At 70.7% G+C, this 57,671-nt stretch carries 46 protein-coding genes, 1 tRNA gene and 1 pseudogene (2 of these 48 only partly in view); 23 read left to right on the top strand and 25 right to left on the bottom strand.

Going from position 1 to position 57,671, the window contains the following annotated elements; all coding sequences use genetic code 11:
• Positions 1-395, top strand: the 3' end of a protein-coding gene (helR, locus tag NYZ95_RS14335; RefSeq protein WP_262851986.1) for an RNA polymerase recycling motor ATPase HelR. 1,792 nt of this gene lie to the left of the window's left edge; 395 of the gene's 2,187 nt are visible here — the last part of the coding sequence; its start codon lies off the left edge, out of view; it ends in the stop codon at positions 393-395.
• 14 nt (positions 396-409) lie between these two features.
• Here the strand turns inward: helR and NYZ95_RS14330 are convergent, their stop codons facing one another.
• The gene (locus tag NYZ95_RS14330; protein ID WP_372500486.1) at positions 410-2,647 is read right to left on the bottom strand and encodes a DNA gyrase/topoisomerase IV subunit B; all 2,238 of its coding nucleotides are present in this window, start codon (positions 2,645-2,647) and stop codon (positions 410-412) included.
• Between the two features lie 40 nt (positions 2,648-2,687).
• Between NYZ95_RS14330 and NYZ95_RS14325 the strand changes: the two genes are divergently transcribed.
• Complete coding sequence (locus tag NYZ95_RS14325) at positions 2,688-2,972, top strand: DUF7455 domain-containing protein (protein WP_279307700.1); 285 nt, start codon at positions 2,688-2,690, stop codon at positions 2,970-2,972.
• Between the two features lie 76 nt (positions 2,973-3,048).
• Here the strand turns inward: NYZ95_RS14325 and NYZ95_RS14320 are convergent, their stop codons facing one another.
• On the bottom strand, positions 3,049-5,097 hold the full coding sequence (locus NYZ95_RS14320; RefSeq protein ID WP_262851984.1) for a DUF6242 domain-containing protein: 2,049 nt from the start codon (positions 5,095-5,097) through the stop codon (positions 3,049-3,051).
• A 162-nt stretch (positions 5,098-5,259) separates the two neighbouring features.
• On the opposite strand from NYZ95_RS14320, the gene NYZ95_RS14315 reads away from it, so the two are divergent.
• Complete coding sequence (locus NYZ95_RS14315) at positions 5,260-5,742, top strand: DUF456 domain-containing protein (RefSeq protein ID WP_262851983.1); 483 nt, start codon at positions 5,260-5,262, stop codon at positions 5,740-5,742.
• 1 nt (position 5,743) lies between these two features.
• Here NYZ95_RS14315 and NYZ95_RS14310 read toward each other — a convergent pair whose 3' ends face one another.
• The gene (locus tag NYZ95_RS14310) at positions 5,744-6,355 is read right to left on the bottom strand and encodes a rhomboid family intramembrane serine protease (RefSeq protein ID WP_262851982.1); all 612 of its coding nucleotides are present in this window, start codon (positions 6,353-6,355) and stop codon (positions 5,744-5,746) included.
• A gap of 134 nt (positions 6,356-6,489) precedes the next feature.
• Between NYZ95_RS14310 and NYZ95_RS20580 the strand changes: the two are divergent.
• The 3 genes and pseudogenes from NYZ95_RS20580 to NYZ95_RS14300 all read left to right on the top strand — a co-directional run.
• Positions 6,490-6,930 (top strand): annotated as a pseudogene (locus NYZ95_RS20580) (phytase); the annotation flags it as partial.
• Positions 6,931-7,217: 287 nt separating this feature from the next.
• Positions 7,218-7,802 carry a phytase gene (locus tag NYZ95_RS20575; protein WP_372500485.1) on the top strand — a complete coding sequence of 195 codons (585 nt, stop codon included), beginning with the start codon at positions 7,218-7,220 and terminating at the stop codon, positions 7,800-7,802.
• 295 nt (positions 7,803-8,097) lie between these two features.
• Positions 8,098-8,598 (top strand): hypothetical protein, encoded by a 501-nt coding sequence (locus tag NYZ95_RS14300; RefSeq protein WP_262851980.1) that lies wholly within the window; start codon positions 8,098-8,100, stop codon positions 8,596-8,598.
• Positions 8,599-8,814: 216 nt separating this feature from the next.
• Here NYZ95_RS14300 and NYZ95_RS14295 read toward each other — a convergent pair whose 3' ends face one another.
• Positions 8,815-10,110, bottom strand: coding sequence for an RNA polymerase sigma factor (locus tag NYZ95_RS14295; protein WP_262851979.1), 1,296 nt, complete (start codon positions 10,108-10,110; stop codon positions 8,815-8,817).
• A gap of 222 nt (positions 10,111-10,332) precedes the next feature.
• Positions 10,333-10,737, bottom strand: coding sequence for a universal stress protein (locus NYZ95_RS14290; protein WP_262851978.1), 405 nt, complete (start codon positions 10,735-10,737; stop codon positions 10,333-10,335).
• Between the two features lie 120 nt (positions 10,738-10,857).
• Here NYZ95_RS14290 and NYZ95_RS14285 point away from each other — a divergent pair, with 120 nt between their 5' ends.
• Complete coding sequence (locus NYZ95_RS14285) at positions 10,858-11,310, top strand: hypothetical protein (protein ID WP_262851977.1); 453 nt, start codon at positions 10,858-10,860, stop codon at positions 11,308-11,310.
• Position 11,311: 1 nt separating this feature from the next.
• On the opposite strand, the gene NYZ95_RS14280 is transcribed toward NYZ95_RS14285, so the two are convergent.
• Both NYZ95_RS14280 and NYZ95_RS14275 read right to left on the bottom strand, forming a co-directional pair.
• A complete protein-coding gene (locus NYZ95_RS14280; protein ID WP_262851976.1) occupies positions 11,312-12,784 on the bottom strand; it encodes a glutamate-cysteine ligase family protein in 1,473 nt (490 codons plus the stop codon).
• Positions 12,785-12,835: 51 nt separating this feature from the next.
• Positions 12,836-13,873 carry a DUF4192 domain-containing protein gene (locus NYZ95_RS14275; RefSeq protein WP_262851975.1) on the bottom strand — a complete coding sequence of 346 codons (1,038 nt, stop codon included), beginning with the start codon at positions 13,871-13,873 and terminating at the stop codon, positions 12,836-12,838.
• Positions 13,874-13,989: 116 nt separating this feature from the next.
• Here NYZ95_RS14275 and NYZ95_RS14270 point away from each other — a divergent pair, with 116 nt between their 5' ends.
• The 4 genes from NYZ95_RS14270 to NYZ95_RS14255 all read left to right on the top strand — a co-directional run bounded on the left by NYZ95_RS14270 (position 13,990) and on the right by NYZ95_RS14255 (position 19,205).
• Positions 13,990-15,312, top strand: coding sequence for a DNA polymerase IV (locus NYZ95_RS14270; protein WP_262851974.1), 1,323 nt, complete (start codon positions 13,990-13,992; stop codon positions 15,310-15,312).
• On the top strand, positions 15,309-17,438 hold the full coding sequence (locus NYZ95_RS14265; RefSeq protein WP_262851973.1) for a S9 family peptidase: 2,130 nt from the start codon (positions 15,309-15,311) through the stop codon (positions 17,436-17,438). Before NYZ95_RS14270 ends, NYZ95_RS14265 begins: the two co-directional genes overlap by 4 nt.
• A 34-nt stretch (positions 17,439-17,472) precedes the next feature.
• A complete protein-coding gene (locus NYZ95_RS14260; protein ID WP_262851972.1) occupies positions 17,473-18,015 on the top strand; it encodes a dihydrofolate reductase family protein in 543 nt (180 codons plus the stop codon).
• 293 nt (positions 18,016-18,308) lie between these two features.
• Positions 18,309-19,205 carry a sigma-70 family RNA polymerase sigma factor gene (locus NYZ95_RS14255; RefSeq protein WP_262852049.1) on the top strand — a complete coding sequence of 299 codons (897 nt, stop codon included), beginning with the start codon at positions 18,309-18,311 and terminating at the stop codon, positions 19,203-19,205.
• A gap of 84 nt (positions 19,206-19,289) precedes the next feature.
• Here NYZ95_RS14255 and NYZ95_RS14250 read toward each other — a convergent pair whose 3' ends face one another.
• The 6 genes from NYZ95_RS14250 to pgfA all read right to left on the bottom strand — a co-directional run bounded on the left by NYZ95_RS14250 (position 19,290) and on the right by pgfA (position 25,261).
• A complete protein-coding gene (locus tag NYZ95_RS14250) occupies positions 19,290-19,649 on the bottom strand; it encodes a hypothetical protein (RefSeq protein ID WP_262851971.1) in 360 nt (119 codons plus the stop codon).
• Between the two features lie 51 nt (positions 19,650-19,700).
• Complete coding sequence (gene coaE / locus NYZ95_RS14245) at positions 19,701-20,291, bottom strand: dephospho-CoA kinase (protein WP_262851970.1); 591 nt, start codon at positions 20,289-20,291, stop codon at positions 19,701-19,703.
• Entirely contained in the window at positions 20,288-21,067 is a 780-nt protein-coding gene (locus tag NYZ95_RS14240) for a lipoate--protein ligase family protein (protein ID WP_262851969.1), read from the bottom strand. The genes coaE and NYZ95_RS14240 overlap by 4 nt, the downstream gene beginning before the upstream one ends.
• A 93-nt stretch (positions 21,068-21,160) precedes the next feature.
• Positions 21,161-22,657, bottom strand: coding sequence for a 30S ribosomal protein S1 (gene rpsA, locus NYZ95_RS14235; protein WP_262851968.1), 1,497 nt, complete (start codon positions 22,655-22,657; stop codon positions 21,161-21,163).
• 222 nt (positions 22,658-22,879) lie between these two features.
• Positions 22,880-24,184 (bottom strand): M18 family aminopeptidase, encoded by a 1,305-nt coding sequence (locus NYZ95_RS14230; RefSeq protein ID WP_262851967.1) that lies wholly within the window; start codon positions 24,182-24,184, stop codon positions 22,880-22,882.
• 42 nt (positions 24,185-24,226) lie between these two features.
• The gene (pgfA, locus tag NYZ95_RS14225) at positions 24,227-25,261 is read right to left on the bottom strand and encodes a cell envelope lipid trafficking protein PgfA (RefSeq protein ID WP_262851966.1); all 1,035 of its coding nucleotides are present in this window, start codon (positions 25,259-25,261) and stop codon (positions 24,227-24,229) included.
• Between the two features lie 171 nt (positions 25,262-25,432).
• Between pgfA and NYZ95_RS14220 the strand changes: the two genes are divergently transcribed.
• Together NYZ95_RS14220 and NYZ95_RS14215 are read left to right on the top strand one after the other, a co-directional pair.
• Positions 25,433-27,271, top strand: a complete 1,839-nt coding sequence (locus NYZ95_RS14220) for a glycosyltransferase family protein (RefSeq protein WP_262851965.1) — start codon at positions 25,433-25,435, stop codon at positions 27,269-27,271.
• On the top strand, positions 27,268-28,461 hold the full coding sequence (locus NYZ95_RS14215; RefSeq protein WP_262851964.1) for an acyltransferase family protein: 1,194 nt from the start codon (positions 27,268-27,270) through the stop codon (positions 28,459-28,461). The genes NYZ95_RS14220 and NYZ95_RS14215 overlap by 4 nt, the downstream gene beginning before the upstream one ends.
• On the opposite strand, the gene NYZ95_RS14210 is transcribed toward NYZ95_RS14215, so the two are convergent.
• Positions 28,350-32,441 carry an alpha-(1->3)-arabinofuranosyltransferase domain-containing protein gene (locus NYZ95_RS14210; RefSeq protein ID WP_262851963.1) on the bottom strand — a complete coding sequence of 1,364 codons (4,092 nt, stop codon included), beginning with the start codon at positions 32,439-32,441 and terminating at the stop codon, positions 28,350-28,352. The genes NYZ95_RS14215 and NYZ95_RS14210 overlap by 112 nt on opposite strands.
• Positions 32,408-33,151, bottom strand: coding sequence for a class I SAM-dependent methyltransferase (locus NYZ95_RS14205; RefSeq protein ID WP_262851962.1), 744 nt, complete (start codon positions 33,149-33,151; stop codon positions 32,408-32,410). The genes NYZ95_RS14210 and NYZ95_RS14205 overlap by 34 nt, the downstream gene beginning before the upstream one ends.
• Positions 33,152-33,240: 89 nt before the next feature.
• Here NYZ95_RS14205 and NYZ95_RS14200 point away from each other — a divergent pair, with 89 nt between their 5' ends.
• Positions 33,241-34,368, top strand: a complete 1,128-nt coding sequence (locus NYZ95_RS14200) for a glycosyltransferase family 4 protein (protein WP_262851961.1) — start codon at positions 33,241-33,243, stop codon at positions 34,366-34,368.
• Positions 34,369-34,395: 27 nt separating this feature from the next.
• On the opposite strand, the gene NYZ95_RS14195 is transcribed toward NYZ95_RS14200, so the two are convergent.
• Complete coding sequence (locus NYZ95_RS14195; RefSeq protein WP_262851960.1) at positions 34,396-34,524, bottom strand: hypothetical protein; 129 nt, start codon at positions 34,522-34,524, stop codon at positions 34,396-34,398.
• Positions 34,525-34,671: 147 nt separating this feature from the next.
• Between NYZ95_RS14195 and NYZ95_RS14190 the strand changes: the two genes are divergently transcribed.
• Complete coding sequence (locus NYZ95_RS14190) at positions 34,672-35,568, top strand: decaprenyl-phosphate phosphoribosyltransferase (protein WP_262851959.1); 897 nt, start codon at positions 34,672-34,674, stop codon at positions 35,566-35,568.
• Position 35,569: 1 nt separating this feature from the next.
• On the opposite strand, the gene NYZ95_RS14185 is transcribed toward NYZ95_RS14190, so the two are convergent.
• Positions 35,570-37,129: an MmpA family trehalose lipid delivery protein gene (locus tag NYZ95_RS14185; protein WP_262851958.1), complete on the bottom strand. Its 1,560-nt coding sequence runs from the start codon at positions 37,127-37,129 to the stop codon at positions 35,570-35,572.
• 22 nt (positions 37,130-37,151) lie between these two features.
• Here NYZ95_RS14185 and NYZ95_RS14180 point away from each other — a divergent pair, with 22 nt between their 5' ends.
• Complete coding sequence (locus NYZ95_RS14180; protein ID WP_262851957.1) at positions 37,152-38,372, top strand: lipopolysaccharide biosynthesis protein; 1,221 nt, start codon at positions 37,152-37,154, stop codon at positions 38,370-38,372.
• A 13-nt stretch (positions 38,373-38,385) separates the two neighbouring features.
• Here NYZ95_RS14180 and polA read toward each other — a convergent pair whose 3' ends face one another.
• Both polA and NYZ95_RS14170 read right to left on the bottom strand, forming a co-directional pair.
• The gene (gene polA, locus NYZ95_RS14175; protein WP_262851956.1) at positions 38,386-41,085 is read right to left on the bottom strand and encodes a DNA polymerase I; all 2,700 of its coding nucleotides are present in this window, start codon (positions 41,083-41,085) and stop codon (positions 38,386-38,388) included.
• A 57-nt stretch (positions 41,086-41,142) separates the two neighbouring features.
• A complete protein-coding gene (locus tag NYZ95_RS14170; RefSeq protein ID WP_262851955.1) occupies positions 41,143-41,751 on the bottom strand; it encodes a GNAT family N-acetyltransferase in 609 nt (202 codons plus the stop codon).
• Positions 41,752-41,848: 97 nt separating this feature from the next.
• Between NYZ95_RS14170 and NYZ95_RS14165 the strand changes: the two genes are divergently transcribed.
• On the top strand, positions 41,849-42,595 hold the full coding sequence (locus tag NYZ95_RS14165; RefSeq protein WP_262851954.1) for a DUF554 domain-containing protein: 747 nt from the start codon (positions 41,849-41,851) through the stop codon (positions 42,593-42,595).
• A 10-nt stretch (positions 42,596-42,605) separates the two neighbouring features.
• On the opposite strand, the gene NYZ95_RS14160 is transcribed toward NYZ95_RS14165, so the two are convergent.
• Entirely contained in the window at positions 42,606-43,253 is a 648-nt protein-coding gene (locus NYZ95_RS14160) for an ANTAR domain-containing response regulator (protein ID WP_262851953.1), read from the bottom strand.
• 38 nt (positions 43,254-43,291) lie between these two features.
• On the opposite strand from NYZ95_RS14160, the gene NYZ95_RS14155 reads away from it, so the two are divergent.
• The 6 genes from NYZ95_RS14155 (at position 43,292) to NYZ95_RS14130 (ending at position 48,905) form a co-directional block, all read left to right on the top strand.
• A tRNA-Leu gene (locus tag NYZ95_RS14155) sits at positions 43,292-43,374 on the top strand.
• Between the two features lie 251 nt (positions 43,375-43,625).
• On the top strand, positions 43,626-44,843 hold the full coding sequence (locus tag NYZ95_RS14150; protein WP_262851952.1) for a branched-chain amino acid ABC transporter substrate-binding protein: 1,218 nt from the start codon (positions 43,626-43,628) through the stop codon (positions 44,841-44,843).
• Between the two features lie 82 nt (positions 44,844-44,925).
• Entirely contained in the window at positions 44,926-45,900 is a 975-nt protein-coding gene (locus NYZ95_RS14145; protein WP_262851951.1) for a branched-chain amino acid ABC transporter permease, read from the top strand.
• Entirely contained in the window at positions 45,897-47,072 is a 1,176-nt protein-coding gene (locus NYZ95_RS14140; protein WP_262851950.1) for a branched-chain amino acid ABC transporter permease, read from the top strand. Before NYZ95_RS14145 ends, NYZ95_RS14140 begins: the two co-directional genes overlap by 4 nt.
• Positions 47,069-47,944: an ABC transporter ATP-binding protein gene (locus NYZ95_RS14135; protein WP_262851949.1), complete on the top strand. Its 876-nt coding sequence runs from the start codon at positions 47,069-47,071 to the stop codon at positions 47,942-47,944. The genes NYZ95_RS14140 and NYZ95_RS14135 overlap by 4 nt, the downstream gene beginning before the upstream one ends.
• A 1-nt stretch (position 47,945) precedes the next feature.
• A complete protein-coding gene (locus NYZ95_RS14130; RefSeq protein ID WP_262851948.1) occupies positions 47,946-48,905 on the top strand; it encodes an ABC transporter ATP-binding protein in 960 nt (319 codons plus the stop codon).
• On the opposite strand, the gene pyk is transcribed toward NYZ95_RS14130, so the two are convergent.
• The 5 genes from pyk to lgt all read right to left on the bottom strand — a co-directional run.
• Positions 48,859-50,316, bottom strand: coding sequence for a pyruvate kinase (gene pyk, locus NYZ95_RS14125; RefSeq protein WP_262851947.1), 1,458 nt, complete (start codon positions 50,314-50,316; stop codon positions 48,859-48,861). The genes NYZ95_RS14130 and pyk overlap by 47 nt on opposite strands.
• Positions 50,317-50,501: 185 nt before the next feature.
• A complete protein-coding gene (locus NYZ95_RS14120; protein ID WP_262851946.1) occupies positions 50,502-51,968 on the bottom strand; it encodes a glutamate synthase subunit beta in 1,467 nt (488 codons plus the stop codon).
• Positions 51,961-56,484: a glutamate synthase large subunit gene (gene gltB, locus NYZ95_RS14115; RefSeq protein WP_262851945.1), complete on the bottom strand. Its 4,524-nt coding sequence runs from the start codon at positions 56,482-56,484 to the stop codon at positions 51,961-51,963. The genes NYZ95_RS14120 and gltB overlap by 8 nt, the downstream gene beginning before the upstream one ends.
• 201 nt (positions 56,485-56,685) lie before the next feature.
• The gene (locus tag NYZ95_RS14110) at positions 56,686-57,438 is read right to left on the bottom strand and encodes a VIT1/CCC1 transporter family protein (protein ID WP_262851944.1); all 753 of its coding nucleotides are present in this window, start codon (positions 57,436-57,438) and stop codon (positions 56,686-56,688) included.
• A gap of 9 nt (positions 57,439-57,447) precedes the next feature.
• Positions 57,448-57,671, bottom strand: the 3' end of a protein-coding gene (lgt, locus tag NYZ95_RS14105) for a prolipoprotein diacylglyceryl transferase (RefSeq protein WP_262851943.1). 736 nt of this gene lie beyond the right edge of the window; only the last 224 of its 960 coding nucleotides appear in the window; its start codon lies beyond the right edge, outside the window — the gene reads right to left on this strand; its stop codon occupies positions 57,448-57,450.

Genomic DNA, 57,671 nt, shown 5'->3' with positions numbered 1-57,671 from the left:
TGAGCATCAACTACCGGACGCCGGCGGAGGTGATGGCCGAGGCGGAGCCGGTGATCCGGGCCGCGCTCCCGGACGCGAACGTGCCCACGTCGGTGCGCGAGACCGGGGTCCCCGTCGTCCGCGGGTCGCAGGCGGAGCTGGACACGATCGTCCGCACGTGGCTCGACGCCCACGACGAGGGCATCGTCTGCGTGATCTCGGCCGACGGGAACGCCGGCGACGCCCTCGCGTCACCCCGCGTACGATCCCTGACGCCGGAGCTCGCGAAGGGCCTGGAGTTCGACCTCGTCGTGCTCGTCGACCCCGCGTCGTACGGCGCCGGGATCGAGGGCGCTGTCGACCGCTACGTCGCCATGACCCGTGCGACCCAGCAGCTGGTCGTGCTCATGCCCTGACGGGCGTCGCGACGTCAGGCGTCGATGCGGTCCGCGTCGAGCTCGTACGCGCCCTGGACGATGAACTCCTTGCGCGGCGCGACCTCGTTGCCCATGAGCAGCTCGAAGACCTCGCTCGCCTCCTCGGCGTCGTCGACGGTGAGGCGCCGCAGCGTACGGCGGCGCGGGTCCATCGTCGTCTCCGCCAGCTGGTCGGCGTCCATCTCACCGAGCCCCTTGTAGCGCTGGATCGGGTCCTTCCAGCGAAGGCCCTTCTTGCTCAGCTCGGCGAGCTTGCGCTGCAGCTCGGGGTCGGAGTACGTGTAGACGTACTTGTCCATCCCCTTCTTCGGGTTGGTCAGCTCGATGCGGTGCAGCGGCGGCACGGCCGAGAACACGCGCCCCGCCTCGACGAGCGGACGCATGTAGCGGAAGAACAGCGTCGCCAGCAGGCAGCGGATGTGCGCCCCGTCGGAGTCGGCGTCCGCCATGAAGATGATGCGGCCGTACCGCGCCTGCTCGAGGTCGAACGTACGGCCGGAGCCGGCGCCGACGACCTGGATGATCGAGCTGCACTCGGCGTTCTTGAGCATGTCGGCGATCGACGACTTCTGGACGTTGAGGATCTTGCCGCGGATCGGCAGCAGCGCCTGGAACTCCGACGAGCGCGCCGACTTCGCCGTCCCGAGGGCGGAGTCGCCCTCCACGATGAAAAGCTCGGTGCGGTCGTTGTCGTTGCTGCGGCAGTCGGCGAGCTTGGCCGGGAGCGAGCTCGACTCGAGCGCGTTCTTGCGGCGCTGGGTCTCGCGCTGCTGGCGCGCCATCTCCCGCGTACGCGCGGCCGAGACGACCTTCTCCATGACCGCGCGCGCCTTCGCCTTGTGCGCGGTCTTGTTGGAGGTGAGGAACGCCTTGAGCTCGTCCGAGACGACCTTCGCGACGATCCGGCTGACCGGCGGCGTGCCGAGGACCTCCTTGGTCTGGCCCTCGAACTGCGGCTCGGCGAGGCGGACGGTGACGACCACGGTCATCCCCTCGAGGATGTCGTCCTTGATGACGTCCTTGTCGCCCGCCTTCAGCTGGCGGTTCGCGCGAAGGACCTCGTTGAACGTCTTGGTGAGCGCGCGCTCGAAGCCGTTGACGTGGGTGCCGCCCTTGGGCGTGGCGATGATGTTCACGAACGACCGCATGGTCGTCTCGTACCCGGTCCCCCAGCGCAGCGCGATGTCGACACCGAGGTCACGCTCGACGTCCTGCGGCGTCATGTGGCCCTTGTCGTCGAGCAGCGGCACGGTCTCGGTGAAGTGGCCGGTGCCGGACAGGCGCAGCACGTCGGAGACCGCCGGGTCGGGCGCCAGGAACTCGCAGAACTCGGTGATGCCGCCGTCGTGCTTGAACGACTCCTCGTGCTTCTCGGGGCCGCGGAAGTCGCGCAGCACGATCTCGAGGCCGGGCACCAGGAACGACGTCTGGCGTGCGCGGGCGACCAGCTCGTCGTACGAGAACTCGGCGCCCTTGATGAAGATCTGGTGGTCCGCCCAGTAGCGGACGCGGGTGCCGGTGGTCGTCTTCTTGATCCGGCCGAGCTTGCGCAGGCCGCTCTTGGGCGTGAACGTCGCATCGGGCGTGTCGCCGGCGAACTCGCCCGGTGCCCCGCGGCGGAACGACATCTCCCAGCGCGCACCGTCCTTGGCGACCTCGACGTCGAGGCGCTCCGACAGCGCGTTCACCACCGACGCGCCGACGCCGTGCAGACCGCCGGTCGCGACGTACGAGCCGCCGCCGAACTTGCCGCCCGCGTGGAGCTTGGTGAAGACGACCTCGACACCAGACAGCCCGGTCTTGGTCTCGGTGTCCACCGGGATGCCGCGCCCGTTGTCCTGGACCTCGACGGAGCCGTCGGGGTGCAGCACGACCTCGATGCGGTCGCAGAAGCCGCCGAGCGCCTCGTCGACCGCGTTGTCGATGATCTCCCAGAGGCAGTGCATGAGGCCGCGCGTGTCCGTGGAGCCGATGTACATGCCGGGGCGCTTGCGGACCGCCTCCAGCCCCTCCAGCACGAGCAGGTTGCGGGCGTTGTACTCGGTGTCGATGACAGGCTCCTTCTGCGACGTACGACCCGGGGTGGCCGGGTGCGACGAAGCCAATCTACCGAGCGGGTCTGGCGATTCCGTCAGCCTGTAGGGGGTCCGCGCCCCGCGTGTCGCACGCCACACGCTGCGGACCTGCAGGAGTGAGGTTGTCGCTGACGGGTACGGTCGAGGTGTCGGCATCTCCGGGATGACCGGCACGGGAACACCTACCCGTGGTTGGATGTTGAACCAGACGGACCACCTGGTCCGCCGTCGAGTAGAGAAGAGGTCAGACGTGACAACTGCTGTCGCCCCCACCGCTGCCCTCAGCGCCGCTGATCGTTGCGACCGTTGTGGAGCCCAGGCCTACGTACGCGCCGAGCTCTCGAGCGGCTTCGAGCTCCTGTTCTGCGCCCACCACGCCCGCGCCCACGACGCGAAGCTGCGCGAGGTCGCTGCGACCATCCACGACGAGTCCGACAAGCTGACCAACACCTCGGCGACGACGCCGGCCGAGGAGCGCTGAGCTCCCCGCACGCTGACTACGCACGACGTGCTGAGGGCCCCGTACCGGATCGGTACGGGGCCCTCGCAGTCTCAGCTCACCTGGCCCAGCGCGGGAGGACCGCGATCCCGTCCAGGACGCCATCGCCGCTGATGCGGAGGGTGCCCGCACGCCGCTGACGCGGCTCCGCCGCCATCCTCACCACCCGGTACTTGACCCGTCCCGCGGTATCGACGTAGTCCTTGGAGACGCCGGGCCGACGGATCGTGAACCCACGCCGGCCGGGCTCGCGCTTGAACACGACCACGACGTCCGACCCGCGCCGGACCTCCCGCAGCCTGACCTCGCCGCCGGAGCGGATCCGCGTCGCACTCCCGTCCACGAACCGCTTGTGCCGCAGCTTCTTCGTACTGCCCGAGCGCGCGAGCCCGCGGTCGTCGTACGTGCGCGCGACGCACTCGGTGCGCGACCACGCGGAGACGCGTCCCGCACGGTCGCGTGCGCGCACCTGGAGGCAGACGATCTTGCCGCGCGCGACGCCGAACGAGCCCGATGTCGTCTTCACGGCGCTCCTGGTCCGCCAGGACCGTGACATCCGCGAGGCCTTCTGCGACGTCGAGGACCACCGCAGGTCGTACGACGCGACGCCGGACTCAGGGTCGTCGGCGCCCCAGCGGAAGCTCGCGCGGGAGCTGAGCGTCACGTTGCTCTTGGCAGCGGCGAAGACGTTGTACGGCGCGGCCTCGTCGAGAATCCAGCGCGCCGTCGCGACTGCGGAGACGTGCCCGGCGGCGTCCACGGCGCGGACGCGCAAGGACTGGGCCGCGTCGTGCAGGTGCGGATACCACTCCGCCAGGTCGTGCGGGCTCGTGCACGGACGGAACTCGTTGCTCCCGTACGCGCACTCGTACCGGGACCAGGCGCCGGGGCTGTCAGGGTCGGTCGAGGTGAACCGGACGAGGTGCCTCGCGACCGTGGTGATCGCCGGCGGGACGGCCGTGAAACGGACGGCAGGCGCCCGCGTGTCCTGGTAGCCACGGACGAGCACGCCGAGGTTGAGCACCCCGACCCCGTCGTCGGTGGCGACGAAGCCGTCGATGTCGCCCGGTGGCAGCGACGGGAACATCGTGCCCAGCGGAGCAGGCGAGGGCAGCTGCTGCCAGTCCGACCCCGCGGTCGATGCGTAGATGCGGGTGCCGTCGGACGTCGCGTACACCGTGTCGCCATGGGCGGCGACGGATGAGTTGATCTCGCCCGCCGGGACGGGCGCGACGGAGGTGCCTGCGTCCCAGGTCTTCCCGTCCGCCGACGAGAGCACCGCGACGCGCCCACTGCGGACGACGCCGAGGCTGAATCCGTGCGTGCCCACCGCAAGGGAGGGCGACTTCGTCGCGTCGGCCCCCACGAGCGTGCCGCTGCTCCACGTCGCGCCGGTGTCGTCCGACGTCCTGACCTCGACGTCGAAGTCGCCTCCCGGCCGCACGCCGTACGCGAGCACGGTCCGCCCTGCCGCTACCGCGGCATCGATCCCGACCGCCCAGTCGGTCGTGACCTGGACGCGCTCGCCGAAGGTCACCCCCGCATCCCCGCTCGCGAGAGACACCAGAGCACCTCCCGAGAGACCTGCCGCCACGACGACGTCGTCGCCGGAGACCGTGATCGCTGCGTCCTGCGGCACGTTGGGCAGGCTCGTCCGGAACGTGGTGAGCGGGGTGCTCCCTCCGACGCCCCAGGTCTCGACGACGAGCTCCGGGGAAGGGCCGCCGGGCGACGAGACGAGCCACGCGCGCTCGCCCTCGACCGCGACCGCGAGCGGGTAGCCCGACAGGTCCCGAGGAGCACCGAACGTACGCCCCCCGTCGGTCGACATCCGGAGCACGCTCTTGGGGATCGAGGCCGACTCCCACCAACCGCTGGCGACGCCCACGACCGTACGTCCGTCGGCCGCGGCGAGGCCGTGGCCCACCTGTACGAGGTCCGGCACGAGGTTCACGCTCGCCCATCCGAGCGGCGACGGCGCCGGGGCTGCCGGAGTCGTCTCTCCCACGGCGCTGCCTGGCGCGAACGCCAGCGCTCCCGCCACGAGGGCCCCGCCGAGCGAGGTCGCCAGGAATGCCGCGAGACGCGGCCGTCGTCCGATCTGCACCTGATCCTCCGGCCGGTCACGCGTGGTACGTGACGTGGGACGTTTCTATCGTCCCACCGCGCCGAAGCGCCAGATGCGTAGCGTAACAATTCGTGACGGCGTTCTGAGGGCGTACGGCGCACCGCCGGTCCCACCGCCCAACTCCTCTGGCACGCTTCCCCCATGGGAACCCTCGGCACCGTCCTCGTCGGCCTCGCCATCCTCGTCGGGCTCGCCGGGATCGTCGTCCCCGTCCTGCCGGGCTCGCTGCTCATCTGGGCCGCCATCGGCGTGTGGGCGGTGGCCACCGGGACCACGACAGGGTGGGTCGTCTTCGCGGTGTGCACCGTGATCTACGCGCTGACGCTGGTCGTGCAGTACCTCGTCCCCGGCAAGCGCCTCAAGGAGGCCGGCGTCCCCGGCAAGGCGATGCTGGCCGGTGGCGTGCTGGGGGTGGTCGGGTTCTTCGTGATCCCGTTCGTCGGGCTGTTCGTCGGCTTCGTCCTCGGCGTCTACGCCTGGGAGCTGAACCGGCTCCGCATCCACTCCGCCGCCTGGACGGCGACCAAGCACGCGATGAAGGCGGCCGGGCTCTCGATCCTCATCGAGCTCACCGGCGGCTTGCTGTCGACCACCGTGTGGGTGGCCGGGCTCGTCGCGAGCTGAGTCAGTACGCCTGGGTCCGCCGCTGTGCCCGGCGCTCGCGGTTGTCGCGGCGCCCGAGCCACCACGCCATCACGATGCCGGCGAGCGCGCCCATCAGGTGGCCCTCCCACGAGACGCCCGCCTGGCCCGGCAGGATCCCGCCGACGATCCCCCCGTACAGCACCGCCACGACGACCGCGACCAGCACGGACACCACCCGCCGCGTGACGATCCCCCACACGACGAGGAAGGCCGCGTAGCCGTAGATCACGCCGCTCGCGCCGATGTGGACCGTGTACGGCGCGCCGATGAGCCACGTGCCCAGTCCGCCGAGCAGGACGATGCCGAGCGTCGCCGGCCAGAAGCGGGAGCGGGCGGTGTAGGCGAGGAGCGTGCCCAGGACGAGGAACGCCGTCGTGTTGGCGATCAGGTGGTCGAACCCGCCGTGCAGGAACGGCGCCGCCACCACCCCGTACAAGCCGTCGGTGTCCCGCGGCCGGATGCCGTGCTGGTCCAGGAACACACCCGGCACCGCGTCGATGATCTCGAGCAGCCACATCACGCCGAGGAGGACCAGCACCGGGACCACCGGGCCGAGGTACGACCGGCGCGTCGGCGAGCTCGTCGAGGACATGCGTTCAGGCTATCCGCGCGGCGCAACCAGCGGGTCATCAAGACGTCGCCGCGACGACATGCCGTCGCCACCAGCCGGTTGCCGGACAGCACCAGGGTGTTGCCGACCGAACCACCTCACCCCAGGAGCCTCCCGTGGCCCGACCACCCCGCTCTCGCAGCCTCGCCGTCTGTCTCGTCGGGGCGGCGTCCGTGCTCACCGCCGCCGGTGCCGCCGCGGCCGACCACTCGCCCGATGCTGTCCAGCCAATCGCCGCGGTGTCGGAGACACCCGCGGTCTTCGACGACGAGCCGGGCGGCTTCGCCGACGCCGACGACCCGGCCATCTGGGTCGCCCCACGAGACCGCTCGCGCAGTCTCGTCCTCGGCACCCTGAAGAACGGCGGGCTCGCGGCGTACGACCTGCGCGGCCGGCTCGTGCAGCACGTCGCGGCGCCCGCCGCCCCCGCTGAGGGGCTGGAGTCGAGCCGGTTCAACAACGTCGACCTTGCCCTGGACGTCCATCTGGGCGGCACTCGTACGGACCTCGCCGTCGTCAGCGACCGGGGGCGGGACCGCCTGCGCTTCTACGCGCTCACGCCCGACGCGTCGCGAGGCGGAGAGGTCCTGCGCGACGTGACCGACACTTCCGCGCCGCGACTCTTCGCGCCCGACGAGGCTTCCGTCGAGGACCAGAACACCGGGTACGGGCTGACGGTCCGCCCTGATCCCGCCGGCGGACTGCCGTACGTCGTCGTGAGTCAGCGCAACCGGACGACCGTCGGGCTGTTCCGGGTCGTCGTGACGCCACGCGGCGGCGTCTCGTACGCGCCGGTCGACCGCGTCGTCCTCCCTAGCACCTTCACCCTCGCCGAGGGCGGCACGTGGAGCCCGTGCGGGGAACCCGGCGAAGGCCCCCAGGTCGAGGGCATGGTCGTCGACGTCGACGAGGACGTGCTGTACGCGGCGCAGGAGGACGTCGGCGTCTGGCGGATCCCGCTCGGCCGGCACGGGCTCGGCCGCCCGACGCTCGTCGAACGCGTACGCGAGTTCGGCGCGCCCGCCTCGTACGACCCGGAGACCGAGGAGTGCACGGTCACCGGCACCTCGCCCTCCGGCGGGCACCGGCTGCGCGCCGACGCAGAAGGCCTGGCGATCGCCTACGGGCCCGGGGCCGGCGGACGCTCGTCGCCTCCAGCCAGGGCGACAGCACCTTTGCCACCTTCCGGATCGACCGGGGCTGGAAGCCGGAGCGCACCATCGCGATCGGCGACTCGCGGGCGACCGACGGCGTCCAGCACAGCGACGGCGCCGCGGTCGTCACCACACCGCTCGGTCGCGCCTTCCCGCGCGGCCTGCTGGTCGTGCACGACGGCGACGCCACCCCGTACGAGACGGGGGCGGACGGCCAACCGCGGACGAGCACGAACTTCAAGCTCGTCGACTGGGGCGCTGTCAGCCGGCGCTGACCGCGGAACGGCGACGGCGACAGACGCGAGCGCCGCGTACGGCGATCCCGTACGCGGCGCTCGTGGTCGTCCTGGAGGGCTGCGTCTCAGTCGAGGTAGTCGCGCAGTCTCCACGACTCAACTCCGTACAGAATCGCTGGACACCAGCGACTCTGTCAGTGCGCGGCATTGCCATGCCACCACGAATCCTGCCCTGGGCACGGCACCTAGGTCGGAACCTTTTCGCCGCGCGGTCGAACCGACACGCGCGACCACGGGCGGGCCACCGGCACTCTGCGGGGTCTAGGTTCGCGGCATGAGCGACTTCGTGATCTCACTCGTCGGTGCTGTCATCGGAGGTGTCGTTGGTGGTGGCTTCGCTCTCCTCGGCGCTCGTCTCACCTGGGGCGCCGAGCGTAGGCTCGCCATGGACATCGAGACCATCGGTGAAGTCCGAGCCCTCAGCCGCGCCGCGCGTCGCCCCGGCCAGCTCGCCGCGAGCGACCCTCCTCAAGCGATCAACGCAGCCTGGGACGTCGTGATGAGCGCACACACGCTCGCCATCGAGATCGAGGCCGCCTCGCCAGCGTTCGCCGAGGCGCTCAACAAGTTGGCCAATGCGGTGAAGGAACAGATGCCACTGCTGCTTCAGTCGGGGCCCGAGGCCAACCCGCACCCCCTCTTCGCCACCCTTTCAATTCTCACGGCGGCGTGCACGTACTACCTCAAGGACCCCACGCAACTCGCGGCGTTCAATGTGCGCCTCGATGAGCGGATTGCTTCCGCGGCTGAAGCTGAACCTCCTGCCGTTCCCTGACCACCTGGCACCGACGAACAAGCTCAGTTGTCTGATCATCCGTTCGGATTCCGTGCACGGAATCCTGGCGGAGAGCGGAGAGCCGGACGGCCTCGTTGCGCGAACCGGGCGTGCTCTGAATATCTGGACTCACAACGCCATAGAGACCGCGAAGTGGGTCCGCCGCGCACGTAAAGCCACTCTGACCTGCGGAAACAGTCCAGCGGGCTCGCAGGCTCAGTCGAGGTAGTCGCGCAGCACCTGCGAGCGCGACGGGTGACGCAGCTTGCTCATCGTCTTGGACTCGATCTGGCGGATCCGCTCGCGCGTCACGCCGTAGACCTTGCCGATCTCGTCGAGCGTCTTGGGCTGGCCGTCGGTGAGGCCGAAGCGCATCGAGACGACGCCCGCCTCGCGCTCCGACAGCGTGTCGAGCACCGCGTGGAGCTGCTCCTGCAGGAGCGTGAACGACACGGCGTCGGCCGGGACGATCGCCTCGGAGTCCTCGATGAGGTCGCCGAACTCGGAGTCGCCGTCCTCGCCGAGCGGGGTGTGCAGCGAGATCGGCTCGCGGCCGTACTTCTGGACCTCGACGACCTTCTCCGGCGTCATGTCGAGCTCCTTGGCGAGCTCCTCCGGAGTGGGCTCGCGACCGAGGTCCTGCAGCATCTGGCGCTGGACGCGGGCCAGCTTGTTGATGACCTCGACCATGTGGACGGGGATGCGGATGGTGCGGGCCTGGTCGGCCATCGCGCGGGTGATCGCCTGGCGGATCCACCACGTCGCGTAGGTCGAGAACTTGAAGCCCTTGGTGTAGTCGAACTTCTCGACCGCACGGATCAGACCGAGGTTGCCCTCCTGGATGAGGTCCAGGAACAGCATGCCGCGGCCGGTGTAGCGCTTGGCCAGCGAGACGACGAGGCGCAGGTTGGCCTCGAGGAGGTGGTTCTTGGCGCGGCGACCGTCCTCCACGATCCACTCGAGCTCCTCGCGCATCGACTCCGAGAGCCGCTTGGCGGTGGCGAGCTGCTCCTCGGCGAAGAGCCCGGCCTCGATCCGCTTGGCGAGCTCGACCTCCTGGCCGGCGTTGAGCAGCGAGACCTTGCCGATCTGCTTGAGGTAGTCCTTGACCGGGTCAGCGGTGGCACCGGCGACGGTGACCTGCTGCTCGGGCTCGTCGGTGTCGTCGGCCGCCGAGATCGTGAAGCCCGACGCCTCGTCCTCCTTGAGCGTCGGGTCGGTCTTCAGGTCCTTCTCGAAGACCTCGTCCGAGATGTCGGGGAGGACCTTCTTGCCGTTCTCGTCGACGATGATCGCGTTGGCGGTGACGTCGACGTCGGCTGCCTTCTTCGCGGCGGTCTTCTTGGCCGCCGTCTTCTTGGCAGGAGCCTTCTTGGCGGCTGCCTTCTTCGCCGGAGCAGCCTTCTTCGCAGGCGCCTTGGCGCCCGACTCGGTCGTCGCCTTGACGGTGGTGCGGGAACCAGCCTCCGCTACGACTGTCTTACGTGCTCGACTGTCGGGCGCTGAAACCACGAGGAGACTCCCTTGGGGTGTACGGACCAAAAGGTCGCTGCGAGCGTTCGAGGGCGCGATCAACCGGCCTCCCGTCAACCGCGGCACCGTCCAGTGTGCCACGCGCCCCGAGCGAACCACGAACCGCCTTCGGCCGAGTCGCGGACCGTGACCGAAACGCGACCTTTGGTGCACGGTTGCCGCTTACGCCGCGGCCATGCGTGAGCGCGCGGCGTCGTCCGGTCAGCTGCTGGCCTTGACCGCGAGGACCGGGCAGGACGAATCGAGGAGGACGCGCTGGGCGTTGCTGCCGAGGATGAGCTTGCCGACCGGCGACCGGCGGCGCAGGCCGATCACGATGAAGTCGGCGCCCGTCTCGTTGGCGACCTTCACGAGGTCGTCGGCCGGGTCCATGCCGCGGACCAGCTGGCGCACCTCGGAGTCGACGCCGGAGTCCGCGAGCTGGGCGCGCACCTCCGCGAGCTGCTCCTCGGTCTTGACGGCGTCCTCGTCGTCGAAGTCCCGGCCACCGCGGTGGGAGTTGACCACCACGAGGTGCGCTCCCCGAAGCTTCGCCTCCTCGACGGCTCGTGCGAGAGCCGCTCGGCCCTCGGGCTTGGGGACGTATCCCACGACGATCGTGCCCATCCTCTACCTCCCGTTGTGAACGTGCTCCGACACTATCCCCGATCGGCGTGCCGCGGCACCCGGCGGTAGGGGTGTGGACAGCCGCGCCGGACGCCCGCTCGGCGGACACACGCTGACGGCATGACCACACGCCGGCCGACACCCGCTCCCCCGCTGCCGGGGCTCTCCCCCGAGGCGGCCCAGCGTCTCGCGACCACGCTGGCCGACAGGAGGGCCCGCGGGTCCGACAACGGCCCCCGCGACCCCGCGCTCGCCGTGTGGACGTACGACGCCGACAGGGCCACCCCGCTCAGCCGCTGGTCCGCTCCCTCACGCGTCGCCGCGCGGCTCGACGGGTGGCTCCGGAGCGAGGTCGTGCGCCGGCTGCTGTCGCCGTACGACGCCGGCCCGCAGACGGCGCTCGTGGTCTGGGAGCGCACGGGCGCCCTGCGGCTCCGTCCCGACGACCTGGCCTGGTACGCGGCCTGGCTTCGGCACGCCCCTACGGCTGCGCCGCCACCCCTGCTGGTGGTGACACACACCGGCTGGGTGAGCGTGCCCGACGGCACCACGGGGCGCCGGGCACGCCCGTGAGTCAGTCCCAGGTGTGCACCGGCTCGTTGGCGTGCATGCGCTCGCGGTAGTCCTGGGTCATCGCACGCAACGCCTCCGCACGATCGGTGCCGGCCCTCTCGTACAGGGTCCGGAACCGCTCGATCTGCCAGGTCGCCCCGTTGCGGCCGGTCAGGCAGCGCTGCTCGATGATGCCGAGGTAGAAGTCCCGGTCGGCCGGATCGACCCCCAGGGCGTCCAGGCCCTCGGAGGCGAGCGGGAGGAGGCGCCGCAGCACCAGCTCGGTGACCCCGACGGTGCCGATCCCCGGCCAGTAGACGCTGGCGCCGAGACCGTCGCGCGCGCCCACCATGAAGTTCTCCTCGGCGGCGCTGAACGACATCTGCGTCCACAGCGGGCGGTCGGCGTCGACAAGGGCGCGGACGAGCCCGAAGTAGTACGCCGCGTTCGCGACCGTGTCGACGACCGTCGGCCCGGCCGGCAGGACGCGGTTCTCGACACGCAGGTGCGGGCGGTCGCCGACGACGTCGTAGATCGGCCGGTTCCACCGGTAGATGGTGCCGTTGTGCAGCCGCAGCTCGGCCAGCGACGGGATGTCACCGGCGGCGAGGACGGCTTCGGGGTCCTCGTCCTCGAGGACGGGGAGCAGCGCAGGGAAGTAGCGGACGTTCTCCTCGAAGAGGTCGAAGATGGAGGTCACCCAGCGCTCCCCGAACCAGACGCGCGGGCGGACGCCCTGGGCCTTGAGCTCCTCCGAGCGCGTGTCCGTCGCCTGCTCGAAGAGCGGGATGCGCGTCTCGTGCCACAGCTGCTTGCCGAGCAGGAACGGCGAGTTGGCCCCCAGGGCGAGCTGGGTCGAGGCGATCGCCTGGGAGGCGTTCCAGTAGGCGGCGAACTCCGACGGGGCGACCTGGAGGTGCAGCTGGACGCTCGTGCAGGCGGCCTCGGGCATGATCGACTCCGAGGTCGTGGAGAGACGCTCCTCCCCCGCGATCGAGATGGCGATGTCCTCGCCACGGGCCGCCAGCACCTGCTCCGACAGCAGCGCGTAGCGCGGGCTGGCCGAGATCGTCGACGGCGTCATGTGGCCGGCACGCAGGGTCGGCAGGATGCCGATCATCGTCAGGTGGGCGCCGACGGTGCGTGCCTTCTCCTCGGCGTGGTTCAGGGCGTCGCGGATCGTCTTCTCGTACGTCCGCAGGCCCGTGCCGTCCAGCGGCCGCGGAGCGATGTTGATCTCGATGTTGAACTGTCCGAGCTCGGTCTGGAAGTCGTCGTCGGCGATCGCCGACAGGACCTCGGCGTTGCGCAGCGCCGGGGCGCTCTCACCGTCGACGAGGTTGAGCTCGATCTCGACGCCGGTCATCGGACGCGCAGCGTCGAAGCGGGTGTCCTTCAGCATCCGCGAGAAGACGTCGAGACTTCGACGCACCTTCTCCCGGAAAGCGGTCCGGTCCTCGCGGGTGAAGACCTGCTCGTCGACCTCTTGCCCCATCACGTCCTCCTGGACTCGCCGGTCGCTTTCCCCGTCGCGGACGCTCCCAGCCTAGGAGAGCCCGGGCACGCTCCGCAGCACCTGGTCGACGTCCATCTCAGGCCAGGACCGCGGATCGAGACACCCCGACAACGCCGACTGGACGAGCCTCGCCATCGAGTAGTCGGGAGCGACCACGTGCGCGCGGTCGAGCGCGCACTGCGCCTGTGCCCCGTCGCCGCTCAACCATGCGGCGAACGCGGCGAGCGACAGCGCCGGAGCCTGGAACGGCTCGTCCACCGAGACCGCCACCTGGCGCCAGAGCTCGAGAGAGCGCGCCGCGTTCTCGTGGGTGATCCGCGCCCACGCGACGTCGCGGACGACCACCAGCGTCGCCCAGACGCCCAAGGTCGCGAGCTGCTCGGCCGTGACGACCACCGCCTCGTCGTCAGCGCCTTCGAGGGCGTCGTCGAGGACGGCGACGACGCGGTCGAGCCCGGCCCGCAGGGTGCGAAGGTCCTGCTCGGGGTCGACCGCGCCGGCGGCCGCGCCGGCGAGCGCGGTCAGCTGCGGACCCGCCGCCTGCTGCACGTCGTCACGGACCGGACCGGCGACCGGCGCGAAGCGGCGGGCGAGCGCCTCCCGGTCGGGAAGGATCTCCTGGCCGCGGAAGACCGCCTCCGCGAGCACGGCGGACCCCTCGACATCGCACGGGACGCCCTCAGGCGGGCAGCAGCGCGGCTCGTCGCAGGTGTAGGAGAAGTAGCGCGCGCCGTCGAAGCGTGCCGCCTCGGCGACCGGCACGCCTGCCTGCTCCAGCAGCGCCACGAGCGCCTCGACCGCCGGACGGGCGCACCGGTCGTCGGCGGCGCCGTACGCGAGGACGACCACCGCCTCCGGCTGCTGCGCGACGAGGTGCCCGACGAGGGACTCGGCGAGCGCCGCGGCAACGTCTGGCGGCGGGAGGTCCGCGCGGAAGCGGAACCCGATCCGGCGGCGCTCGCCGTCGAGGCAGAACGCCACGAGGGACTCCTCGGGGTGGAAGCCGAACATCGCCGGCACGGCGCTGATGAGGTCGGCAAGGGTGCGGGCGCGGATCACGTCGGTCATGGCTGACAGCGTGGTGCGCCCGGACAGCCGCGCGGGCGCTCGTTCGGCCGGGCTGTGGACAGCCGATCGGGTCGTCCACAGGCAGCCCCGTCAGAGCAGCCGGAGACAATGGACGCATGCGCCGCCAGGCCACCGTCCTCCACCTCGACCTCGACGCGTTCTTCGCCGCGGTCGAGCAGCGCGACAAACCGTCGCTGCGGGGCAAGCCGGTCGTCGTCGGCGGTCTGGGACCACGCGGCGTGGTCTCGACCGCGTCGTACGAGGCGCGGGCGTACGGGGTCCGGTCGGCGATGCGGACGGCGGAGGCGCGGGCGCGGTGCCCGCACGCGGCGTACCTCTCCGGACGCTTCGACGCCTACCGCGAGGCCAGCCGGATCGTCATGGGCCGGCTGCGCGAGATCTCGCCCCTGGTCGAGCCCCTCTCGCTCGACGAGGCGTTCGTCGACCTGGCGGCCGGAGAGGAGTCGCGGTTCCTCGACCTCGAGGGCGCCCGCGCCCTCGCCGAGCAGGTGCGCGCCGACATCGCGGAGCGGACCGGCGGGCTCACGGCCTCGGTCGGCATCGCCTCGTCGAAGTTCCTCGCCAAGATCGCCAGCGAGCTCGCCAAGCCCGACGGCGTCCACGTGGTCGAGCCCGGCATTGAGCTGGACGTCCTCGCCCCGATGTCGGTCCGCGCGATCCCCGGTGTCGGCCCCGCCACCGCCGAGCGGCTCCGCCGTGTCGGCGTGCACACGGTCTCGGAGCTGCGCGGCCTCGACACCACGGAGCTCACCTCGCTCCTCGGCACCGCGTACGGGACGTCCCTGCACGCGCTGGCCCGCGGCATCGACCACCGCCCGGTGGTCGCCGAGCGGGAGACGAAGTCGCTGAGCGTCGAGGACACCTTCGAGACCGACATCACCGACCCGCGCGTCCTGGCCGACATCGCCACGACGATGAGCCGTCGTCTGTCGACGCGGCTGCGCGAGCGCGGGATGTCCGGACGCACGGTCACGCTCAAGATCCGTCACCACGACTTCGAGACCCACACACGGTCGGCCACCCTCGCCGGGCCGACCGACGACGCGCGCACGATCGCCCGGACCGCGACCGGACTCCTCGCCGAGGTCGACACGTCGTCCGGACTGCGCCTGCTCGGCGTCGGCGTCTCCGGCATGGCCGACTGGGTGCAGGACGACCTGTTCGTGTCCGACGAGGAGCCGCCCCTCGAGGACGCCGCGACCGAGGTGGCTGCCGTCCCGGTGGCGTCCGTACGAGCCCGTACGCGGTGGCCTGCGGGCGCCGACGTCGTGCACGCCGACCTCGGGCCGGGGTGGGTCTGGGGATCGGGCATCGGCCGGGTCACGGTGCGCTTCGAGACGCGGACGAGCGGGCCCGGTCCGGTGCGGACGTTCGACGCGGACGACCCGGCGTTGCGACCGGGTACGGTCGAGCCATGAGCACCCCTCCGGTCGCCAAGAGGCACCCGCAGGTCCGCGTCCACCACGGCGACGAGGTCGTCGACGACTACGAGTGGCTGCGCGACAAGGACAACCCCGAGACCCTCGCGTACCTCGAGGCAGAGAACGCCTACACCGCAGAGCGCACGGCGCACCTCGCCCCGCTGCGCGAGAGGATCTTCGACGAGATCAAGTCGCGGGTGCTCGAGACCGACCTGTCGGTGCCGGTCCGTCGAGGCGACTGGTGGTACTACGCACGCACGTACGAGGGCCGCGAGTACGCCGTCCACTGCCGGCGCCCGGTCGCGGGTCCCGACGACTGGACACCGCCCGAGCTCGACTCCAGCGCCCCGGTCGAGGGTGAGGAGGTGCTCCTCGACGGCAACGCGGAGGCCGAGGGCCACGACTACTTCGCCCTGGGGGCGCTCAGCGTGAGCCGGGACGGCAGCCTCCTCGCGTACTCGACCGACACCGAGGGTGACGAGCGCTTCACGCTGCGCGTCAAGGACCTCCGTACGGGCGAGCTGCTCGGCGACGAGATCACCGGCGTCTCGTACGGGGCGACCTGGTCCTTCGCCGCCGACCACCTCTACTACTCGACGGTCGACGACGCCTGGCGGCCCGACAAGGTCTGGCGCCACGCGATCGGCACGTCGTCCGACGCCGACGAGCTGGTCTTCCACGAGACCGACGAGCGCTACTTCACCGGGATCGGCGCGACGCGCAGCGACCGCTACCTCGTGATCGCCTCCGGCTCGAAGATCACCACAGAGCTCCGCGTCCTCGACGCGACCGACCCGACGGGCGAGTTCCGCGTGGTCGCCGAGCGGCGCGAGGGCGTCGAGTACTCCGTCGAGCACGTCGTCATGGGTGGCGAGGACCGCTTCCTGATCCTGCACAACGACGGCGCGCTCAACTTCGCCCTCGCGAGCGCCCCGGTGCAGACCCCCGGTCCCGAGCACTGGCGTACGGAGATCGCCGAGCGCGACGACACCCGCCTCGAGGACGTGGACGCGTTCGCCGGCTTCGTCGTCGTGAGCCTGCGTCGCGACGCGCTGAGCCAGGTCGGGGTGGTCCGGCTCGACCCCGACGCCGAGCCGGGCGCCCCTCTCGGCACGCCGGAGCCCATCACCTTCGACGAGACGCTCTTCACCGCCGGAGTCGGCGCGAACCCGGAGTGGCACCAGCCGGTCGTCCGTCTCGGCTACACCTCCTTCGTCACGCCCGAGACCGTCTACGACTACGTCGTCGCGACCGGCGAGCTGGTCCTGCGCAAGCAGCAGCCCGTGCTCGGCGGCTACGACCCCACCGCGTACGAGCAGCACCGCGAGTGGGCGACCGCCCGCGACGGCACGCTGGTCCCGATCTCGGTGGTCGTCCGCAAGGGCGTGCCCCGCGACGGCACGGCCCCTGCTCTCCTCTACGGCTACGGCGCGTACGAGGCGAGCATGGACCCGAGCTTCCGGGTCACGCGGCTCTCGCTGCTCGACCGCGGCGTCGTGTTCGCGGTCGCGCACGTCCGTGGCGGCGGCGAGCGCGGGCGCGGTTGGTACGACGACGGCAAGCTGCTGCACAAGAAGAACACGTTCACCGACTTCGTCGACGCAGGCCGCCACCTCGTCGCGCAGGGCTGGACCTCGCACGAGCGCCTCGTCGCCGAGGGCGGGTCTGCCGGGGGCCTCCTCATGGGAGCCGTCGCCAACATGGCCCCTGCGGACTTCGCGGGGATCCTCGCCGTGGTGCCGTTCGTCGACGCGCTGACGTCGATCCTCGATCCCTCGCTCCCGCTGACCGTGATCGAGTGGGACGAGTGGGGCGACCCGCTCCACGACCCTGAGGTCTACGCCTACATGAAGTCGTACACGCCCTACGAGAACGTCGTCGCGCAGCCTTACCCCAAGATTCTCGCGGTCACGAGCCTCAACGACACCCGCGTCCTGTACGTCGAGCCGGCGAAGTGGGTCGCGCGCTTGCGCGCGGTCGCCGGCGCGGACGTCCTCCTCAAGACCGAGATGAGCGCCGGGCACGGCGGGGTCAGCGGCAGGTACGAGTCGTGGAAGGAGCGTGCGTACGAGCTCGCCTGGGTGATCGACACCCTCGGCGCGCCGGAAGAGCTGCTCGAGTAGCAGAACTGTCAGTGGCGCGCGTCACCATGTCCGGATGAGCTCGACGATCTACTACACGGCCAGCAGCCTCGACGGATTCATCGCGACCTCCGACCACTCTCTCGACTGGTTGCTCTCACAACCGCTCTCGGACGACATCTCCGAGGAGATGAGCGCGCTCACGACGAGGTTCGGCGCGATGCTCATGGGGTCGAGCACCTACCAGTGGATCCTCGACCACGAGAAGGTCCTGGAGAAGCCCGACGCCTGGCCCTACACCGCGCCCACGTGGGTGATGACCCACCGCGACCTCCCGGCTGTCCCGGGTGCCGATATCCACTTCGCCCAGGGTGACGTCGCCGCGGTCCACGCCGAAGCGGTCGCGGCTGCCGGGGGCAAGGACGTGTGGGTCGTCGGGGGCGGAGACCTCGCCGGCCAGCTCGCCGACGCCGGGCTCCTCGACCGTGTCGAGATCTCGTACGCCCCCGTCACCCTCGGTTCGGGTGCCCCTCTGCTGCCGCGCAGGCTCGACCTCGTGCAGGGTGACGTTCGTCACGACGGCACGTTCGTCTCGGCCACCTACACCGTGAAGCGCTGAGCAGACTGGGGGCCGCGCGTCTTCGACGCCCGGCCCCTCGCCTGCCATTGCAGGCTTCTCGGGCTGATCTGGAAGCGTTCCGGTCTCGTCGCGACCTGTGACGTCGCTTAAGAAACACCTGAGACCGGCACCATTAGCACGCTTCGTTCGTCGTTTCCAGTGCCGGACGGAATCGACTGGCAGCCGATCGTGTTGTCAACGATCGAGTAACAAACGAAGTGAAGGAGCTGGTCTGCGTGACGACAGCAACGACTCAGGTGCGCGAGCGGGTCGAGGGACGAGACAGCGTCGGGATGTACCTCGACGAGATCTCGCGTACCCCGCTGCTCGACGCCGCTCGGGAAGTCGAGCTGAGCAAGACCATCGAAGCCGGACTCTTCGCCCAGCACCTCATCGCCGAGGGCCGCGTCGGGCGCAAGAAGGGCGGTGCCCCGAAGTACGCGACGCTCGAGGAGCTCGAGTGGATGGTCGCCGAGGGCGAGCGTGCCCTCGACGAGTTCATCACCGCCAACCTCCGACTCGTCGTGTCGATCGCCCGCAAGTACGGACGCTCTCAGATGCCGCTGCTCGACCTCGTGCAGGAGGGCAACACCGGTCTGATCCGCGCCGTCGAGAAGTTCGACTACCTCAAGGGCTTCAAGTTCTCGACCTACGCCACCTGGTGGGTCCGCCAGGCCATCACCCGCGGCATCGCCCAGCAGGGCCGCGTCGTGCGCCTCCCCGTCCACGTCGTGGAGGAGCTCAACCAGGTCGGTGCCGCCCGTCGCAACCTCGAGCGCAAGCTCGGGTACGAGCCCGATCCCGCCGAGATCGCCGAGGAGCTCGGCATGGAGGTCGAGCGTGTCCTCGACCTCATCGCCTGGGGTCGCGACCACGTCAGCCTCGACTCGCCCGTCGATGAAGACGGCGACACGTCGCTGGGTGACCTCGTCGCCCGGGAGACTCAGCCCGGGCCCGACAGCGCGGTCCTCGACACCGAGTCGCGCGACCGGCTCTCCGGCCTCGTCGAGCACCTCGGCGAGCGTGAGGCCGACATCATCCGTTGTCGTTACGGCCTGCTCGACGGACGCCAGCACAAGCTGGCCGACATCGGCAAGCGTCACGGCATCTCCGCCGAGCGAGTCCGTCAGCTCGAGCGGGAGGCGATCCAGCGACTCCGCAAGATCGCCGACCCGGACCTCGCCGCCTGACGGGGGCGCAGCGAGCTCCGAGCAGTACGAGAGGCCGGCGCCTCGACCCTCACGGTCGAGGCGCCGGCCTTCGTGCTCCCGATGTCACCAGGGCGGCTGGTCGCCCATCTTCTCGTAGTAGCGCGCCAGATGGCTGCGCGCCCGCTGCGCGTCGTCGGCGGGGATGTCGACACCGCCGCGCGCGCCCTCGAGCACGCCGGCCGCCGCCATGACACCGCGCGGAACCGCCTTCAGGCGTCCGTCGACGACGTCGGCGATGAGCAGCTTGTACGAGGTGAAGTTGTCCGGGGAGTCACCGTCGTACCAGACGTGAGCGTCGCGGTACTTGGCGTTCGGCGCGTCCTCGGCGTCCGCCCAGGAGCGGACCCTCTTCTCTGCCGCCGCCCCGTCCCACGCCCGGTCGCGGTCGGCCAACGGCAGGTCCTGGAATCGTGTGACCGTCATGGCGCCTAGGCCACACCCGATCGGCGGCCTCCGCCACCGCAGAAGCCCGTGTCAGCGGGACGCGAGCCTCTCCCAGAGCGCGTCGACCGCCTTCGCCAGGTCGTCGAGCGACCCCGTGTTGTCGAGAACCACGTCGGCGGCCGCGAGGCGCTGCTCGCGGGTCGCCTGGGCGGCGATACGGCTCTCGGCCTCGTCCGTCGACATCCCGCGGCGCGCCGCCAGCCGCTCGATCTGGGTCTCGACGGGGACGTCCACGACCACCAGGAGGTCGTACAGCCCGGCCTGGTCCGTCTCCACCAGCAAGGGGACGTCGTGGACGACGATCGCGTCGGGCCCGGCCTCGGCCTCGAGCTGCGCGGCACGCGCCCGGACGCGCGGGTGGATGATCGCCTCCAGGTCGCGGCGGGCCTGCTCGTCGGCGAACACCACCGCCCCCAGCGCGGGCCGGTCGAGCCGCCCGTCGGCACCCAGGATCGACTCACCGAAGCGTTCCACCACCGCGTCGAGCCCGGACGTGCCCGGCTCGACCACCTCCCGCGCCAGCGCGTCGGAATCGATCACCACCGCCCCGCGCTGGCGCAGCAGCGCCGTCACCGCGCTCTTGCCCGCCCCGATGCCGCCCGTCAGGCCCACGCGAGTCACGCCGACCTCCTCGACCCGACGCCGGGGCGTACGGGCCGGTGGTCAGGACGCAGACGGTCTGCCCGGTCGAGGATCGCGTCCTCCAGCGGGACGACCTCGACGTCCGTCATGCGGTCGTACGCGCGCAGAAGGGCGCTGGCCACCGCGTCGACGTCGAGACCAGGAGCCTCCTCGAAGACCGATCCGATCGACCTGCGCCGCAACGCCAGCTCGAGCCTGTTGTGGACGATCGGGAGCGTCGCGCGCAGCAACGGCCCGTCTCCGAGCACGACGACGGCGCTGAACAGCCACGCGCCTCGTACGATGCGTTGCGCCGTCCCCACGAGCTTGGCCACACCGCGCGCGTTCACGCTGTACTCACCGGGGCAGTACTCCCCCGGCACGGCGCCGACGCGCGCGTCGACCCCGACCTCCTGGAGCACGCTGGTGAGCAGCGTCCCGTAGTCACGGAAACGGTCGCGCATGCCGGCGCCAGGGTCGGGGTCCGGACTGACGTGATCGATCACCAACGTCTTCTCGGTGTACGCCGCGACGCGTCCGCCGGCGCCGCGCACGATCGGCGCGAACCCGAGCGCGCGGCTCGCCTCTGCCGCCGACACGAAGCCCGGGCGACGGACGTCGGAGCGCCCGAAGGCGGCGGTCGGTCCCCCCGGCACGCTGATCCGGACGGTCGGACCGAGCTCACCCTCGGACGCCAGGCGCAGGAGCGCGTGCGCGATCGCCACGTCGGTGACCGGGTCGGCGTCCACCGGCTTGGGGTCGAGGATGAAGCGCACGGGGCAAGGCTACCCAGCGTGGCCGGGACGCGACGAGGCCCCTACCCGGACGGGTAGGGGCCTCGTCATCAAGGCGTCAGCCGTGGCGAGAGATCACTCGCCGCCGGTGAGCTTGTCACGCAGCGCCTGCAGTGCCTCGTCCGAGGCGAGGGCGCCACCGCCGCCACCACCGGTGGACGGTCGGCTCGACGAGGACGACGACTCCTGCGGAGCCGCGCTCGAGTACGAGCCGCCGTTGCTCTGACCGGCCTCGCGGGCTGCGGTCTCGGCGTCGGCGATCTGCTTCTTGTGGGCCTCCCAGCGGGCGTGGGCCTCGGCGTACTGCCGCTCCCACGTCTCACGCTGCTCGTCGAAGCCCTCGCGCCACTCGCCCGTCTCCGGGTCGAAGCCCTCGGGGTAGATGTAGTTGCCCTGGGCGTCGTACGACGAAGCCATGCCGTAGAGCGTCGGATCGAACTCGTCCGCGTCCTGGGCGACCTCGGTCTCGTTGGCCTGCTTCAGCGACAGCGAGATGCGGCGACGCTCGAGGTCGATGTCGATGATCTTGACCATCACCGAGTCGCCGACCTGGACGACCTGCTCCGGGATCTCGACGTGACGCTCGGCGAGCTCCGAGATGTGCACCAGGCCCTCGATGCCCTCCTCGACGCGCACGAACGCACCGAACGGGACGAGCTTGGTGACCTTGCCCGGGACGATCTGGCCGATCTGGTGGGTCCGGGCGAAGTGCTGCCACGGATCCTCCTGGGTCGCCTTCAGCGACAGCGAGACGCGCTCGCGGTCCATGTCGACGTCGAGGACCTCGACCGTGACCTCGTCGCCCACCTGGACGACCTCGGACGGGTGGTCGATGTGCTTCCACGACAGCTCGGACACGTGGACGAGTCCGTCCACACCGCCGAGGTCGACGAACGCGCCGAAGTTGACGATCGACGAGACGACGCCCTTGCGGATCTGACCCTTCTGCAGCTGCGTGAGGAAGTTCTGGCGAACCTCCGACTGCGTCTGCTCGAGCCAGGCACGACGCGACAGGACCACGTTGTTGCGGTTCTTGTCGAGCTCGATGATCTTGGCCTCGAGCTTCTGGCCGACGTACGGAGCGAGGTCGCGGACGCGACGCATCTCGACGAGCGACGCGGGCAGGAAGCCACGCAGGCCGATGTCGAGGATGAGGCCGCCCTTGACGACCTCGATGACGGTGCCCTCGACGACGCCGTCCTCGTCCTTGATCTTCTCGATGTCGCCCCAGGCGCGCTCGTACTGCGCCCGCTTCTTCGAGAGGATCAGACGCCCCTCCTTGTCCTCCTTCTGGAGGACAAGGGCCTCGACGGCGTCGCCGACCGAGACGACCTCGTGGGGGTCGACGTCGTGCTTGATGGACAGCTCCCGCGAGGGAATGACACCTTCGGTCTTGTAGCCGATGTCGAGGAGAACCTCGTCACGATCGACCTTGACGATGGTGCCGTCGACGATGTCACCGTCGTTGAAGTACTTGATGGTCTTGTCGACCGCTGCGAGGAAGTCCTCCTCGCTGCCGATGTCGTTGATCGCGACCTGCGGCGCGGGTGCTGCCTGGATGCTGCTCGTCATATGGGATTGAGTCCTGGGTGGATAGAAGTCGTGCCGGAGCGAAGCGGACCGTGGAACACTGGCCACGGATGATCACGAGGCGGCGAACCGTCCGCCATGACCCGACGCAGCTGGAGCACGAACCCGCTCGGTCTGGGGTCGTACGAGTCCACAACGCACCACCAAGGGTACGGGGTCGCGCGTCATAGGGTCAACGCGGGCTACCACACCTCAGGAGCCGCGTCACCGCGCGGGTGCGAGAAATGCCGCCAGGGCGTCAGCGTACATGCCCGGATCGGCAGCTCCCATCAGCTCACGGGCGGCGTGCATGGCCAGCTGCGGGGCGCCGACGTCCACGGTCGGGATGCCCGTGCGCGCGGCGGTCATGGGGCCGACCGTCGATCCGCAGGGCAGGTCCGCGCGGTGCTCGTAGCGCTGCAGAGGGACGCCGGCCTGGTCGCACGCGAGCGCGAACGCCGCCGTGCCGGTCGCGTCGGTGGCGTAGCGCAGGTTCGGGTGGACCTTGAGGACAGGCCCGCCGTTGGGCGCGATCTGGTGGTACGGCTCGTGGCGGTCGGCGTAGTTGGGGTGGGTGGCGTGCGCCATGTCGCCGGAGGCGACCACCGACCCCGCGACCGCCCGGTGGTAGTCCTCGCGCGTGCCGCCTGCGGCCAGGACGATCCGCTCGATCGCCGTCACGAGCAGGTCGGACTCCGCCCCGCGGTCGGAGGTCGAGCCCACCTCCTCGTGGTCGAAGAGCACGAGGAGCGGCACGACGCCCTCCGTCGGACGCTCCACGGCGTCGAGCAGCGCGGTGGTCCCGGCCCAGCACGTCGTCTGGTTGTCGAGGCGGGGGGCGGCGAGCATGTCGGCGTGCCGGCCGAACACCCTGCTCGGCACGAGGTCGTGCGTCATGAGCTCCCAGCCGAGGATCGCGTCGGCGTCGACGTCGAGCGACGCCGCGACGTCCGAGAGGAGGGCGGCCCCCTCTCCCACGCCGTACACGGCGTCGAGGTGACGCTGAGGGTTGAGCTCGACGCCCTTGCGGTCCTCAGCGAGGTGGATCGCCAGCTGCGGGACGGTCAGGACGGGCTCGTCGATGCGGACGAGACGCTGCTCGGCTCCCCCGCCGGTGGCGACGGTGACGCGTCCCGACAGGCCGAGCTCGCGGTCCAGCCAGGAGTTGAGCAGCGGACCTCCGTACGGCTGGAGGGCGACGGTCTCCCACCCCGCGCTCGTACGGTCAGGGTGCTGCTTGACGCGCAGGTTCGGCGAGTCGGTGTGCCCGCCCACGATCCGGAACGCCGACTGCGGCCCGCGCGCCGACTCGGTGGACCACGCGAGCAGCGACCCGCCGCGTACGAGGTAGTAGCGGCCCGGCTCGGCGGGCCAGGCGTCCGCCTCCAGGGTGCGGGCGAACCCTGCTGCCTCGAGCCTGCGGCTCACCTCGGCGCACAGGTGGAAAGGCGACGGAGAAGCGTCGACGAGCGCGCACAGGTCCTGTGCGCGCTCGTCGCGTGGGCTGGTAGTCGTGCTCTCAGAAGACATCGACGTCATCGTAGTCAGCCCGGCTACCACGACGTCAGGCGATCACGCCTTCGCGTCCGCGGTGTCGGCCGGTGCGTCGGAGTCCGTCGCCGCGTGCTTCGGAGCGTCGTCGTCGCCACCGCGGCTGCGCAGCAGCAGGACGGCGCCACCGAGGATGAGCACGACGCCGAGGATGCCGCCGATGAGCGGGATCCAGACACGGATCATCTTGAGCAGCGACGCCTTGGTGGCGTAGTCGTCGACGGTCGCCTTGACGGTCTCGTCGTCGTAGCCGAGCTTGGCCTCGGTGATCGTGGCCTTGGTCTCGCCGTCGACCTCGAGGGTCGCGAGCTGCTCCTCCTGGCCCTTGATGATGACGCCGGTCTCGGGCTCGACCCACAGGGTGCGGGTGTTGCCGTAGATGCGGTCCGCCAGCACGCTCGGCTCGGTGCTGCCGACGAGGTTGCCCGGAACCTGCAGCTCGGCGATCTTGACCGGCTCGATCTCCTGGACGAACTTGTAGACCGACAGGCCCTCGAGCTCGTCGGTGCCCTCGTACGTCGCCGGCGTCGCCTTCTTGACGGAGCCGTCCCAGAACTCGTAGTCCTTCTTCTGGGTGTTGAAGGGGAACTTGAAGTACTGGCCGTAGAACACGGTCGGCTCGATCTTGACGCCGCTGGTCTCGGTGCTCGCACCAGGCCAGCGGACCGTCTCGCCCGTGACGCGGTCGAACGGCACCAGGTCACGCGTGCCGCTCAGCGACTCCTCGGCGGGCGTGCCCGGAGGCGCCGTGTAGGAGAACGTGTCCCAGACCGCGATGTCACCGTCGAGCTCGTCGCTCGCGTCCTTGCTCGCCTCGACCTGGCCGACGACCTTGCGGCGGGACTCCAGCGGGCCGGTCTCGATCGCGGGGCCGCCCTCGGCTCCGACGTTGAGATAGGTGGCGTCGTCACCCGGCGCCGTCTTGGAGACTGTCTCGGTCTCCTGGTCGAGCGGCACGGTGGCCAGCTGGTCATACGCGTACGTCTTGGCCAGGACGGCCAGCACCAGGAGGAACGCGCCGATGACAACGGCCGCGAACCCGGTCTTCTTGCCCACGTGAACTCCCTCACAGTCGATGAGACGGACGCGACACTACCAGCCGGTAGGGAGGTCCTGGACCACCGGCGTGCAACGATTTGACATCGGCGACCGCCGACGCCTGCTCAGTCCCTCTGAGGTGCCGAGATCCGGCAGGTCGCCCACCACCCCACCGCTACACTCCGGCGAGTGAGCACACTCGCCGCGGACACGAAGCGGGCGGTCCGCGGATGGATCCCTGCCGACCTGTCGCGTGCCCAGAAGGTGACGGCGGTCGCGCTGTCGCTGATCGCCGCCCAGCTCCTGCTCCGGGCCTGGATCGTGGGCGGCAGCTGGTTCTTCGAGGACGACTTCCAGTTCCTCACCGACATCGCCCGTGGCGAGGACGACGCCGCCTGGTACGTACGTCCGCACAACGTCCACTTCATGCCGCTGAGCTTCGTCCTGGTCAAGATCGTCACCTGGGGCGGCCCGTTCGCGTGGTGGCTCGCGGCCCTGGAGACGGTCGTCCTGCAGGCGCTCGCCGGCCTGACCTGCTGGTGGATGCTCGCCAAGCTCTTCGGCAACCGGCCGCTCATCCTGGTGCCGCTCGCGTTCTACCTCTTCAGCGTCCTGAGCGTCCCCAGCCTCACGTGGTACGCGGCGATGATCAACCAGCTCCCGCTGCACACCTGCATCTTCCTCGGCGTCCTCGCCCACGTGACCTACCTGCGGACCCGCCGCTACCGGTACGCGCTGCTGGCCACCCTCGCCACCGGGGTGGGCATGCTGTTCTACGTCAAGGCGATCGCGCTGCCGATGGTCTTCGGCCTGCTCGCCCTGCTGTACTTCGCCGAGGGCGGGCTGCGCCAGCGCTTCGTCGCCGTCGTCCGCCGCTACCTGTGGGCCTGGTTGACGTACGGCGCGCTGGGGCTGGCCTACCTCGCCATGTACTTCGCCCGGATGCCCCGAGACCAGGCCGCCGGCGAGACCGACTACCTGGCCCTGGCGCGATCCATGCTCTTCGACACCCTCGGCACCGGGCTGAGCGGCCTGTCCTGGTCCTGGGAGCTCCTCAACGACGGGCCGCGCTCGGTGACGGCGCCGTCGACGTTCCTCGTCGCGGTCTCGTGGATGGTCGTCGTCGCGGGGTGGGGCTACCTGTACGCGACCCGGGTCCGGGCGCTGCGCTCCCTCGTGATCGCCGCCCCGTACCTCCTCATCTCGTACGGCATCATCGCCGTCGGCCGCTCGGGTGCGTTCGGTGAGATCAGCGGCAACGAGGCCCGCTACCTGTCTGACGCGACCGCCGTGCTCGCCCTCGTCCTCGCCCTCGCGATGATGCCGCTGCGCGGCGCCGTCGAGTCGTCCGAGCCGCGCGACCAGCCGCTGATCACCGTCCGACCGTCCCGGCTGGTCCTGGTCGCGGCCGTCGCCGCGTACGTCGCGGGCTCCGTCTGGTCGTCGATCACCTACGCCCGCCCGTGGCACGACGGCAACGCCGTGAAGGACTTCGGCCGTACGGCGATCGCCTCGATCGAGGAGGCGGACCGGCCCGCGCTCGCCGACGTCCCCGTCCCCGACGAGGTCATGTGGAACGTGAACACCCCGTACAACCTGCCGTCGCGGTTCTTCGCCCCGCTCGGCGACCGCTTCTCGACCCCGCAGACGGCCAACGACCTGATGATCCTCGACCAGTCCGGTGAGGTCGCGAAAGCCTTCGTCGCCCCCGGCATCACGTCCGTGCCGGGCGAGGCCGACGGGTGCGGGTACGCGCTCGGCGACGCCGATGCGCCGGTCACGATCCCGCTCTCCAGCCCCACGATCGACTACTCCTTCTGGATGTCGATCGGCTACCTCGCGGGCGAGGACGGGTACGCCGCCGTGAGCGCGGGCGACAACGCGTACCGTGTGCACCTCGAGCGTGGCCTGCACACGCTCTTCCTCCCCACGGTCGGCTCGTACGACTCGGTCTCGATCGACGCGGGAGGACGTCCTGTCTGCGTCGACCAGGTGACGGTCGGCAACCTGGAGGCGATGTCACGGTGAAGGACCGTCCTGACGAGCGGGAGCACCGCACGATCTATCCCGCGCTCGACACGATGCGTGCCGTCGCGTCGCTCGCGGTGGTCGCGACCCACGTCGCCTTCTGGGCCGGCTACTACACCCAGGGCACCCTCGGCGCACTCACGGCCCGCCTCGACTTCGGCGTGGCCGTCTTCTTCGTGCTCTCCGGCTTCCTCCTCGGCGAGCCGTACCTCTCCGCACTCGCGCGCCGCTCCCCGACCCCGCCCACGGGACGCTACTTCTGGCACCGCGCGCTTCGCATCCTCCCGGTCTACTGGGTGTCGGTCGTGGCGGCGCTGACCCTCCTCCCCGAGAACGACGGCGCCGGCCCTGCCACCTGGATCGAGAACCTCACCCTGACCAGCCTCTACACCGAGGACGGGCTCACCACGGGCCTGACCCAGATGTGGAGCCTGTCGACCGAGGTCGCGTTCTACCTCCTGCTGCCGCTCGGCATGGCGGTCCTCGCCCGTACGGTGTGCCGCCGGCGCTGGCGTCCCGGTCTGCTGCTCCTCGTCCTCGCCGCCGCGGCGGTGCTGAGCTGGGTCTGGAACGGCCTCGCAGCGACCTCACCGCTCGGCAACCTCCCGTCACCGGGTCAGTGGCTCCCGGCCTACCTCAGCTGGTTCGGCGTGGGCCTCGCCTTCGCGATCGCCGAGATCGAGCAGTCGACGCTCGTACGCCGGCTGGCCACCGCGCCGTGGTCGGCGTGGCTGGCCGCGGCCGCCGTGCTGCTGGTGGCGAGCACACCGATCGCCGGACCCGTCCTCCTCGAGCCGCCGTCCGCGGCGGAGGCCGTGGTCAAGAACGTCCTGTACGCCCTTGCGGCAGCCCTGCTGATCCTGCCGGCGATCTTCGCGCCGCCGTCGACGACCTTCCAGCGCGTGCTCTCGGTGTCGGCGCTGCGCCACCTGGGCTTCATCTCGTACAGCCTGTTCTGCTGCCACCTCGTCGTGCTCCACCTGGTCTTCGCCTGGCGGGACTACGAGGTCTTCGCGGCGCCCGGGTGGGAGGTCTTCGTCCTCACGGTCGGGATCAGCCTCCTGGTGTCGGAGGTGCTCTACCGGGTGATCGAGCTCCCGACGATGCGCCTGCGCAACCTCGGGCGTCGTACGCCTCCGCCCACGACGGCCGAGGCGACCAGCCCGAGCGAGGCGACGACCAGCAGCTGAGGCCAGCTGCTCTCGCCCGCCCACCCCGACTCCGAGCCCCACGGCTGGACGACGTAGCCGACCGCGGCCACCACGATCGGCATCCCCGCCAGCCAGGCAAGCGCCTCGTCGGCGCGGCCCCGCAGGAGCAGTCCCACCAGGCACGCCACGACCGCCACCGCCGCACCGGCAAAGCCGGCGAGCAGACCGGCAGCCACCCCTCCGGCGACCAGCAGCGCCCAGCTCCCGCCACGGCGCTCCCCGACCGCGGGGAGCTGGACGCGACGCCGGACCAACGTCAGCCCGAGCAGGGCGACGAACGCGAGAGCACCACCGATCAGCGCGGCGCGGTACCACGGCGCCGGGGCATAGCTGAGGCTGAGCGTGTCCTGCTGGCTGTCGACGAGCCAGCCCTGCTGCCAGCCGTTGACCTGGACCGACCTCGCTCCGGTGGCCGCCTGCCAGCCGGCGTTGGCATTCTCCGCCACCGTGACCAGTCGCTCGCCGTCCGCCTCGTCGTCGAGCGGGACGGTCCGTGCGGTCCTGCCCCAGGCCGTCGGCGTGGCGCCGGCGGCCTGAGCGCCACCGGCCAGGTCGCCGAGAGTCAGCGACAGCGGACGGTAGAGGTCGTTGCCGACGACCCGGATGCGGTGCGTCCCCTCGGACAGCTCGACCTCTGCGAGCCCGCAGAGGGTCGCGGGGAGCGACGCCGACGTGAGCATCTCGACGCTGGAGGCGCGCACGCGCGTCTCGTACGTACGGCCGTCGATCTCCACCAGCGGCCCGTTGCCACAGCGGCCGAGGGCGCTGTCGGCGCGCGGAGGCTGCGGGAAGACCGGTCGTCGCGGCGACAGCCGGACCTCGCTGACCCCGACCGGGAGCGACGACTTCACGCCGAAGTCGTCGATCGCCTGACGGTTGTCGGTAGCGGTGAAGTGGATCGCCACAGACTCGGCGCGCACAGGGTCGAAGCGGGCGACACCGTCCTCGAAGGTGACCTCGCGCTCCGAGCCGTCCGAGAAGACCAGCCTGGCCTCGCGCGGCTCGGAAGCCGACAGCGCGCGGCTCGTCGTCACGGCGACCCGGCCGACCCGCCGTTCACCGACCCACGCCAGGGTCAGGGTCGGGTCGTGGTCGTCGGCGGCCGCCACCCACCCTGTCGCCAGGTCCCCGTCGATCGCCCGCACGACGCTGTTGCGCGGGTCCTCGACCGCGTAGGAGCTCGCGGAGGCGGCGGCGAGCTTCTCCGACTGGACGGCAGCGTCGAAGGCGGCGCCGCCCACCGGCGCGACCTGCAGCTGCGGAGCGTACGAGGCGTCGGCGCCGATCGTCAGCTCACGGTCCAGGACGCGTCCGTCCTCGCCCCACTGCTCGCGGTCCTCGATGCAACGGGTGTCGCCCTCGACGTCGAGGCAACCCGACCGGTAGGCCTGGTCGACGGTCATCACGATCTGGTCCGGGGCGCCCCAGGACGACGGGAGGGTCGGCATGACCAGCGGGCGCGTGATCTCCACTCCCGGGATGTCGATCTCTGTGAGCGCGAGCGGCTCGAACGCCGACGCTGCACCGGACACCCGCAAGGTGCGGGTCGCCCCGGGGCGGAGCACGACGTTCGTGGACACGCCGGGCTGGGCGGTGGTGGCCACCTCGCCGACGTCGGTACGCACGGTCAGGCGCCGCGCGCGCTCGGCATCCCTGTCCATGGTCACGGTGATGCGGTCGACGTCGACAGGTCCGCCGAACTCGACCTCGATCCAGGACGTCTCCTCGTCCCCGCCCCCGGCCCGCCAGGTGGTCCGCGGGTCCCCGTCGAGCGCCGACCACGGCTGCTCGCCGGGCACGAGCGGTCCGGGCGAGCCCGCGTCGGACTGCGACGACGAGGCGCTGACACGCCTTGCGCCCACGATCCGCGGCACGGAGAGGTACCGCTCGTCGGGGCTGACGCGGTAGTCGTGCACGGGACGGTCGAGCGAGTAGGGCTCGTCGGCGGCCAGAGATGCCGAGCGGTTCTGCTCCGCCCGGCCGAAGGCCGCCTCCTGGCGACGCGCCCCGTCGGTGAGGACGACCTGCTCGGGACGCTCCTCCCCCACGACGTCGTCAGCGAGGAGCGCGGCACCACCGAGCTGCCCGAGCTCGTCCAGGGTGAGCAACGACTCCGGACCACCCGCGACGACGGGCGTGCTGCCGGCGTCCTGCACCGTGACCGGGCCTCGCCCGCCCGAGCCGACCGCGAAGATCTCGACCGCTGGGCGCTCTGCCTGCCAGCCGCCCTTGACCAGGACGGTCTCGTCCTCCGCGTCGACCGCCACGGCCGTGCTGCCGACGGTCGGCCCGAACGAGGCGACGGAGTTGACGCCCGGCGTCTGCGCGAGCGTCGCGTAGATCCGTTCGACGTGGGTGTTCTCGTTGGTCAGCGCGAGGTCGTTGCGGACGACCAGGTAGTTGACGCCGGAGCGCTCGAGGAACCGCGCGAGCCCGGCAGACCCCTGGCCCGACGCGAGCCGGCGCTCGATGGCGTCGAGGGTGCGGATGTTGCCGCCGGGCGCGAGCGGGACCGCGTTCCGCGTCGCCCAGGGCGCACCGGCCAGCGGCTGAAGGACGTCGTCGCCCGTCCGCCCCCAGAGATAGTCGCCGAACGCCGAGGCCGGCACGGCGAGGGCACGCTGGCCGGAGTCGTGGGTCTTCAGCCAGCTCGCGGCGTCGCGCCAGTAGTCGGGCACCGCCTCGTACGTCCCGCGGTTGGCGAGGGACCCGGTCCAGGCAGGCACCGTGGCGCCGACCACGGCGGCCACGCCGAGAACGGCGACCCCACGGCGCAGCACCCGTTCGCCGTCGGCCTTCTTCAGCGCCGCGCCCGCGCCGGAGAGGGCGGCGGCGAGCCCGAGGACGAGCGGGATGCGGACCACGAGGTCGAACTTGTGGGTGTTGCGCAGCGGCGAGAGCACGCCGTCGAGCGCGCGCTGGATGCTGTCGGCCCCCCAGCCGTCGACCGTGCCCGTGTGCCCGAGGGTGAGGAGGACCAGGCCGAGCACGGCACCGGCGAGGAGGAACCGACGGTGCCGCGTGGCGCTCCGAGCGATCCCGACGACGCCCAGGGCGACGACGACGACCCCGTTGGCGATCAGGCCGATCGAGCGCAGGAGGTCGTTGCCGGCGACCGAGTTCGGGTCGACGTACGGGACCCAGTTGCTGGTTCCCCGCAGGGCGTCGAACAGCGTCGCGGCGAACGTCGTCGTCGACGCGCTCTCGATGTAGTCGAGGAAGGGAGGGCTGTACTCGCCCAGGAGGAACAGCGGCACCAGCCACCACAGCGTCCCCAGGAGGACGAAGAGGGGCCACCACAGCATCATCGACCGGCGGCGCGGCGACGCCGGCGCGAGCAGCAGCCAGAGCGCGCCGAGCGGGATGACGGCGAACGTCGCCACCGCGTTGACGCCGCCGACGCACGCGACGGCGAGCGCGCTCAGCGCCGCCATCCACCGCGGGTCGTGGCGCCTCATCCCGATCACCAGGGGCACCAGGACCCACGGGGCCAGCGCCATCGGCCAGACCTCGACGGAGCTCGGGCCGATCACCGACAGCATCCGCGGCGACAGGGCGTACGCCAGGCCGGCGACGACACGCGCCCACGGTGCGCCGATGCGCAGCGCTCCGGCGAGCTTGACGATGCCGAGGAAGGCGGTCACCAGCAGGAGGGACCACCACAGGCGCTGGATCACCCAGGGCTCGAGCTGGACGGCGTCACCGAGCAGGAAGAACGGTCCCATCGGGAACAGATAGCCGTACGCCTGGTTCTGCACCTGCCCGAAAGCACCGACCGGGTCCCACAGGGTCAGCGCCCGTGCCAGGAAGCCCGCCGGGTCGACCGTGAGGTCGAGCTTCGTGTCCGTGAGCACCCGCCCGGGCGACTGGACGAACGCGATCGCGACGAGCCCGAGGCTCACCGCGAGGAGACGGAAGCGCCAGGTCAGCGTTTCCGGACGACGATCGCGAGGTTCCACGTCGTCACCTCCCGCAGCAGCGGCACACGCAGCGTCCACCACGCCCAGCCCGGGTGGTACCGGGGCATCGTCTCGAGCACCTCTCCGGCCGTCTGCGTCCGAGCCCAGCGCAGGCCGGCGCCGGCGGTGACGGGGAACAGGGACGTACCGAAGTCGTTCTTGGGGCGCTTGCCGTGCCGGCGCGCGTAGCGATCGGCAGCCCGACGGCCACCCAGGTAGTGCCAGGGCGCGGTCTCGTGGCCGCCCCAGGGCCCGAACCACAAGGTGTACGACAAGAAGACGAGTCCGCCGGGACGCGTCACGCGCATCATCTCGTCCGCCATCGTCCACGGCGCCGGCACGTGCTCGAGGACGTTGGACGAGTAGGTGACGTCGAAGGCCCCGTCACGGAACGGCAACGACATGCCGCTGCCGATCACGGTCCCGGGCTCGGGGTCACCGAGCCCGGACAGCTCTCCGAGGTCGGAGTCCAGCGGGGTGTAGCGCGCGCCGGCTGCCCGGAAGGCGCTCGCGAAGTATCCAGGGCCGCCCCCGACGTCGAGGACGTGCTGCCCGTCCAGCGAGCCGTACCGGGCCAGCTGAGCGACGGAGTCGGCGGCGAGCATCCCGTAGAAGTGGTCGGGATCACTCTGCTCCACCCGGTGCGCCCGGAAGAGCCGAACGGACCGGCCCAGCGTCGGGCGCGCGAGATCGAGGGAGGGAGCGGTCACGCGCCGACGATAGCCGACGACCCATGAGGTGATTCGGGGTCCCTTGACTCGCTGGTAACCTGGGCGGCCGCTGGGAGGGAGATCACACGATGGCATCAGCGAGCCAGCCGACGCGGCGACCGTCACGTCACGTGCTCATCTGCAACTGGCGTGACACGCGCAACCCCGAGGGCGGCGGTTCCGAGCGGTTCGTGGAGGAGGTCGCGCTGGGCTTGGTCGAGCGCGGCGACCGCGTCACGCTGTTCTGCGCCGCCCACGACCAGGCTCCCCGCGACGAGCTGCGTGACGGCATCCGCTTCGTCCGCCGGGGCGACAAGATGGCCGTCTACCTCCACGCTTTCCTCGGCCTGCTGCTGCGTCGGTTCGGACGGATCGACGTCGTCGTCGACGTCCAGAACGGTCTCCCGTTCTTCACCCGGCTCGCGACCCGCAAGCCGGTCGTGGTCCTCGTCCACCACGTCCACCGCGAGCAGTGGCCGGTCGTGTACCCGGGCCTGGTGGGCCGGATCGGGTGGTGGATCGAGTCCTGGCTCGCGCCTCGGCTCTACCGCCGCTCACGCTACGTCGCGGTCTCGACCGCCACCCGCGACGAGCTGGTCGCCCTCGGCGTCGACCGCGAGCGGATCTCGATCGTCCACAACGGCACCGACCCGACACCGGTCACCGACGTCGAGCGGTCGACGCACCCCACGATGTGCGTCGTCGGCCGCCTGGTCCCGCACAAGCAGGTCGAGCACGCGATCGACGCCGTCGCGGAGCTCACGGAGTTCCCGGACCTCACGCTCACCGTCGTCGGCGACGGATGGTGGGAGCAGGAGCTCCGGGACTACGCCGCAGCCCGTGGCGTCGCGGACCGGGTCGTCTTCACCGGGTTCGTCGACGAGCGTACGAAGCATGCCGTGTACGCGTCGTCGTGGCTGATGTTGCTCCCCTCGCTGAAGGAGGGCTGGGGGCTGGTCGTCGGCGAGGCCGGCTCCCACAGCACCCCGACGGTGGCGTACCGGTCGGCGGGCGGGACCCAGGAGTCCGTGGACGACGGTGACTCCGGCGTCCTCGTGGACGACCGCGCCGAGTTCCTCGACGCCGTGCGGCGGCTGATGACCGACGACGCGCTGCGCGAGCGCCTCGGCAAGGGCGCGCTCGACAAGAGCCGCGCCTTCACCTGGACCCAGACGCGAGAGGGCTTCGCCAGCGTGCTGGCGAAGCCCTCTCGGTGAGATGAAACCGACGTGTCGGCGTGATCGTCAGTTGTTGGAGCCGTAGTTCACGACGGACGACGTCGGCTGAGTCGGGCTGTCCGACGCCGCCTGAGACTGGACGACACCGACGACGGTTGCTGCGCCCAGCCCAGCGCCCACGACGACCGCGGCCACGCCACCAAGGAATCCACCCACGAAAATCTTCCCTCCTGAAGTCAGAGCCGCCACGGTACCAGCCGCTCGGCCACCTGGGCCACCACACCGGAGAACTCGCTCGGGCCGTGCCGTCTGCGAGCAGACCGGCTCCCACGATCCTCTAAGGTGAGGCGCACCATGAGACCCTACCCACCGCGGCGGTCCAGAGCCATGAGCCTCGTCGTCTCGATGAGACCGCGCCAGTGGCTGAAGAATCTCATCGTCGTCACGGCACCCCTGGCCGCGGGCGTTCTGGCCGAGCCCCACGTCCTCTGGCGCGTCCTCGTCGCCGTCGTGGCCTTCACCCTCGTGTCGGCCGCCGTGTACCTCACGAACGATGTCTGCGACGCCGAGGAGGACCGACGCCACCCCCTCAAGTCCATGCGTCCCATCGCCGCAGGAGAGGTCACTCCGCGCCTCGCCCTGCTCGCCGCCGCGATCCTCGCCGGCCTGGGGATCGCCACCGGCACCTGGCTGGACGTCCGGCTGGGCCTCACGCTCGTCATCTACGCGGCTCTCCAGGTCTCCTACGCCCTCTGGCTCAAGCACATGGCGGTCATCGACCTCGCCGTCGTCGCCTCGGGCTTCCTGCTCCGGGCGGTGGGCGGCGGTGTCGCCGTCGACGTCGCGCTCTCCCAGTGGTTCCTGCTCGTCGCGGCGTTCGGGTCGCTCTTCATGGTCGCCGGGAAGCGCTACTCCGAGATGCACAGCCTCGGCAGCGCCGCGGGGACCCGCCGGTCGCTGTCGCTGTACTCCGAGTCGTACCTCCGCTTCGTCTGGGGCCTGGCCGCAGGGGTCACGATCACCGCCTACAGCCTGTGGGCCTTCGAGATCTCGCCCGGCACCGGCATCCCGTGGCAGGCGATCTCGATCGCTCCGTTCGTCCTCGCGCTGCTGCGCTACGCCGTCGACATCGACCGTGGGCTTGCCGGCGAGCCGGAGGACATCGTGCTGCGCGACCACGTCCTCCAGGCGATCGGGCTCGTCTGGCTGGCGACGTTCGCCCTCGGCGTCGCGACCTGAGTCAGCGACCCTCGGGCGGCACCTCGTACACGGCGATCTCGTCCCCGGTGTAGACCGGCGCGAACCCGGACAGCTGTTCCTCCACCGCCTCGGCCCCGTAGGCGTCACGTGTGAGCACGACCAGACCGATCCCCTGCTCACGCAAGGCGTCCGCCAGGTCGCCCGCGTCCAGGGCGTCGCGCACCGCGTCGGCGCGCTCGTCCTCGCCCGCGACCACCCTCCCTGACACGACCAGCTCGTCGTCGGTCACCGTCGTACGAGGGAAGTAGCGGCCCGCCGGGTCGAGCACGACGCGGCCGTCGTTCCAGGCCGGCGCGCGGAACGCGCCGAACGGCAGGGACACGAGGTCGCCCTCGGCGTCGCTGTCGGCGATCGCGGCGCGGGCCTCGTCCCACTCGGCCGGGTAGGAGACCGGCTCCAGCCTGCCCGCGGCTCCCCAGGCGAGGTCCGGCATCGCCGCGATCGGGAGCAGGACGGCCACCGCGAGGATGCTCGCCCGCGCGAAGCCGGCACGCACCCGACCGGCCAGCGCCGCCACGCCGGAGGCCACGAGGACGGCCTGCAGCGGGGCGAGCAGAGCGAGGTAGCGCGCGCCGTCACGGACGAGGCCACCGCCCGGGACCGTCTCGACGACCCACTCCACGGCCGCCGGAACGTACGCTCCGGCGAGGGCGACGGCCAGGCCGATCGCCGCCGCAGGCACCAGGGCGCGTACGGGCTCGCGTGCCGGCCCGCCACGCCAGGCAGCCACCGCCCCGAGCGCCATCACCGCCCACAGGACCAGGCAGAAGACCGTCGCGGTCACCAGGCCGCGGGAGTCCGGGACCACGTCGGCGTTCCAGATGCCGCCGAGGCTGAGCGCCGCTCCCAGGCGCCCCAGACCCGCCTCGGGGCGCAGGGCGAACACCGAGACCCCCTCCGGGTCGCTGCTCCCCGCGCCCGGGTGGGCGAAGCCGGCCACGATCCACGGCAGGTTGACGAGGACGGCGACCAGCGCGACCCTTCCGCACCGCCGCCACCCGCACACCGTGACCGCCAGCACCGCCCCGATCACGCCCGACGCCGGGCTCAGGGCGGTCAGCGCCAGGGGTACGGCCCAGCGCCACCACCGCGGCGCCGCGCCCTCACGGACCTGCAGGCAGGCGACGACCAGCCACGGCAGCGCCGCGTACGCGACCAGCAGCGGCCAGTGCCCGATCACGAGGCGCTCCGCGACGTACGGGTTCCAGACGAACCAGGTCGTCCCGGCCAGCTGCGCGCCGAGCCCGAAGCGCTCCAGCATCCGCATCGCCCCGGCCCCCGCCGCCACGAGGCTCCCGACGAGGACCAGCTTCTGGAGGAGCCAGCCGGGGAGAGCCAGGTTCGCGAGGGCGACGACCGCGTCGGACGGCACCGCACGCGGGGTCCCCGACCCCAGTCCCCAGACGTCCGCGCGGGTGACGTCGAGCCTCGGGACGAACACCATGTCGTACGACAGGACGTAGCCCGGCGCGAGCATCGGCGCGCACACCAGCAGCGCCATGACCCACGGCCATGCGTTCCCCAAGCGACGTCGTCCCATCACGCATGGTTATATCGGGTCCGTGTCTGAGCCCGCGCCCTCGCCGAGCCGTCCGTCGACCGCTGTGAGCGCCGGAGGCCGGATCGCTGCGGCGATGATGGTCCAGAACGTCGGCGCCTACGCGTTCACGCTGGTCGCCGCCCGGCTGCTGATCCCGTCCTCGTTCGGCGCCCTCACCGCGCTGCTCGGCGTCATCCTCGTCGCCAACGTCGGCTCGCTGGCCGTCCAGACGACGACGGCGCGCCGGATCGCGGTCTCCCCCGGCTCGGCCGACCGCATCGCGGCGACCGCAACAGCCGTGTCGCTGGGCATGGGGGCGGCGGTAGGAGGAGTGCTCGCCGTCCTCAGCCCGTTCATCGCCGACATCCTCCAGCTCGACTCCGCGTGGCCCGTGGTGCTCTGCGGCGCGGCGGTCGTCCCGCTGACCCTGATGGGCGCGCTGGCGGGCATCGCGCAGGGCCAGCACCGGTGGACGACGCTCTCGGTCGTCTACATCACCAGCGGGGTCGGCCGGATCGTCTTCGGGACGGCCGCCCTGCTGATCAGCACCACGCCCACCGCGGCCGTCGCCGGCATCATGGTCGGCGCCTGGCTCCCGATCCTCGTCTGCGGACGGCTCCTGAGGACGGGCGGCGTCGCCGGCGGGCGTCCGTACGCGTGGGAGGTCCTGGCGGGCTCCCACGCGATGCTGGCATACCTCGTCCTCAGCAACCTCGACGCCCTGCTCGCCCGGGTCGCGCTCGATCCGCACGACAGCGGCCTCTACGGGGCGGGCCTGATCCTGACCAAGGCGGCGCTCTTCCTCCCCCAGTTCGTCAGCATCGTCGCCTTCCCGCGCCTGGCCCGCGCCCGCGCCGACCGCGCGCGCAGGCTCGCCACCCTCGCCGTCGCCATCGTCGGCGCGTGTGCGACCGCGGCGACCGCCGCCCTGTCAGGGCTGGCGCTGGTGCTCGTCGGTGGCGACCAGTACGCCGAGGTGCAGCCGCTCCTGTGGCTGTTCGCCTTGGAGGGCTCGCTGCTCGCGATCGTCCAGCTCCTCGTCTTCGACGCGCTCGCCCGACGCTCCCACGGCATCGTCGCACTGCTGTGGGTGGCGAGCGCCGTCGCCGCGACCCTCATCCTCGTGCTGCCCTTGCACGTCGCAGGGGTCGTCGTCGTCATGGTCACGACCGCGGCCGTGGTGGCGTTGGCGGCGTGGGTGCTGTCGAGCCGCGAGGCCCGTCAGGCGGCGCGCAACCCCTGACGACACGCGGGGGTCAGTGGCCCGCCTCGTGCCAGGAGCGCCCGATGCCGACCGAGACGTCGAGCGGCACCTTGAGGGCGGCCGCCCGTCCCATCTCGTCGCGCACGATCTGCTCGACGGCGTCGCGCTCCCCCGTCGCCACCTCAAGCACGAGCTCGTCGTGGACCTGCAGGAGCATGCGCGACCGCAGGCCCGCCTCGCGCAGGGCGCGGTGCACCCCCAGCATCGCGACCTTGATGATGTCGGCTGCCGAGCCCTGGATCGGCGCGTTGAGCGCCATGCGCTCGGCCATCTCGCGCCGCTGGCGGTTGTCGCTCACGAGGTCGGGCAGGTAGCGGCGGCGGCCCATGATCGTCTCGGTGAACCCCGTCCGACGGGCGTCGTCGACGACGCCGCGCAGGTAGTCGCGCACACCGCCGAACTGCGCGAAGTACTCGTCCATGAGCGCCTGTGCCTCACGCGTCTCGATGCCCAGCTGCTGGCTGAGCCCGTACGAGGAGAGCCCGTACGCGAGGCCGTAGTTCATCGCCTTGATGCGTGAGCGCATCCCGACGTCGATCGCCTCCGGCTCGACCTGGAACACGCGCGAGGCCGTGATCGTGTGGAAGTCGGCGCCGCAGTTGAACGCGTCGATCAGGGCCTGCTCCTCGGAGAGGTCGGCCATGATGCGCATCTCGATCTGGCTGTAGTCGGCCGTCAGCAGGGTCTCGAAGCCCTCGCCGACGACGAACGCCTCGCGGATCCGGCGACCGGCGGCCGTGCGGATCGGGATGTTCTGGAGGTTGGGGTCGGCCGAGCTGAGCCGACCGGTCGCCGCGATCGTCTGGTTGTACGTCGTGTGGATCCGACCGTCGGGGGCCACCGTCTTGCGCAGGCCCTCGACCGTCACCCGCAGGCGGGTCGCGTCGCGGTGCTCCAGCAGGTGGAGGAGGAAGGGGTGCTCGGTCTTGACGTAGAGCTGCTGGAGGGCGTCGGCGTCGGTCGTGTAGCCGGTCTTGGTCCGCTTGGTCTTGGGCATGCCGAGCTCGTCGAACAGCACGACCTGGAGCTGCTTGGGCGAGCCGAGGTTGATCTCCTTGCCGATCACCTCGTACGCCTCGTCGGCTGCCGTACGGACCCGCGTCGCGAACTCGTCCTCGAGCGTGGCGAGCGCCTCGGAGTCGACGGCGACGCCGACCTCCTCCATGTCGGCCAGCACGCTCACGAGCGGCAGCTCGACGGTGTCGAGGAGCGCCCGACCGCCCTGCTTGTCCAGCTCGGCGTCGAGGGCGCCGCTCAGCTCTCCCACGGCCGCCGCCTGGAGCATCGCGTCCTGCGCGGCGGCGTCGTCGGCGACGTCCAGGGTGAGCTGGTCGCCGTGGTCCTCGACGCGCAGCTCGCGGTGGAGGTAGCGCAGGGCGAGGTCCTCGAGGTCGTACGAGCGCTGGTCGGGGCGGGCCAGGTAGGCGGCCAACGCCGTGTCGCTGGCAAGGCCTGCGACCGTCCACCCCTGGGCGCGCAGCGCGAGGATCGGACCCTTCGCGTCATGGAGCACCTTCGGGCGGGTCTCGTCGGCGAGCCACGCGGCCACCGCGGCCTCGTCGGCGGGCGTCAGCGTCGCGACGTCGAACCAGGCGGCCCCGTCGTCGCCCGTGGCGAGAGCGAGCGAGTCGACCCGGCCGGTCCCCCGGCCCCATGCCCCGCCGACGCGTACGCCGACCGGCACGCCTGCGGGTGCGTGCTCGTCGAGCCACGCGGCGACCTCGCCCTCGCCGAGGACCACGCCGGAGACCTCGAACCCCTCCTCCGCCTCGGGCTCCTCGGTCGAGAGCGTCTGGAAGAGCCGGTCGCGCAGCACCCGGAACTCCAGACCGTCGAAGACCTGGTGGACAGCGTCGCGGTCCCACGGCTGCAGCGCCAGGTCGGCGGTCGTGACGGGCAGGTCGAGGTCGCGCACGAGGGCGTTGATGCGGCGGTTGCGGATCACGTCGGCGAGGTGGTCGCGGAACGACTGCCCGGCCTTGCCGGTGACCTTGTCGGCGTCGGCCACGAGGCCCTCGAGGCCGCCGTACTGGCCGAGCCACTTGGCTGCGGTCTTGGGGCCGACCCCAGGCACACCGGGGAGGTTGTCGCTGGACTCGCCGACGAGCGCGGCGAGGTCGGGGTACGCCTCGGGTCGCACGCCGTACTTCTCCTCGACGGCGGACGGCGTCATCCGGGCGAGGTCCGAGACGCCCTTGCGCGGGTAGAGCACCGTCGTGGCGTCGGACACGAGCTGGAGCGCGTCACGGTCGCCGGTGCAGATGAGGACCTCGTAGCCGTCCTGCTCCGCACGGGTCGCGAGGGTGCCGATGATGTCGTCGGCCTCGAAGCCCTCGAGCTCCAGGTAGGTCACGTGGAGCGCGTCGAGGACCTCCTTGATGAGGCCGACCTGACCGGTGAACTCGTCGGGGGACTTGGAGCGGTTGGCCTTGTACTCGGCGTACTCCTCGCTGCGGAAGGTCTTGCGCGAGACGTCGAAGGCCACCGCCAGGTGAGTCGGCTGCTCGTCGCGCAGGACGTTGATCAGCATCGACGTGAACCCGTAGACCGCGTTGGTGTGCTGGCCCGTGGTCGTCGAGAAGTTCTCGACGGGAAGGGCGAAGAACGCACGGTAGGCCACCGAGTGGCCGTCGATGAGAAGGAGGCGGCCGGAGTCGGCGCGCGCAGGGTCAGCGGTGCTGGTCGAGTCCACGCACCGACTCTAACGGGCGCCACCGACGCAGATCCCGACGCCTTTCGGTGGCCGGCGTCAGTCGCGGCCGGTCCGGGCGAGGCCGTCGTGAGCCCGCCGCAGCGAGCGGCGCACGGCGATCAGCCGGCCGGTGCCCCGGCCGCTGGCCCGGGCGGCGGCGCGGGCCTGCAGGACGCGCAGGCGGGCAGCGCGGACGGTCGCGTACTGCCCGAAGCCGATCCTGGTCAGGAAGCGGTGCGCGTCACGGGAGGCCGACGGCGCCCAGGCGTACACCAGCCCCGAGCCCGCCGCCTCGGCCCACTCCACCGCGACCCCCATCAGCGACGAGGCGATCCCCCGGCGACGAAAGCTCGGGTGGACGTGCAGCTCGCTGACGACGACGGTGCTGCTGAGGTGCAGCGGCGTCGTGGTGGCCAGCTCGACGTGGATCGCCCCGACGACCCGCTCGCCGACCGTCGCGACGCAGAGGCGGCGACGGTCGTCGGCCTCGAGCAGCCGCAGCGCCTCGGTCGCCTCGCCGACCGAGGGCTCGTGCCAGACCACCAAGGACGGACCGACGTCGCCGGCCGTCGCGGGGTCCCCGGCTACGCACAGCCTCCAGAGGTCGATCAGTGCCGATGCGTCGGCGGGAACCGCCTCGCGCACCTCCAGCGGCGTCCGTGCCACCAGGCCCCCTTCGGGTCGACTCAGGGTGAAACACTACGCGGTGGCGGACGCTCTTGTCACAAGGTCGGGGCGATGTCGGACGAGCCGAGGAGTGGCAGTGTTCATCGGGGCAGGGACGGTCGTGAACGTGCTCGCGGTGCTGGCCGGCTCCGGCATCGGGCTCCTGGTCGGGCACCGGCTCCCGGCCCGTACGCGCGCGGTCGTCACCGACGGTCTCGGCCTCGTGACGCTCTTGATCGCCGCCCTGTCGGCCGTCGCGGTCACCGACCGCCTCCTCTCGGACGCGGTGGGCCCGAACGCCCCCGTGCTCATCGTCCTCGGCGCGGTCGTCCTCGGTGGGTTCGCCGGCTCGCTCCTACGGATCGAGCACCGGCTGGAGAGGGTCGGTGTGGTCCTGCAGTCGCGGATGGGCGGTGCCGGCGACGACGGCGCCCGGGCGCGGTTCGTCGAGGGGTTCATGACGGCCTCGCTGGTCTTCTGCGTCGGGCCCCTCACCATCTTGGGGTCGATCACCGACGGGCTGGGCGGCGGCGCGCAGCAGCTGCTGCTCAAGTCCGCGCTCGACGGGTTCGCCGCGATCGCCTTCGCGGCGTCCCTCGGGATCGGCGTGATGGCGTCCGCGCTCACGGTGGGCGTGGTGCAGGGTGCGTTCACGCTCCTCGGCGCGCTCATGGGGTCGTTCGTCCCCGAGCCCCACGTCGTCGCCCTGACCGCGACCGGCGGCGTGCTCCTCGTCGGCGTGGCGCTGCGGCTGCTCAACATCCGTCCGGTGGCGGTCGGCGACATGCTCCCGGCTCTGGTCGTCGCCCCGCTGCTCGTCCAGACGGTGATCTGGCTGCGCTGACGCGCGCGAGCTAGGGGGTGTCGGACGGAGCGTCCGCCGCGGCCCCACCGAGGGCGGGACCGTGCTCGACGACTCCCTCGGCGACGGCGCGCATCGACATCCGTAGGTCCATCGCGGTCTTCTGGATCCACCGGAACGCCTGCGGCTCGGTGATCCCCAGCGCCTCCTGGAGGAGTCCCTTGGCGCGCTCGACGGCGCGCCGCGTCTCCAGACGGTCCTCCAGCCCCGCGACCTCCGCCTCGAGCGCCGCGATCTCGGCGAAGCGGCTGACCGCCATCTCGATGGCGGGGACGAGGTCGGACTTGCTGAACGGTTTGACGAGGTACGCCATGGCGCCGGCGTCTCGGGCCCGCTCGACCAGCTCGCGCTGGCTGAAGGCCGTGAGCATCACGACAGGCGCGATCCGCTGGGAGGCGATGCGCTCGGCGGCCGAGATGCCGTCGAGCTTGGGCATCTTGACGTCCAGCACGACCAGGTCCGGACGCAGCTCCTCCGCGAGGGCGACCGCCTGCTCGCCGTCGGCCGCCTGGCCGACGACCTCCACGCCCTCCTCAGCGAGCATCTCGGCGAGGTCGAGACGGATCAGGGCCTCGTCCTCGGCGATGACCACACGGCGTACGGGCGGGATCGTACCAGGGGTGCTCTCTGGGGAAGTCACATGAGAAGGTTATCCCGCGCGTTCGACGCCTCGCGCCGGCCGGGTTGGCGGAATGGTAGACGCGGTGGTCTCAAAAACCACTGTCCGAAAGGATGTGCGGGTTCGAGTCCCGCACCCGGCACTTCAGAGGCGCACACCCGTTGCGTGGCGAAATCTTCCCGCAACGTGGGGCCGCTACGGTCAGTCCCCGAACGCACGGTTGCCGGGCACAACCGGATTCTGTCGGCTTCACGCCGGTTTGATAACGGCTTGGAATCTTCGGGGTTCGAATGCCCGTCCGCTGTGCTACAACGATGCAGTTAATGCATTGGGACGCACGTCCGCCCCGAGACGATCCACGGGCCGGGCACCAACGAATCGGAGGACACCATCGTGTCTCGTTCCACGAAGGCGCTCGCGGCAGTCGCGGCGCTGACCCTGGCGCTCGCCGGGTGTGCCAACAACGACGACGGCGGCAGCGACGACGACAACAGCAACGCTGCGCCCGAGCTGGAGGTGCAGACCTCGATCGAGGCACCGAGCGACGCCGTGACCCCCGCGGGCGACGGCAAGGCCACGTGCCCCGCGACCACCACGCTCGCCTACATCGGCGCCGAGACCGGCCCCAACGCGCAGCTGGGCATCAACATCCTCAACGGCATCCAGCTCGCCGTGAACGAGCACAACGAGGCCAACAAGGACTGCCAGGTCAAGCTGCGCAAGTTCGACACCGAGGGTGATCCCAACAAGGCCACCGGCCCGGTCACGCAGGCCACCAACGACGAGAACATCATCGGCGTCGTCGGCCTCCCGTTCTCGGGTGAGTCGAAGGCCACCGGCAACATCTTCGAGCAGGCCGGCCTCGTCCACATCACGCCGTCGGCGACCAACCCGCTGCTGACGACCAACGGCTGGACGACGTTCTTCCGCGGTCTGGGCAACGACAACGTCCAGGGCCCGGCCGTCCCGGTCCTCGCCGAGAAGCTCGACGCCGACACCGTCTACGTCGTCCAGGACGACTCCGACTACGGCATCGGCCTCGCGACGTCGACCACCGAGGCGCTCGGTGACCGTCTCGCCGGGACCGACAAGGTCACGACGGGTCAGAAGGACTTCTCCGCGACGATCTCCAAGATCCTCGCCGAGAAGCCGGACGCGGTGTTCTACTCGGGCTACTACGCCGAGGGTGCTCCGTTCAACCAGCAGCTGGTGGCCAAGGGCTACGACGGCATCTTCATCGGGCCGGACGGCGTCAAGGACGACCAGTTCATCCAGCAGGCCGGCGACGCCTCGAGCAACGCCTACTTCACCTGCCCGTGCGTCCCCGGTGAGCTGATCACCAGCTTCGCCGACGCGTACAAGAAGGTCTCCAACGGCGCCGCTCCCGGCACGTACTCGGTCGAGGGCTACGACGCCGCGACCGTGCTGCTCGCCGGCATCGACGCGGGCAACCAGGACCGCGCCAAGCTCAAGGACTGGGTCAAGAACTACGACGCCCAGGGTCTCGGCAAGGCGCTGAAGTGGGACGAGACCGGTGAGCTCTCCGAGCTTCCCGTCTACGGCTACAAGGTGCAGGACGGCAAGATCGTCTCGGTCGGCGTGATCGAGTAACGAGCCGCACCTCAACGGGGGGTCCGTCTGGAACCAGACGGGCCCCCCGCCTGCTCGCTCCCCCCTCCCAAAAGGAACCCTCGTGAACCAGTGGATCACCTTCGACTGGGAAGCCCTCGGGGCGAACTTCTGGAGCGCGACCGTCGACGGACTCACGTTCGGCGGCATCTACGCGCTCGTCGCTCTCGGCTACACCCTCGTGTACGGCGTCCTCAACCTCATCAACTTCGCTCACTCCGAGGTCTTCATCGTCGGTGCGTACGCGATCGTCTTCACCCTGACGTCGCTCGGCTTCGGGCCCTCAGTCCCCAACCTCGAGTGGTACGCGATCGCAGCGAACCTGTTGCTCGCGGTCATCTTCGGCATGCTCGCCTCAGCCGTGACGGCCTTCATCGTCGAACGCGTGGCCTACAAACCCTTGCGCGCCAAGGGCGCGCCGCGGCTGGTCTTCCTGATCTCCGCCATCGGTATGTCGTTCGTCATCCAGTACCTGATCTTCGTCTGGCGCGGGCCGAACCCTGAGCCCTCGGTGATCATGTTCGAGAACAAGGCGATCTTCGACATCGGCGGGACGCTCATCTACTTCGACTCGATCCTCATCGTCACCGCGGCGATCCTCATGATGATCGTCGTCGACCAGTTCATCCGCCGCACCAAGCTCGGCCGCGGGATCCGCGCCGTCGCCCAGGACCCCGACACGGCCACGCTCATGGGCGTGAACCGCGAGCGGATCATCATCAGCACCTTCGTCATCGGTGGCCTTCTCGCCGGTGTCGCCGCGCTCTTCTACGTCATGAAGGTGCCGTCCGGCGTGCTCTACCTCGGTGGCTTCCTCCTCGGCATCAAGGCATTCACCGCGGCCGTCCTCGGCGGCATCGGCAACGTCCGCGGAGCGCTGCTCGGCGGCCTGCTGCTCGGTCTGATCGGCAACTACGGCCAGATCCTCCTCGGCAGCGCCCAGTGGACCGACGTCGTCTGCTTCGTCGTCCTGATCATCGTCTTGATGGTCCGGCCGGAGGGCATCCTCGGCAGCAATCTCGGAAAGGTGAGGGCATGAGCACCGGAACCCCGATGGGTGGGGCCTCGGAGTCCCAGGCCCGCGCCGACGAGCTGGTGGACGAGACCACCAAGCCGTCTCGGCTGCGTGGTCTCTCCGAATGGTGGAACCACCTCCCCCGCGTCGCTCAGTGGGGCTTCCTGCTGATCGCCGTCGCGGCCGCGTTCGCGCTGCCGCTGGTCAACATCCCGCTGATCACCACCGAGCCCGGCAACAACTGGCCTCTGGCGACCGCCGAGATGGCCCGCTACGCCCTGGTGGCGATCGGCCTCAACGTCGTCGTCGGACAGGCCGGCCTGCTCGACCTCGGCTACGTCGGCTTCTTCGCGGTCGGCGCGTACGTGGCCGCGCTGTGGACGTCGCCGGACTCGACGATGGTCCACATCCCGTACCTGCTCACGCTGCCGCTCGCGGCGATGGTCACGGTGGTCTTCGGCGTGCTCCTCGGCATCCCGACGCTGCGGCTACGAGGGGACTACCTCGCGATCGTGACGCTCGGCTTCGGCGAGATCATCCGCCTCCTGGCGACGATCATCCCCGCGCTGAAGGGTCAGGTCGGCTTCCAGCAGGTCGGCCGGCCGCCGGGCGAGAACGCAGACGGCAACCCGGTCTTCGCCAACAGCGAGGGCGCCCCGTGGTACTGGCTGACGCTCACCGTGATCATCGTCGTGATGATCGCTCTGGGGAACCTCGAGCGCAGCCGGGTCGGCCGCAACTGGATCGCCCTGCGCGAGGACGAGGACGCCGCAGAGATCATGGGCGTCCCGACGTTCCGCTACAAGCTGTGGGCGTTCGGCATCGGTGCCGCGCTCGGCGGGGGTGCTGGTGCGATCGCGGCGGGTCAGATCGGATTCGTCAACAACCAACGGTTCGACGTGCAGATGTCGATCATGTTCCTCGTGGCTGTCGTCCTCGGCGGTCAGGGCAACAAGTTCGGTGCGATCATCGGCGGCGCGCTCGTCGCGTACATCCCGCTGCGGTTCACCGCGATCGCCGAGTACAAGTACCTCATCTTCGGTGCCGTGCTCGTGGTCCTGATGATCTTCCGGCCGCAAGGGCTCTTCGGCAAGCGACCGCACCTGCTCACGTTCGAACGACGTGCGCACAAACGGATCGCCAACCTCGCCGACGCGCCGACGTCCGCCCCCGCTGCGAAGGAGGCCGGCCAGTGACCGACCAGGCCAGTTCCCCGTCGACGCCCAAGCCGGACGCGCCGCCGCCGCTCGACTCCGAGGTGGCGCAGCTCGCCGCCGCGGAGCGCGAGATCGCCGTCGACGTCGGTGACAAGCTCGTCGAGATCCAGGACCTCACGGTCCGCTTCGGCGGCCTCACGGCGCTCGACAGCGTCACGTTCGACATCAAGCGCGGCGAGATCCTCGGGCTCATCGGCCCGAACGGTGCAGGCAAGACGACCTGCTTCAACGCGATGACGGGCGTCTACCGTCCGAGCTCGGGCCAGGTCCTCCTCGAGGGAGAGCCGATCGGCCGCAGCAAGCAGCACAAGATCACCCGCCGCGGCATCGCCCGTACGTTCCAGAACGTCCGGCTCTTCGGCGAGATGACCGCGCTGGAGAACGTCGTCGTCGGCCTCGACGCCCGCCACAAGGTCGGCGTGTGGGGGTCGCTCTTCCGTACCCCGCGGCTCTACCGCGAGGAGAAGAGCGCGATCGACCGTGGTATGGCGCTGCTGGAGTTCGTCGGGATCGCCGACAAGGCGGCGGTCCAGGCCAGCGCGCTCCCGTACGGCTACCAGCGCCGTCTCGAGATCGCCCGTGCCCTCGCGACCGACCCCAAGCTGCTGTGCCTCGACGAGCCCGCCGCCGGCTTCAACCCCGCGGAGAAGGAAGAGCTCATGCAGCTCATCCGGACCATCCGCGCGGACGGCTACACGGTCCTGCTCATCGAGCACGACATGCGGCTCGTGATGGGCGTGACCGACCGGATCGTCGTCCTGGAGTTCGGCAAGAAGATCGCCGACGGGCTCCCCAAGGACATCCGCAACGACCCCACGGTCATCGCCGCCTACCTCGGAGAGGAAGACTGACGTGGCGTTGCTCGAGATCAACGACGTCTCTGTCCACTACGGCCGCATCCAGGCCCTGCACGGCATCTCGTTGACCGTCGACGAGGGCGAGATCGTCACCCTCATCGGGGCCAACGGCGCCGGCAAGACCACGACGATGCGCGCGCTGGCGGGCCTGCTCAACCTGTCGTCGGGCAGCGTGAAGTTCGAGGGCGAGGACATCTCCAAGCTCGCCGGGCACAAGCGCGTCGTCCGCGGCATCTCGCTGACACCGGAGGGCCGGGGCATCTTCCCCGCCATGACCGTCCGCGAGAACCTCGAGATGGGGACGTACGCGCTCAAGAGCCGCGGCTCGGTCGACGAGAGCTTCGACCGGGTGTTCGACCTGTTCCCTCGCCTCAAGGAGCGCGAGTCGCAGGCGGGCGGCACGCTGTCGGGCGGTGAGCAGCAGATGCTGGCCATCGGACGCGCGCTGATGGGCGAGCCGAAGGTGCTCCTGCTCGACGAGCCGTCGATGGGGCTGGCACCGCAGTTCATCCGCCAGATCTTCTCGATCATCTCGCAGGTGAACGATCAGGGCATCACCGTCCTGCTCGTCGAGCAGAACGCCAACCAGGCGCTCAGCCGCGCCGACCGGGCGTACGTCCTCGAGACCGGACGCATCACGCGCTCCGGGACCGGGGCCGAGCTGCTGGCCGATCCCGCGGTCACGGAGGCCTCCCCGGGCTACGCCTCCGCCCCGGTCGACCGAGGCGCGCCGCCCCCCCCCCCCCGGGGGGGGGGCCCGGCTCTCGTCCATACAGGAGGCCGCCCTTCCCCCACGGTTTGCCACGCCAACGCGGGAAAGCCCGGTTGGCGCGGCATGCTTGCCCCGCCAACCGCGGTTTGCCACGCCAGCGTGGCAAACTCCACGCGGCGCGGCAGCGGAGGTGGCGTCAGTCGCGGACGAGGGGCCGCGTGTACGCGGGAGAGATGCCCTTGATCGCGTCGCCCATGCGGTGGACGCGCAACGCGTTGGTGGAGCCGGGGATCCCTGGCGGGCTGCCGGCGACGATCACCACCTCGTCGCCCTCGGAGCACTGCCCGATCTCGAGCAGCGCGCGGTCGACCTGGAGCACCATCATGTCCGTGTGCTCGACCTCGGGGACGAGGAAGGACTGGACTCCCCACGACAGCGCCAGCTGGTTGCGCACGATCGGGTCCGGTGTGAAGGCCAGCACGGGAACGGTCGAGCGGTAGCGCGTCATCCGGCGCGCGCTGTCCCCCGACGTGGTGAACGCGCAGAGGTACTTCGCCCCCACGCTCTGGGCGATCTGCGAGGCGGCGCGACCGATGACGCCACTGCGTGTCTTCGGGTCCCAGTGGTAGGCCGCCATCCGCGGCAGCCCGTGCTCCTCGGTGCTCTCGACGATGCGGGCCATGGTGGAGACGGCCTCCATCGGGAACTCCCCCACGCTCGTCTCGCCGGAGAGCATGACCGCGTCCGCGCCGTCGAGGACGGCGTTGGCGACGTCGGAGGCTTCGGCGCGGGTGGGCCGCGGCGCCGAGATCATCGACTCGAGCATCTGCGTCGCGACGATCACGGGCTTCGCGTTGCGCCGGGCCTTCTCGACGATCAGCTTCTGGACGATCGGCACGTCCTCGAGCGGCAGCTCGACGCCGAGGTCACCGCGCGCCACCATCACGCCGTCGAAGGCATTCATGATGTCGTCGAGGTTCTCGACAGCCTGGGGCTTCTCGATCTTCGCGATCACCGGCCGCCGCACGCCCTCCTCGTCCATGATCGCGTGCACGTCCTCGACGTCCGCACCGCGCCGCACGAAAGACAGGGCGATGAAGTCGACGCCGGTGCGCAGGGCCCACCGCAGGTCGTCGCGGTCCTTCTCCGACAGCGCGGGCACGCTGACGCTGACGCCGGGGAGGTTGATCCCCTTGTTGTTGCTCAGGACGCCTGGGACCTCGCACACCGTGACGACGTCGGTGTCGGTGACGTCGGTCGCACGAAGCCGGACCTTCCCGTCGTCGATGAGGAGGGTGTCGCCGACGTTGACGTCGCCGGCGAGTCCTTCGTACGTCGTCGAGCAGCGCTCGCCGTCACCGGGTACGTCGTCCGTCGTGATCGTGAAGGTGTCCCCGACGGCGAGCGACACAGGCCCCGACGCGAAGCGGCCGAGACGGATCTTGGGGCCCTGGAGGTCGGCCAGCACCGCGATGGGCTCGTCGAGGAGCTTCGCCGCGTGGCGGGTCCACTCGAACGAGCGGTCGTGGGTGGCGTGGTCGCCGTGACTGAGGTTGAGGCGGGCGACGTTCATGCCGGCACGGGCCAGCTCGAGGATCTTGTCCTCAGACCAGACGGCAGGACCGATGGTGCAGACGATCTTTGCTCTACGCACTCGTCAACCCTAGAGCGCCCCGCCTGCCGGGCGCGACCCGACCCGCGAAGTTTGTTGTTTCGTAAGCAGAATTTCTCGAACGGTGGGACGCTCCCCGCCCCGCGTCCGCGTGGTGAACAGCAATGTGCCCCTTTCCGGGGCGGAAAGGGGCACCTTGCTTTCACCCCGCGGGCGGGGTGGAGGTGTTAGACCACCAGCGGGCGTGCGGTCGGCGGGATCGGTGCAGGGAGGTTGGTCGAGCCGTTGAGGTACGCGTCGACGCCCGCGGCGCACGCACGTCCCTCCGCGATCGCCCAGACGATCAGCGACTGCCCACGGCCGGCGTCACCGGCCACGAAGACGCCGTCGACGTCGGTCATGTACGAGGAGTCGCGGGCGACGTTGCCCCGGTCGTCGAGCCCCGCGCCCAGCTGCGCGACGACTCCGTCGGTCTCCGGACCCGTGAAGCCCATGGCCAGGAGCACGAGCTGCGCCGGGATCTCGCGGGCGCTCCCCTCGACCTCCTGGAAGCGGCCGTCGACCATCTCGACCTCGACCACGCGCAGCGCACGGACGTTGCCGTCGTCGTCGCCGAGGAACTCCTGCGTCGAGACCGCGTACACCCGCTCGCCGCCCTCCTCGTGGGCCGAGGCGACGCGGTAGATCATCGGGTACGTCGGCCACGGCTGGTGATCTGGACGCTCCTCGCTCGGACGCGGCATGATCTCCAGCTGCGTGATCGAACGGGCCTGCTGGCGGATCGCCGTACCGAGGCAGTCGGCGCCGGTGTCCCCGCCGCCGATGATGACGACGTCCTTGCCCTCCGCGGTGATCTGGTCGTCGACCGTCTCGCCTCGCGCGACGCGGTTGGCCTGAGGGAGGTACTCCATCGCCTGGTGGATGCCGCCGAGGTCGCGGCCGGTCGTCGGCAGGTCGCGGCGTACGGTCGCGCCGGTCGCGAGGACCACCGCGTCGTAGCGGCTACGCAGCTCCTCGCCGGTCAGGTCGACGCCGACGGCGACACCGGTGCGGAAGATCGTGCCCTCCGCCTCCATCTGCTCGATCCGGCGGTCGAGGACCGACTTCTCCATCTTGAACTCAGGGATGCCGTAACGGAGCAGTCCCCCGGGCGCGTCGTCGCGCTCGTAGACGGCGACGGTGTGCCCCGCACGCGTGAGCTGCTGCGCGACGGCGAGACCGGCCGGCCCCGAGCCGACGACGGCCACGGTCTTGCCGGTCAGCCACTCGGGCGGCTCGGGCGCGACCCGGCCGTCGTCCCAGGCGCGGTCGATGATCGACACCTCGACGTTCTTGATCGTCACCGCTTCGCGGTTGATCCCGACGACGCACGCCGTCTCGCACGGCGCCGGGCAGAGGCGACCGGTGAACTCGGGGAAGTTGTTGGTCGCGTGCAGACGGGAAAGCGCCGCCTCCCAGTCGTCACGCCAGACCAGCTCGTTCCACTCCGGGATGAGGTTGCCGAGCGGGCACCCGTTGTGACAGAACGGGATGCCGCAGTCCATGCACCGACCGGCCTGCTCGGTGATGATCGGCAGCAGCGCGCGCCCCGGCGTGCCCGGATACACCTCGTTCCAGTCGTGGATCCGCTCCTCGACCGGCCGCCGCTGCGCAACCTGGCGCGGTGTCTTCATGAAACCCTTCGGATCAGCCACGGATCGCTGCCTCCATCATCGCTGCGGTGGTCTCGTCCTCGCCGAGACCGGCCTCCTGGGCTGCGGCACGCGCCTGCAGCACCCTGCGGTAGTCGACCGGCATGACCTCGGTGAACCGGGAGAGCGCGGCCGGCCAGTCGGCCAGGAGCTTCTGCGCGACCTCCGAGCCGGTCTCCTCGGCATGCCGGGTGACAAGCGCCTTGAGCTCGTCGGCGTCGCCGACCTCGTGGACCTCGACCATCTCGCGGTTGACGAGGTCGTGGTCAAGGTCGAGCACGTACGCGACGCCCCCGCTCATCCCGGCCGCGACGTTGCGGCCGGTGGCGCCGAGGATCACGACGCGTCCCCCGGTCATGTACTCGAGCGCGTGGTCGCCGACTCCCTCGACGACCGCGGTCGCGCCGGAGTTGCGGACGCAGAAGCGCTCGCCGGCCCGCCCGCGGACGAAGATCTCGCCGCTGGTCGCGCCGTACGCGATGACGTTCCCGGCGATGATCTGGTCCTCGGCCACGAAGCGTGCATCGCGCGCCGGCCGGATCACGAGCCGTCCGCCCGACAGGCCCTTGCCGACGTAGTCGTTGGCGTCGCCCTCAAGACGCAGGGTGATGCCGCGCGGCACGAAGGCACCGAACGACTGTCCTGCCGAGCCCGTGAACGTGATGTCGATCGTGTCGTCGGGCAACCCGGCGCCGCGGTAGCGCTTGGTCACCTCGTGGCCGAGCATCGTGCCGACCGTGCGGTTGACGTTGCGGATCTCCAGCTGCGCGCGCACCGGCTCGCCGCGTTCGAGCGCGTCGGCCGACAACGCGATCAGCTCGTTGTCGAGCGCACGCTCCAGACCGTGCTCCTGCCCCCGGGTGTTGCGGAGCGAGGTGCCTTCCGGAAGCTCGGGCACGTGCAGGATCGGCGTCAGGTCGAGCCCGCTGGCCTTCCAGTGCGCGACCGCCTCGCGGCTGTCGAGCATCTCGGCGTGGCCCACGGCCTCGTCGATCGAGCGGAACCCGAGCGCCGCGAGGTACTCGCGGACCTCCTCGGCGATGTACTCGAAGAAGTTCACGACGAACTCCGGCTTGCCCGAGAACTTCTTGCGCAGCTCCCGGTTCTGCGTGGCCACTCCCACGGGACAGGTGTCGAGGTGGCAGACGCGCATCATGATGCAGCCGGACACCACCAGCGGCGCGGTCGCGAAGCCGAACTCCTCGGCGCCGAGCAGCGCCGCCACGATGACGTCGCGACCGGTCTTGAGCTGGCCGTCGGCCTGGACGACGATGCGGTCGCGCAGGCCGTTGAGCAGCAGGGTCTGCTGCGTCTCGGCCAAGCCGAGCTCCCAGGGACCACCGGCGTGCTTGAGCGACGTCAGCGGCGACGCCCCGGTCCCCCCGTCGTTGCCGGAGATGAGGACGACGTCCGCGTGCGCCTTCGAGACGCCGGCCGCGACCGTACCGACCCCGACCTCCGCGACCAGCTTGACGTGGACCCGCGCGGACGGGTTCGCGTTCTTCAGGTCGTGGATGAGCTGCTTGAGGTCCTCGATCGAGTAGATGTCGTGGTGCGGCGGTGGCGAGATGAGGCCGACGCCCGGCGTGGAGTGCCGCGTCCTGGCGACCCACGGGTAGACCTTCGGACCGGGCAGTTGGCCGCCCTCGCCCGGCTTGGCGCCCTGCGCCATCTTGATCTGGATGTCGTCGGAGTTCGTGAGGTACTCCGACGTGACGCCGAAGCGTCCGGACGCGACCTGCTTGATCGCGCTGCGCCGCTCGGGGTCGTACAGGCGCTCCGGGTCCTCGCCGCCCTCTCCGGTGTTGGACTTGGCGCCGAGACGGTTCATCGCGACGGCGAGCGTCTCGTGCGCCTCCTGGCTGATGGACCCGTACGACATCGCGCCGGTGGAGAAGCGCTTGACGATCTCGGAGACCGGCTCGACCTCGTCGAGCGGCACCGGAGGACGCACGCCCTCGCGGAGCTTGAGGAGCCCGCGCAGCGTCATCAGCCGCTCCGACTGGTCGTCGACACGCTGCGTGTACTGCTTGAACACGTCGTAGCGGCCGGCGCGCGTCGAGTGCTGGAGCCGGAAGACTGTCTCGGGGTCGAAGAGGTGCTCGGCCCCGTCGCGACGCCACTGGTACTCGCCGCCGACGTCGAGCTGACGGCGGGAGGCGGAGATCCCGGAAGTCGGGTACGCCTTCGCGTGGCGCATCCGCACCTCCTCGGCGATGACGTCGAGGTCGACGCCGCCAAGCCGCGACGTGGTCCCGGTGAAGTAGCGGTCGACGAGCTCGCCGGACAGCCCGACGGCCTCGAAGATCTGCGCACCCGTGTACGAGGCGACGGTCGAGACGCCCATCTTGGACATCACCTTGAGGACACCCTTGCCGAGCGCGTACCGCAGGTTCGTGACCGCCTTCTGCGGCGTGACGCCTTCGACGTAGACGCCGCTGCGCACCAGGTCCTCGGCCGTCTCGAGCGCGAGGTACGGGTTGACTGCCGAGGCTCCGTAGCCGAGCAGCAGCGCGACGTGGTGCACCTCGCGGACGTCACCGGCCTCGACGAGCAGCCCCACTCGGGTGCGGGTCTTCTCGCGGACGAGGTGGTGGTGCAGCGCGCCGGTCATCAGCAGCGACGGGATCGGCGCGAGCTCGTGGTTGGAGTGCCGGTCCGAGAGCACGATGATGCGCGCCCCGTCCGCGATCGCGGCCGAGACCTCGGTGCAGAGGTCGTCGAGCCGCTTGCGCAGCGCCTCCGCTCCCCCGGCGACCTCGTACAGGCCCCGGACCACGTACGTCGACAGCCCCGGCATGTTGCCGTGCCGGTTGACGTGGCGGATCTTGGCCAGCTCGTCGTTGGTGATGACGGGGAAGGACATCTGCAGCTGACGGCACGAGGCCGGCGTGGCCTCGAGCAGGTTGCCCTCCGCACCGACGGTGCTCAGCAGCGACGTGACGAGCTCCTCACGGATCGCGTCGAGCGGCGGGTTCGTGACCTGCGCGAACAGCTGGTTGAAGTAGTCGAACAGCAGCCGGGAGCGGTTCGAGAGCACCGCGATCGGGGTGTCGGTGCCCATGGAGCCGATCGGCTCCGCACCCGTACGGGCCATCGGCGCGAGGAGGATGCGCAGGTCCTCCTCGGTGTAGCCGAAGACCTGCTGGCGTCGGGTCACCGACGCGTGCGTGTGGACGACGTGCTCGATGTCGGGCAGGTCGGAGAAGCGGACGAGGCCGGAGTAGAGCCACTCCTCGTACGGGTGCTCGTTCGCGAGCGTGCTCTTGATCTCGTCGTTGGGGACGATGCGGTGCTCGTCGAGGTCGAGCAGGAACATCTGTCCCGGCTCGAGGCGACCCTTGCGCACGATCGTCGCGGGATCCAGGTCGAGGACGCCGGCCTCCGACGCGAGGACGACCAGCCCGTCCTCGGTCTGCCAGAAGCGGCCCGGACGCAGCCCGTTGCGGTCCAGGACCGCCCCGATCTGGGTGCCGTCGGTGAAGACGACGCAGGCCGGGCCGTCCCAGGGCTCCATCATCGTCGAGTGGAACTCGTAGAAGGCCCGCACCTTCGGGTCCATCACCGGGTTGTTCTCCCACGCCTCCGGGATCATCATCATCATGGCGTGGGGAAGGCTGCGGCCGCCGAGGTGCAGCAGCTCGAGCGCCTCGTCGAAGGACGCCGAGTCGGAGTCCTCCGGATCGACGATCGGGAACAGGCGGGTCAGGTCGCCCGGGATGAGGTCGGACTCCAGGAGCGCCTCCCGTGCACGCATCCAGTTGCGGTTGCCGCGGGCCGTGTTGATCTCACCGTTGTGCGCGATGAAGCGGAACGGGTGCGCCAGCGGCCAGCTCGGGAAGGTGTTCGTCGAGAACCGGCTGTGCACCACCGCGAGCGCCGAGGCGATGCGCGGGTCGGTGAGGTCAGCGAAGAAGTTGTCGAGCTGGTCGGTCGTCAGCATCCCCTTGTACGTGAGGGTGCGGGCCGACAGCGACGGGAAGTACACGTCGAGCTCGTGCTCCGCCCGCTTGCGCAGGGCGAACGTGACCCGGTCGAGCGCGATCCCCGTACGCTCACCAGCGGCGTCGGCGACGAAGAGCTGCGCGAACGACGGCATCGCGCCGCGAGCCGTGGCACCCAGGATCGCCGGCTCGACCGGCACGTCCCGCCACCCGAGGACGCGGAGTCCCTCCTCGGCCGCGAGGTCCTCGACCGCGCGGCGCGCCTGCGCCGCAGCCTCCGGCTCCACCGGCAGGAACCCGATGCCGACCGCGTACGCCCCCGGGTCGGGGAGCGTGAAGTCGACGACCTCGCGCAAGAAGGCGTCGGGAACCTGGATGAGGATGCCGGCGCCGTCGCCGGAGTCCACCTCGGCGCCGACGGCGCCGCGGTGGTCGAGGTTGCGCAGGGCGGTCAGGCCCTGCGCGACGATCTCGTGGGTGGCCTGGCCCGTCAGGGTCGCGACGAACGCGACGCCGCAGGCGTCGTGCTCGTCCTCGCCGGAGTACAGGCCCTGTGCTGGGGGAATCCCGCGCATGCCGTTCGTCTCCCGTCGTCATCGCTATGGCGCTGCGGACGGGGGCCTCACGGGGGAATCACGAGAGGTGCCGGGTCCGTCAGCGGGGAACAACCACACCGAAGGGACGACCTTGGCCCTCACATGGTCTGGCTAGGTTACACGATTGTTGCGGGCCACGACTCCCCGGTACATTCCGGCGGCGACGCCGGGACGAGGGCGTCAGACCGCGACGCCGCCGACCAGCGAGCCCACGAGGAACGTCAGGCCTGCCGCGGCGCTGCCGAGGACCAGCTGGCGGAGACCGCCGAACCACCACGGGCGGTCGGTGAGCATCGTGACGAGCGCACCCGTACCGAACAGGGCCAGGAGCGAGACGGCGACCGTCGGGATCATCGACGTCACGCCGAAGATCAGCGGGACCAGCGGGATGAAGGCGCCGACCGCGAACGACAGGAAGGACGAGACGGCGGCGAGCATCGCCGACGGCAGGTCCTCGGTGTCGACGCCGAACTCCTCCCGCGCATGGACGCGGACGGCGTTGTCGGGATCGCTGTGGATCTGCTGGGCGACCTCGCGGGCGACCTCCTCGTCGACCCCCTTGGCGACGAACATCGACGCGAGCTCCGCCTGCTCCTGGGCGTCGTGGCGCAGGATCTCGCGTCGCTCCCGCGTGACCTCGGCACGCGCGAACTCCGTCTGGCTGGCGACGGACGTGTACTCGCCCACCGCCATCGAGAAGGCGCCGGCAGCCAGGCCCGCGACCCCGGCGATGATCACCGGCTTGGGGTCGTCCGTACCGCCCGCCATGCCCATGATGAGCGCGAAGTTTGAGACGAGGCCGTCGGAGGCACCGAAGACGGACGGTCGCAACCACCCGCCGGTGACGTCAGGATGCTCCTGGCCGATGGTCTCCGGATCGGGCAGCGGATGGGGCTCGCCCGGCGACTCCTGGGGCACCTGTGCCTCGGTCATGTCTCGAATCTACGACCGGGAGCCGTCTGCGTCATCCGAGGATCGGCTTGCCTCAGCGGTCGCATCGTCCTCGCCGTCGTCCTCTGCCGCCGCATCCTCGGTGAGGGTGTCCTCGGCCGCAGACGTGTCGGCGTCATCGTCCGCCCCGACCTGGACGACCGTCTCCCGCGCACCGCGGCCGGTCTTGGTGAGCCAGACCAACGCCGCGACGGCGAGGGCGAAGAGCACCAGCG

Origin of the sequence: Mumia quercus, assembly GCF_025506335.1 — a bacterium.
Lineage (GTDB): Bacteria > Actinomycetota > Actinomycetes > Propionibacteriales > Nocardioidaceae > Mumia > Mumia quercus.
Note: the sequence above shows the minus strand (reverse complement) of the source record. Positions and strands in the feature narration are given on the sequence as shown.

Coding starts and splice junctions, on each gene's coding strand:
- NYZ95_RS14270 (WP_262851974.1), top strand. CDS start 13,990: ATGCGCCGCCAGGCCACCGTCCTCCACCTCGACCTCGACGCGTTCTTC.
- NYZ95_RS14230 (WP_262851967.1), bottom strand. CDS start 24,184: ATGTCTTCTGAGAGCACGACTACCAGCCCACGCGACGAGCGCGCACAG.
- NYZ95_RS14285 (WP_262851977.1), top strand. CDS start 10,858: ATGACCACACGCCGGCCGACACCCGCTCCCCCGCTGCCGGGGCTCTCC.
- NYZ95_RS14250 (WP_262851971.1), bottom strand. CDS start 19,649: ATGACGGTCACACGATTCCAGGACCTGCCGTTGGCCGACCGCGACCGG.
- NYZ95_RS14275 (WP_262851975.1), bottom strand. CDS start 13,873: ATGACCGACGTGATCCGCGCCCGCACCCTTGCCGACCTCATCAGCGCC.
- NYZ95_RS14185 (WP_262851958.1), bottom strand. CDS start 37,129: ATGGGACGACGTCGCTTGGGGAACGCATGGCCGTGGGTCATGGCGCTG.
- NYZ95_RS14315 (WP_262851983.1), top strand. CDS start 5,260: ATGGGAACCCTCGGCACCGTCCTCGTCGGCCTCGCCATCCTCGTCGGG.
- rpsA (WP_262851968.1), bottom strand. CDS start 22,657: ATGACGAGCAGCATCCAGGCAGCACCCGCGCCGCAGGTCGCGATCAAC.
- NYZ95_RS14290 (WP_262851978.1), bottom strand. CDS start 10,737: ATGGGCACGATCGTCGTGGGATACGTCCCCAAGCCCGAGGGCCGAGCG.
- NYZ95_RS14140 (WP_262851950.1), top strand. CDS start 45,897: ATGAGCACCGGAACCCCGATGGGTGGGGCCTCGGAGTCCCAGGCCCGC.
- NYZ95_RS14265 (WP_262851973.1), top strand. CDS start 15,309: ATGAGCACCCCTCCGGTCGCCAAGAGGCACCCGCAGGTCCGCGTCCAC.
- NYZ95_RS14330 (WP_372500486.1), bottom strand. CDS start 2,647: ATGCCGACACCTCGACCGTACCCGTCAGCGACAACCTCACTCCTGCAG.
- NYZ95_RS14310 (WP_262851982.1), bottom strand. CDS start 6,355: ATGTCCTCGACGAGCTCGCCGACGCGCCGGTCGTACCTCGGCCCGGTG.
- NYZ95_RS14260 (WP_262851972.1), top strand. CDS start 17,473: ATGAGCTCGACGATCTACTACACGGCCAGCAGCCTCGACGGATTCATC.
- NYZ95_RS14300 (WP_262851980.1), top strand. CDS start 8,098: ATGAGCGACTTCGTGATCTCACTCGTCGGTGCTGTCATCGGAGGTGTC.
- NYZ95_RS14200 (WP_262851961.1), top strand. CDS start 33,241: ATGGCATCAGCGAGCCAGCCGACGCGGCGACCGTCACGTCACGTGCTC.
- NYZ95_RS14255 (WP_262852049.1), top strand. CDS start 18,309: ATGTACCTCGACGAGATCTCGCGTACCCCGCTGCTCGACGCCGCTCGG.
- NYZ95_RS14280 (WP_262851976.1), bottom strand. CDS start 12,784: ATGGGGCAAGAGGTCGACGAGCAGGTCTTCACCCGCGAGGACCGGACC.
- NYZ95_RS14110 (WP_262851944.1), bottom strand. CDS start 57,438: ATGACCGAGGCACAGGTGCCCCAGGAGTCGCCGGGCGAGCCCCATCCG.
- NYZ95_RS14325 (WP_279307700.1), top strand. CDS start 2,688: ATGTTGAACCAGACGGACCACCTGGTCCGCCGTCGAGTAGAGAAGAGG.
- gltB (WP_262851945.1), bottom strand. CDS start 56,484: ATGCGCGGGATTCCCCCAGCACAGGGCCTGTACTCCGGCGAGGACGAG.